Origin of the sequence: Tenacibaculum pacificus (assembly GCF_027941775.1) — a bacterium.
Taxonomy (GTDB): Bacteria; Bacteroidota; Bacteroidia; order Flavobacteriales; family Flavobacteriaceae; genus Polaribacter; species Polaribacter pacificus_A.
Window position 1 is genome coordinate 1,545,686 of record NZ_CP115917.1, and the last position, 57,671, is coordinate 1,603,356.

General features: G+C 29.5%; 49 protein-coding genes and 3 pseudogenes (2 of these 52 running past the window's edge). 33 read left to right on the plus strand and 19 right to left on the minus strand.

Features of this window, described 5'->3' with window-relative positions:
• Together PG913_RS06895 and PG913_RS06900 are read right to left on the minus strand one after the other, a co-directional pair.
• Positions 1-516 carry the 5' portion of a TonB-dependent receptor domain-containing protein gene (locus tag PG913_RS06895; RefSeq protein ID WP_333780819.1) on the minus strand. The gene continues 129 nt to the left of window position 1, outside the view, so 516 of the gene's 645 nt are visible here — the first part of the coding sequence; the start codon lies at positions 514-516; the stop codon falls past the left edge of the window.
• On the minus strand, positions 491-2,725 hold the full coding sequence (locus tag PG913_RS06900; protein WP_271230084.1) for a TonB-dependent receptor: 2,235 nt from the start codon (positions 2,723-2,725) through the stop codon (positions 491-493). The genes PG913_RS06895 and PG913_RS06900 overlap by 26 nt, the downstream gene beginning before the upstream one ends.
• A gap of 263 nt (positions 2,726-2,988) precedes the next feature.
• Between PG913_RS06900 and PG913_RS06905 the strand changes: the two genes are divergently transcribed.
• From PG913_RS06905 to PG913_RS06945, 9 genes and pseudogenes are all read left to right on the plus strand, one after another.
• A complete protein-coding gene (locus PG913_RS06905) occupies positions 2,989-3,348 on the plus strand; it encodes a hypothetical protein (RefSeq protein WP_271230085.1) in 360 nt (119 codons plus the stop codon).
• A gap of 7 nt (positions 3,349-3,355) precedes the next feature.
• A complete protein-coding gene (locus tag PG913_RS06910) occupies positions 3,356-3,736 on the plus strand; it encodes a YchJ family protein (protein ID WP_271230086.1) in 381 nt (126 codons plus the stop codon).
• Between the two features lie 25 nt (positions 3,737-3,761).
• On the plus strand, positions 3,762-3,908 hold the full coding sequence (locus PG913_RS06915; protein ID WP_271230087.1) for a hypothetical protein: 147 nt from the start codon (positions 3,762-3,764) through the stop codon (positions 3,906-3,908).
• 110 nt (positions 3,909-4,018) lie between these two features.
• A pseudogene (thrA, locus tag PG913_RS06920) lies at positions 4,019-6,461 on the plus strand (bifunctional aspartate kinase/homoserine dehydrogenase I).
• A 93-nt stretch (positions 6,462-6,554) separates the two neighbouring features.
• Positions 6,555-7,487, plus strand: a complete 933-nt coding sequence (locus PG913_RS06925; protein ID WP_271230088.1) for a homoserine kinase — start codon at positions 6,555-6,557, stop codon at positions 7,485-7,487.
• 65 nt (positions 7,488-7,552) lie between these two features.
• Positions 7,553-8,839, plus strand: a complete 1,287-nt coding sequence (gene thrC / locus PG913_RS06930) for a threonine synthase (protein ID WP_271230089.1) — start codon at positions 7,553-7,555, stop codon at positions 8,837-8,839.
• Between the two features lie 275 nt (positions 8,840-9,114).
• Positions 9,115-10,887, plus strand: coding sequence for an AMP-dependent synthetase/ligase (locus tag PG913_RS06935; protein ID WP_271230090.1), 1,773 nt, complete (start codon positions 9,115-9,117; stop codon positions 10,885-10,887).
• A gap of 68 nt (positions 10,888-10,955) precedes the next feature.
• A complete protein-coding gene (locus PG913_RS06940) occupies positions 10,956-12,569 on the plus strand; it encodes an RluA family pseudouridine synthase (protein WP_271230091.1) in 1,614 nt (537 codons plus the stop codon).
• Between the two features lie 110 nt (positions 12,570-12,679).
• Positions 12,680-13,630, plus strand: a complete 951-nt coding sequence (locus tag PG913_RS06945) for a terpene synthase family protein (protein WP_271230092.1) — start codon at positions 12,680-12,682, stop codon at positions 13,628-13,630.
• 3 nt (positions 13,631-13,633) lie between these two features.
• Here the strand turns inward: PG913_RS06945 and PG913_RS06950 are convergent, their stop codons facing one another.
• Positions 13,634-14,929 (minus strand): MFS transporter, encoded by a 1,296-nt coding sequence (locus tag PG913_RS06950; RefSeq protein WP_271230093.1) that lies wholly within the window; start codon positions 14,927-14,929, stop codon positions 13,634-13,636.
• A gap of 66 nt (positions 14,930-14,995) precedes the next feature.
• Positions 14,996-15,805, minus strand: a complete 810-nt coding sequence (locus PG913_RS06955; RefSeq protein WP_271230094.1) for a M48 family metallopeptidase — start codon at positions 15,803-15,805, stop codon at positions 14,996-14,998.
• 123 nt (positions 15,806-15,928) lie between these two features.
• On the opposite strand from PG913_RS06955, the gene PG913_RS06960 reads away from it, so the two are divergent.
• The 4 genes from PG913_RS06960 (at position 15,929) to PG913_RS06975 (ending at position 20,384) form a co-directional block, all read left to right on the plus strand.
• On the plus strand, positions 15,929-16,126 hold the full coding sequence (locus PG913_RS06960) for a hypothetical protein (protein WP_271230095.1): 198 nt from the start codon (positions 15,929-15,931) through the stop codon (positions 16,124-16,126).
• 104 nt (positions 16,127-16,230) lie between these two features.
• The gene (locus PG913_RS06965) at positions 16,231-16,794 is read left to right on the plus strand and encodes an alpha/beta hydrolase (RefSeq protein ID WP_271230096.1); all 564 of its coding nucleotides are present in this window, start codon (positions 16,231-16,233) and stop codon (positions 16,792-16,794) included.
• Between the two features lie 2 nt (positions 16,795-16,796).
• Entirely contained in the window at positions 16,797-17,267 is a 471-nt protein-coding gene (gene msrB, locus PG913_RS06970; protein ID WP_271230097.1) for a peptide-methionine (R)-S-oxide reductase MsrB, read from the plus strand.
• Positions 17,268-17,555: 288 nt separating this feature from the next.
• The gene (locus PG913_RS06975; RefSeq protein ID WP_271230098.1) at positions 17,556-20,384 is read left to right on the plus strand and encodes a TonB-dependent receptor; all 2,829 of its coding nucleotides are present in this window, start codon (positions 17,556-17,558) and stop codon (positions 20,382-20,384) included.
• 515 nt (positions 20,385-20,899) lie between these two features.
• Here PG913_RS06975 and PG913_RS06980 read toward each other — a convergent pair.
• Complete coding sequence (locus tag PG913_RS06980; RefSeq protein ID WP_271230099.1) at positions 20,900-21,250, minus strand: 4Fe-4S binding protein; 351 nt, start codon at positions 21,248-21,250, stop codon at positions 20,900-20,902.
• 70 nt (positions 21,251-21,320) lie between these two features.
• On the opposite strand from PG913_RS06980, the gene PG913_RS06985 reads away from it, so the two are divergent.
• The 9 genes and pseudogenes from PG913_RS06985 (at position 21,321) to PG913_RS07025 (ending at position 30,179) form a co-directional block, all read left to right on the plus strand.
• Positions 21,321-22,382, plus strand: a complete 1,062-nt coding sequence (locus tag PG913_RS06985; protein ID WP_271230100.1) for an acyl-CoA reductase — start codon at positions 21,321-21,323, stop codon at positions 22,380-22,382.
• Positions 22,383-22,436: 54 nt separating this feature from the next.
• Positions 22,437-23,501, plus strand: coding sequence for a 3-phosphoserine/phosphohydroxythreonine transaminase (gene serC / locus PG913_RS06990; protein WP_271230101.1), 1,065 nt, complete (start codon positions 22,437-22,439; stop codon positions 23,499-23,501).
• 55 nt (positions 23,502-23,556) lie between these two features.
• Complete coding sequence (locus PG913_RS06995; protein WP_271230102.1) at positions 23,557-24,513, plus strand: NAD(P)-dependent oxidoreductase; 957 nt, start codon at positions 23,557-23,559, stop codon at positions 24,511-24,513.
• 12 nt (positions 24,514-24,525) lie between these two features.
• Positions 24,526-25,764: a DUF1015 domain-containing protein gene (locus tag PG913_RS07000; protein WP_271230103.1), complete on the plus strand. Its 1,239-nt coding sequence runs from the start codon at positions 24,526-24,528 to the stop codon at positions 25,762-25,764.
• Between the two features lie 12 nt (positions 25,765-25,776).
• A pseudogene (locus PG913_RS07005) lies at positions 25,777-26,443 on the plus strand (YggS family pyridoxal phosphate-dependent enzyme).
• A gap of 32 nt (positions 26,444-26,475) precedes the next feature.
• Positions 26,476-27,567, plus strand: a complete 1,092-nt coding sequence (locus tag PG913_RS07010) for an exonuclease domain-containing protein (protein WP_271230104.1) — start codon at positions 26,476-26,478, stop codon at positions 27,565-27,567.
• Between the two features lie 29 nt (positions 27,568-27,596).
• Positions 27,597-28,415, plus strand: a complete 819-nt coding sequence (locus PG913_RS07015) for an ion transporter (protein ID WP_271230105.1) — start codon at positions 27,597-27,599, stop codon at positions 28,413-28,415.
• Position 28,416: 1 nt separating this feature from the next.
• On the plus strand, positions 28,417-29,325 hold the full coding sequence (miaA, locus tag PG913_RS07020; RefSeq protein ID WP_271230106.1) for a tRNA (adenosine(37)-N6)-dimethylallyltransferase MiaA: 909 nt from the start codon (positions 28,417-28,419) through the stop codon (positions 29,323-29,325).
• Positions 29,326-29,363: 38 nt separating this feature from the next.
• Positions 29,364-30,179: a DUF1853 family protein gene (locus PG913_RS07025; protein ID WP_271230107.1), complete on the plus strand. Its 816-nt coding sequence runs from the start codon at positions 29,364-29,366 to the stop codon at positions 30,177-30,179.
• Positions 30,180-30,335: 156 nt separating this feature from the next.
• Here the strand turns inward: PG913_RS07025 and PG913_RS07030 are convergent, their stop codons facing one another.
• The 6 genes and pseudogenes from PG913_RS07030 to dnaB form a co-directional block, all read right to left on the minus strand.
• Entirely contained in the window at positions 30,336-31,253 is a 918-nt protein-coding gene (locus tag PG913_RS07030) for an EamA family transporter (protein ID WP_271230108.1), read from the minus strand.
• A 47-nt stretch (positions 31,254-31,300) separates the two neighbouring features.
• Positions 31,301-32,432, minus strand: a pseudogene (bshA, locus tag PG913_RS07035) (N-acetyl-alpha-D-glucosaminyl L-malate synthase BshA).
• A 127-nt stretch (positions 32,433-32,559) separates the two neighbouring features.
• Positions 32,560-33,405, minus strand: coding sequence for a transketolase (locus PG913_RS07040; protein ID WP_271230109.1), 846 nt, complete (start codon positions 33,403-33,405; stop codon positions 32,560-32,562).
• Positions 33,406-33,480: 75 nt separating this feature from the next.
• The gene (locus PG913_RS07045; RefSeq protein WP_271230110.1) at positions 33,481-34,161 is read right to left on the minus strand and encodes a hypothetical protein; all 681 of its coding nucleotides are present in this window, start codon (positions 34,159-34,161) and stop codon (positions 33,481-33,483) included.
• 43 nt (positions 34,162-34,204) lie between these two features.
• Positions 34,205-35,389: an asparagine synthetase B gene (locus tag PG913_RS07050; protein WP_408648504.1), complete on the minus strand. Its 1,185-nt coding sequence runs from the start codon at positions 35,387-35,389 to the stop codon at positions 34,205-34,207.
• 149 nt (positions 35,390-35,538) lie between these two features.
• The gene (dnaB, locus tag PG913_RS07055; RefSeq protein ID WP_271230112.1) at positions 35,539-37,065 is read right to left on the minus strand and encodes a replicative DNA helicase; all 1,527 of its coding nucleotides are present in this window, start codon (positions 37,063-37,065) and stop codon (positions 35,539-35,541) included.
• 139 nt (positions 37,066-37,204) lie between these two features.
• Here dnaB and PG913_RS07060 point away from each other — a divergent pair, with 139 nt between their 5' ends.
• The 6 genes from PG913_RS07060 (at position 37,205) to PG913_RS07085 (ending at position 42,759) form a co-directional block, all read left to right on the plus strand.
• Positions 37,205-37,357 carry a hypothetical protein gene (locus PG913_RS07060; RefSeq protein ID WP_271230113.1) on the plus strand — a complete coding sequence of 51 codons (153 nt, stop codon included), beginning with the start codon at positions 37,205-37,207 and terminating at the stop codon, positions 37,355-37,357.
• A gap of 5 nt (positions 37,358-37,362) precedes the next feature.
• Positions 37,363-38,274, plus strand: coding sequence for a DUF3810 domain-containing protein (locus PG913_RS07065; protein WP_271232148.1), 912 nt, complete (start codon positions 37,363-37,365; stop codon positions 38,272-38,274).
• Positions 38,275-38,290: 16 nt separating this feature from the next.
• The gene (locus tag PG913_RS07070) at positions 38,291-38,845 is read left to right on the plus strand and encodes a hypothetical protein (RefSeq protein ID WP_271230114.1); all 555 of its coding nucleotides are present in this window, start codon (positions 38,291-38,293) and stop codon (positions 38,843-38,845) included.
• Between the two features lie 32 nt (positions 38,846-38,877).
• Positions 38,878-40,119 carry a peptidase T gene (gene pepT / locus PG913_RS07075; RefSeq protein ID WP_271230115.1) on the plus strand — a complete coding sequence of 414 codons (1,242 nt, stop codon included), beginning with the start codon at positions 38,878-38,880 and terminating at the stop codon, positions 40,117-40,119.
• A 257-nt stretch (positions 40,120-40,376) separates the two neighbouring features.
• Complete coding sequence (lysA, locus tag PG913_RS07080; protein ID WP_271230116.1) at positions 40,377-41,585, plus strand: diaminopimelate decarboxylase; 1,209 nt, start codon at positions 40,377-40,379, stop codon at positions 41,583-41,585.
• 169 nt (positions 41,586-41,754) lie between these two features.
• A complete protein-coding gene (locus PG913_RS07085) occupies positions 41,755-42,759 on the plus strand; it encodes a M43 family zinc metalloprotease (RefSeq protein WP_271230117.1) in 1,005 nt (334 codons plus the stop codon).
• A 394-nt stretch (positions 42,760-43,153) separates the two neighbouring features.
• Here the strand turns inward: PG913_RS07085 and rplI are convergent, their stop codons facing one another.
• Genes rplI through rpsF form a run of 3 tightly spaced genes read right to left on the minus strand, consistent with a single transcriptional unit; the run spans position 43,154 to position 44,267 of the window.
• Complete coding sequence (gene rplI, locus PG913_RS07090) at positions 43,154-43,603, minus strand: 50S ribosomal protein L9 (protein WP_101902033.1); 450 nt, start codon at positions 43,601-43,603, stop codon at positions 43,154-43,156.
• Between the two features lie 16 nt (positions 43,604-43,619).
• Complete coding sequence (gene rpsR, locus PG913_RS07095; protein WP_058884950.1) at positions 43,620-43,922, minus strand: 30S ribosomal protein S18; 303 nt, start codon at positions 43,920-43,922, stop codon at positions 43,620-43,622.
• Positions 43,923-43,925: 3 nt separating this feature from the next.
• Positions 43,926-44,267 (minus strand): 30S ribosomal protein S6, encoded by a 342-nt coding sequence (gene rpsF, locus PG913_RS07100; RefSeq protein ID WP_101917415.1) that lies wholly within the window; start codon positions 44,265-44,267, stop codon positions 43,926-43,928.
• A 253-nt stretch (positions 44,268-44,520) separates the two neighbouring features.
• On the opposite strand from rpsF, the gene PG913_RS07105 reads away from it, so the two are divergent.
• The 3 genes from PG913_RS07105 (at position 44,521) to PG913_RS07115 (ending at position 48,564) form a co-directional block, all read left to right on the plus strand.
• Positions 44,521-46,737, plus strand: coding sequence for a RelA/SpoT family protein (locus PG913_RS07105; protein WP_271230118.1), 2,217 nt, complete (start codon positions 44,521-44,523; stop codon positions 46,735-46,737).
• A gap of 76 nt (positions 46,738-46,813) precedes the next feature.
• Positions 46,814-47,263, plus strand: coding sequence for a Fur family transcriptional regulator (locus tag PG913_RS07110; RefSeq protein WP_271230119.1), 450 nt, complete (start codon positions 46,814-46,816; stop codon positions 47,261-47,263).
• A gap of 29 nt (positions 47,264-47,292) precedes the next feature.
• Positions 47,293-48,564, plus strand: a complete 1,272-nt coding sequence (locus PG913_RS07115; RefSeq protein ID WP_271230120.1) for an adenylosuccinate synthase — start codon at positions 47,293-47,295, stop codon at positions 48,562-48,564.
• A gap of 73 nt (positions 48,565-48,637) precedes the next feature.
• On the opposite strand, the gene PG913_RS07120 is transcribed toward PG913_RS07115, so the two are convergent.
• The gene (locus PG913_RS07120; RefSeq protein WP_271230121.1) at positions 48,638-50,068 is read right to left on the minus strand and encodes a pyridoxal phosphate-dependent decarboxylase family protein; all 1,431 of its coding nucleotides are present in this window, start codon (positions 50,066-50,068) and stop codon (positions 48,638-48,640) included.
• A 139-nt stretch (positions 50,069-50,207) separates the two neighbouring features.
• Here PG913_RS07120 and PG913_RS07125 point away from each other — a divergent pair, with 139 nt between their 5' ends.
• On the plus strand, positions 50,208-51,869 hold the full coding sequence (locus PG913_RS07125) for an OstA-like protein (protein WP_271230122.1): 1,662 nt from the start codon (positions 50,208-50,210) through the stop codon (positions 51,867-51,869).
• Positions 51,870-51,881: 12 nt separating this feature from the next.
• A complete protein-coding gene (locus PG913_RS07130) occupies positions 51,882-53,060 on the plus strand; it encodes an aspartate aminotransferase family protein (protein WP_271230123.1) in 1,179 nt (392 codons plus the stop codon).
• Here PG913_RS07130 and ilvA read toward each other — a convergent pair.
• The 4 genes in view from ilvA to ilvB are tightly spaced (at most 28 nt apart) and all read right to left on the minus strand, a layout consistent with a single transcriptional unit that may run on beyond the window.
• On the minus strand, positions 53,057-54,319 hold the full coding sequence (gene ilvA, locus PG913_RS07135; protein ID WP_271230124.1) for a threonine ammonia-lyase IlvA: 1,263 nt from the start codon (positions 54,317-54,319) through the stop codon (positions 53,057-53,059). The genes PG913_RS07130 and ilvA overlap by 4 nt on opposite strands.
• A 4-nt stretch (positions 54,320-54,323) precedes the next feature.
• Complete coding sequence (gene ilvC / locus PG913_RS07140; protein WP_271230125.1) at positions 54,324-55,829, minus strand: ketol-acid reductoisomerase; 1,506 nt, start codon at positions 55,827-55,829, stop codon at positions 54,324-54,326.
• A 28-nt stretch (positions 55,830-55,857) separates the two neighbouring features.
• Positions 55,858-56,382: an acetolactate synthase small subunit gene (ilvN, locus tag PG913_RS07145; protein ID WP_271230126.1), complete on the minus strand. Its 525-nt coding sequence runs from the start codon at positions 56,380-56,382 to the stop codon at positions 55,858-55,860.
• A 2-nt stretch (positions 56,383-56,384) separates the two neighbouring features.
• A protein-coding gene (gene ilvB, locus PG913_RS07150) for a biosynthetic-type acetolactate synthase large subunit (RefSeq protein WP_271230127.1) crosses the window boundary here: on the minus strand, positions 56,385-57,671 show its 3' portion. Its footprint extends 447 nt past the window's final position; 1,287 of the gene's 1,734 nt are visible here — the last part of the coding sequence; its start codon lies off the right edge, out of view; the stop codon is at positions 56,385-56,387.

Below are 57,671 nucleotides of genomic sequence, written 5' to 3' on the forward strand. Positions count from 1 at the left end.
TGTCCATTTTTTTCCTATTTGATAAGATGCTGAAAAATCTAACGTATTATATTTTCCGTAATACACATCATCAATATCTCTTTCACCGTAAGCAATCGCATATTTTCCTTTATGATTAAAAGCTAATCGAGTATTAAATCCGCCTTTTTCAAAAAATAATTGCGCATTAAATAAACTACCTGCTTGATAAGCCATTCCTACTTTTCTTCCACTTGCTTTTGTCATTTCAGAATCCATAAACGTAGCGTTTAATTGTGTTCCAAAGTATTTTAAAAATCCTGGTAAGAAATCAAAACGTCTGTTAATCCCTAATTCTAAACCACCAATCCATGATGCTCCTCCACCGTTTACAGGAGTCGTAAATTCAACACCTTCTTTTCCGTTATAAGTTCCTTGATAAGTATCATTATAAATAATATCTGTAATCGATTTATAAAAAACACCTGCATTTACAACACCTACATTCTGAAAGTAATATTCTCCTAATAAATCAAAATTCCATTGAAAACGTTGGATTTAAATCAGGATTACCTCCTTTAAATTCATTATCAAAAGAAATAAAAGTTCCTGATGGAGAAATATCTCCAAAATTAGGTCTTGAGAAACTTCTTGTTGCTGCAAAACGGATATTTAAATCTCTTTTAGGAGAATATTTAACATGTAACATTGGCAATACCGCCCAATATTTTTTAGTCTTTATTGATTTTTTCAAAGCATCATTTTCAACAACATATCCTGATACTTTTGTTTCCGTTTTTGTAGCTCTTAATCCTCCTAAAATAGTCCACTTTTCAGAAGCTTTTAAAGTTCCCATACCATAAAATGATAAATGAGTTTCATCAACATCAAAATTTCTTCCTAATCCACTATTATATTGTAAAGCTGATGAATCATCTTCTAAAACACTTAAATTTTCTTTGTTTGATGCCCAAAAATTATTCATTCCTTCGGTAGATAAAACAGGTCCAAAAGTTGATTGAATATTAGAACCCATTTCATTTAAATAATCGGCTCTACCTGGTTGTTCAATAATATATTGAGAAGAATCTGATAACATTGGAGTTTCTCCTACACCATTCCATCCGTAGTATAGGTCTTCAAAAGTTGCTCTACGATCTTTATCTCTATATTTCGTACCTACTTTAATTTTGAAGTTATCGTTAATCGTATGTTCATAATTTAATGAAGCTGCTATATTATCTCTTTCTTTTATTGATATTTTATATAATTCTAAATCTGAAAACTTCATTTTAGTTGCATCCATTTTAAATTTAGAATCGCTAAAAAATCCAAATAAAGCATCGGTATCATTATAATCTAACTTACCGCCATCGGCTTTCCAATAAGCTCTATCGTCACCAGCACCACCAGCATCTTTTGGTCTGTTATCTAAATAATCAGCATTGATACCAACACCATCTTGTTTAAACTTTACAACAAAATAACTTTTATCTTGAGCTGTTGGCGTGTTTCCGTATTTAAATTCATTAGCATAAGAAGCAATACTCCAATCGAATTTTCCGTTTTCAACAAGATGTCTTCCTCCTATTTCTTTTCCAAAAAGCTCTGTAATTAATTCGTTATGTATATTTTGTAATTCTACTCTTGTAGTGCTTGTTCCTGAATCGAATTTATCAAAACGAATTCTATGTTTATAATGTTCTTCAGTATCCGATAATGTTCCGTAAACTCCTCTAAAATACATTTTATGAGTGGGTGTAAAATTATATTCCATCGCTGCATTTAATCCCATGGTAATTCTTACCCCATTATAATCTCTTAACTCCATTCTAAAAACACCTTCGTCTCCTTTTCTACGTGCTTCAAAATTATCAGTACCCCAACTTCTATTCCAGTAAGAACCATTAACCATATATCCGAATTTCCCGTCTTTACTTTTATTACCAATAGTTAAAGAAGCATTATAAATTGGTTCACCAGATTTTTCATTAAAACCTCCACCAATATTTACATTTAAAAGTTTTTTGGTTGGAGCTGTTTGTGTGATAAAATTTACACCGCCACCAATACCGTCTGATTCCATATCAGGCGTGTACGCTTTTGCTGCTTGTACATATGAAATTAATTCCGATGGAAAAAAATCAAAAGCCGTTGCACGTGAAGTCGTTTCTTCTTCGGCTGTTGGAAGTCTATTTCCGTTAATAGTTGTTGATGTCCAAAACGGAGGCAATCCTCTTACTGATACAAAACGCCCTTCACCTTGATCTCTTTCAATAGATAATCCTTGAATACGTTGCACTGTTTCTGCTGCATTACGATCTGGTAATTTACCAATACCATCAGAAGCAATTACACTCATAATACTCATTGATTTTTTTTGAATACTCAAAGCTTTCGCTTCACTATTTCTTCTTGCTCCTCCATTAATTACAACTTCTTCTAGTGCATTTGAAGAAGGTAACAATGCTACTACACCTATATTTTTACTAGCACTACCAACAATAGAAACATCTACTATTTTTGTTTGAAAACCTATATAAGAAATTTCTAATTTTATGGTACCATTTTTCATTTTATTTATCAGAAAATTTCCATCAAAATCTGTATAGACTCCTTTTGTAGTTTCTGCTACCGAAACACTTGCTCCAGGTAACGGAAAATTACCATCAGTTACAATTCCTGAAACGTTAGCTTCTTGTGAAAAAATAGCATTACTTATAAAAAGAACTACTAGTGTACTTAATAAAAGTTTAAATTTATTCATTTGTTTAGTTTTACAATAGTTAAATTATCTGATGCAAATCACGTTATTTTTTTACTATTTGTAAACTTACAGATGTTAAGAAAACTTTTACAAAAAGATATTTTAATGTTAGAGAATTGTTAATTAAGTAATTATATTCTTTAAATTAACAATTCTAATATTTACTTTTTTACATAAAGTTACGCCTATTAAATAATCATATAATTAGTTCGTACTTTTGTACGCTACATAAACTATACTAATTTTACACTTTTAATACAATAATGATAATACAAGACTTAGTTGGTAAGTATACTATAATTGGTAATAATCAAGATATAGAAGAACATTCGTATAAAGGAGTACTTTCTTTACAACTTGATATTAATAATCGAATAGTTGCTAAATGGTTAATCAATAATGAACAAAAACAAACTGGTTCAGGTTTTTTTAATGATAATATATTAGTTATCAATTTTAACTATAAAGGAGAAGATAACAATACTTATAAAGGAGTTGTAGTTTACAGATGTATTTCTAAAGATATTTTAGACGGATTTTGGTCTGAAAAACACGGAAATCCTTTATTTTTAGGAAAAGAACGTTGTTTTAGAATTGATACAAAAAATACTCCCTTAAATTAATAATAATATGAAATGCCCTTGCAATCCTAGTAAAAGTTATGCTGATTGTTGTGAAATAGCACATAAAAACATTCAAGATGTTTTAACTGCAGAACAATTAATGCGCTCTCGTTATAGTGCTTTTGCATTAGCTAATGTTGATTATTTACAGAAAAGTCATCATTCAAGTACTCGCCCTTCAAAAGAAGAAAATAAAGAAATTTTACTTTGGACAAAATCTGTAGAATGGCTTAAATTAGAAATCATCAATACAAATAAAGGTACAGCTTCTGATATTACAGGAAATGTAAAGTTTGAAGCATTTTTCAAAGAAAATGATAAAATCGACATGATAAAAGAGAATTCTTCTTTCTGTAAAGAAGATAATCATTGGGTATATTTAAAATGATAAATTATTTACTTCGATAAAAAGATTGATTATTAAAAAAAAGTTTACATTTGACGCAGTGTTAAACAACAGAACAAATATAACTTCTTTACCTATCGTAGCTCCTACGATAAATTCTGTTGGTTTAATTATTTCTACAATTATTATTTCTATTATCATTATTACCCTTTAGGGGTTAATTATACACATATAACTTTCGCATCTATTTATTTTTTCAATAATTGAAATACAGATAAATAACACCTAATAATTTCTATAATTAATTTTTTTTATACATTTAAGATGAAAATTTTAAAATTCGGAGGCTCATCCGTAGCTAATAGTGAAACAATAAGTAAAGTAGTTCAAATAGTAGCAAAAGCTGCTACTAAAGAAAAAATAGCTGTTGTTGTTTCTGCTTTTGGCAAAACCACCAATAAATTAATAGCTTCTGCAAATAAGGCTGCTAATAATGATGTAAATTATACCGCTCTTTTTAAAGAAGTAGCACAACATCATGCAGAAGTAATTTCAGATTTAGTTCCTAAAGAAGCACAATCAGAAGTTCAAGAAAAAGTAAATACCTTATTTAATCAATTACAAACCTTACTTGAAGGTTGTTTTTTACTAAGTGAAGTTACGCCAAAAACAATGGCTACAATTAGTGGTTTTGGTGAGCGTTTATCATCTTATATAATTTCTGAAGTTGCTAAAAATACTATAAATGCTACTTTTAAAGATAGTAGAGAACTTATTATTACTTCTAATGTTTTTGATAAAGCACAAGTAAATTTTACCGTTACCAATAAAAACTGTCAAGATTATTTTAATCAAAATACATATCAAGTAACGGTTTTACCAGGTTTTATCGCCAAAACAGAAAACGGACTACCAACAACATTAGGTAGAGGTGGCTCTGATTATACTGCTGCTATTTATGCCGCTGCTTTACAGGCAAACGAATTACAAATTTGGACAGATGTTAGCGGAATGTTTACTGCAAATCCGAGTGTTGTAAAACAAGCTTTTCCAATTCCTGAAATTTCGTATCAAGAGGCAATGGAACTTTCACATTTTGGAGCAAAAGTTATCTACCCTCCTACTATTCAACCTGTATTAGAAAAAGAAATTCCTATTGTAATAAAAAACACTTTTGAACCATCAAATATAGGTACTTTAATCGCCAAAAATGTAAAAAGCACTAATTTAGTAAAAGGAATAACACACATAGAAGATATTACTTTATTAACTTTAGAAGGTACTGGAATGGTTGGTGTATCTGGTATTTCTAAACGTTTATTTGAAACACTTTCTAATAAAGATGTTAGTGTTGTATTAATTACACAAGCTTCTTCAGAACATTCAATTTGTGTTGGAATTTATGATGAAGATGCTAAAAAAGCCGAAAAAGCTATTAATGATGCTTTTGAAACTGAAATAGAGCGTCAAAAAGTAAAACCTGTAATTGTAGAACAAGGTTTGGCTATTTTAGCTTTAGTTGGTGATAATATGAAAAATCATCAAGGTTTAAGCGGACAAATGTTTAGCGCTTTAGGAAAAAATAATGTAAATATTAGAGCCATCGCACAAGGTGCTTCTCAAAAAAATATATCAGCAGTGATAGATAGTAAAGATGCTAAAAAAGGATTAAACACCTTACACGAACAGTTTTTTGAAGAAAAAGTAAAACAACTTAATTTATTTGTTACAGGTGTTGGTAATGTTGGCGAGCGTTTTTTAGCGCAAATAAATCAACAAAAAGACTACTTAAAAGAACATTTAAAAATGAGTATTCGTGTTGTTGGACTTGCGAACTCTAAAAAAATGACTTTTGATACCAATGGTATCGATTTAAATAATTGGAAAGATGCATTAAGTAAAGGAGAACCTGCTACTTTAGATGATTTTTTCAATAAAACAAAAGATTACAACCTTCGTAATGCTGTTTTTGTTGATAATACTGCTAATCAGAAAGTATCTGAAACATACGAACAATATTTACGCAATAGTATAGCCGTAGTTACTTGTAATAAAATAGCGTGTGCATCTAGCTCAGAAAACTATAAAACATTAAAAGCTGTTTCTAGAAAATATAATGCACCATTTTTATTTGAAACCAATGTTGGTGCAGGTTTACCAGTTATTGATACGCTTAAAAATTTAATTGCTTCAGGTGATAGAGTTCAAAAAATACAAGCAGTTTTATCGGGGAGTTTAAATTTTGTTTTTAATAATTTTAATGAAAATACTACTTTTCAATGATGTTGTTGCTCAAGCTCAAAAAGAAGGATATACAGAACCTGACCCGAAAATTGATTTAAGCGGTGTTGATGTTGCTAGAAAAATATTAATATTAGCTCGTGAAAGTGGTTATGAATTAGAATTATCTGATATTGATAATAATGCTTTTTTACCTGAAAAAAGCTTAAATACAACCAATAATAATGATTTTTACGCTAGTTTAACAGAATTTGAGGCTCATTTTCAAAACATATTTAAAGAAGCTAACGATAAAAACTGTCGTTTAAAATATGTAGCTGAATTTGCTGATGGTAAAGCTAAAGTAGGTTTACAACATATTCCTGCCGATCATCCTTTTTACAATTTAGAAGGAAGTGATAATATTGTATTATTTTTCACAAATAGATATCCTGTAAATCCTTTATTAATAAAAGGTGCTGGAGCTGGTGCAGATGTTACTGCTTCTGGTCTTTTTGCTGATGTTATTCGCATAGGAAATCGTTAAGATAACTTTTATCTGAATAAAAAAACCATACAAATAAACATCAACTAAAAAATGATTACTATTGTTTTTTAGTTTATTTAAATTGCAAAAAAAATGGAATATATAAAAATATTTGCTCCAGCAACTGTTGCTAATGTTTCTTGCGGATTTGATTCTATGGGATTAGCCGTAGATACAATGGGTGATGAAATGACGTTTACAAAAACAGCAGAAAAAGGTGTAAAAATATCAGAAATAACAGGTGCTGATGGTTTAAGTTTTGACCCAACAAAAAATGCTGCAGGAGTTGTTGCTTTAGCAATGTTAGCAAAACATCCTGTTGATTTTGGTATTGAAATAACCGTGCATAAAGGATTTTCTCCAGGAAGCGGATTAGGTAGTAGCGCAGCAAGTTCAGCAGGTGCAGCTTTTGGTGTAAACGAACTACTAAATAAGCCTTTTTCTTTATTAGAAATCACAAAATTTTCTATGATAGGCGAAGAAGCGGCTTGCGGTACTCCAATTGCCGATAATGTTTCGGCGGCTATTTATGGCGGTTTTGTGCTCATCCGAAGTTATGAACCTTTAGATATTATAAAACTTCCTGTACCTAGTGAATTACAATTAGTTGCTATACATCCACAAATTGAAGTAAAAACTAAAGATGCTCGTGAAGTTTTACCTGATAATGTGTCTTTAAAAAATGCTGTTACTCAATGGGCTAATGTTGGCGGATTAGTAAGCGGCTTGTACACAAACGATTATCAATTAATCAGTAATTCATTAACTGATGTAATTGTTGAACCTGCTCGTAAACACTTAATTCCTCATTTTGATTTAGTTAAAAGTGAAGCCATTAAAGCAGGTGCTTTAGGTGCTGGAATTTCAGGTTCTGGACCTACTATTTTTGCTTTATGCAAAGGTGATGATGCTGTTAAAAAAGTACACAAAGCCATACAAAATGCTTATGCTGATAAAAATATTGACTTCACATTATTTTCATCAAAAATAAATACAGAAGGAATCAAAATTTTAGAAACTAAATAAAATAACGTTATCGTAAATAAACAAAGTAATTTTGTTTGATTTAAAATGACATTAAAAAAATAAAAATGAACTATTATAGTCTTAATAAAAAATCGCCAAACGTTAGTTTTCAAGATGCTGTTGTTAACGGATTAGCTCCTGATAGAGGTTTATATTTTCCTGAAAACATAACACCTCTTTCTTCTGATTTCATCAAAAATATTGATACCTATTCTAAGGAAGAAATTGCTTATGAAGTTATCAAACAATTTGTTGGTGATGAAATTCCTACGGATGTTTTACAAGATATCATTAAAGAAACACTTTCTTTTGATTTCCCTGTAGTTTCTGTTGAAGAAAATGTAGCAACTTTAGAGCTTTTTAATGGTCCTACCATGGCTTTTAAAGATGTTGGTGCTCGTTTTATGGCACGTTGTTTAGGATATTTCAACAGAAATAATAACGACCAACTTACTGTATTAGTAGCTACTTCTGGTGATACTGGTGGTGCTGTTGCTGATGGATTTTTAGATGTAAAAGGTGTAGATGTTGTAATTTTATATCCAAGCGGAAAAGTAAGTGATGTACAAGAAAAACAATTGACAACTTTAGGAAAAAACATTACTGCTTTAGAGGTTGATGGTGTTTTTGATGATTGTCAAGGCGTGGTAAAAACGGCATTTTTAGATGCTGAAATTAGCCGTACACTAACCTCTGCAAATTCAATTAACGTTGCTCGTTGGTTACCTCAAATGTTTTATTTTTTCTTAGCTTACAAGCAAGTTTATAAGCAACAAAAAGACGTTGTATTTTCTGTACCAAGTGGAAATTTTGGTAATATTTGCGCAGGAATGATGGCTCAAAAATTAGGTTTACCTATTAAACATTTTGTTGCTTCAACAAATATTAATGATACAGTTCCTAATTATTTAAAAGACGGAGTGTACACTCCAAAACCATCAAAAGCAACTATTTCAAATGCTATGGATGTTGGAAATCCTAGTAATTTTATCCGTATTCAAGAAATATTTGCAAACAATATTGAGGCGTTAAAAAATACTTTTTCTTCATATTCTTTTTCTGATGATGAAACACGTGAAGCAATGAAATTAATCCACAAAAATAGTGGATATATTGCCGACCCTCATGGAGCTGTTGGTTATTTAGGAGCGAAAGAATATCAAAAAACAAATGAAGATACTTTATGTATCTTTTTAGAAACTGCACATCCTGTTAAATTTTTAGATGTTGTAGAAGAAACTTTAACTGTTAAAGTAGCTATTCCTAAACAAATTAAATCAGTAATGAATAAAGAAAAAAAGTCTTTTAAAATGAGTACTTATGATGATTTAAAGAAGTTTTTAAATTCGTAAAAAAACTTTATACATTAAAATCTAAAAGCACAATACAGTAACTTAATAAGCCTCTATTGATATTAAAAATCAGTAGAGGCTTTTTTAATATATATTCTAGCAAATAAAAATCGAACTCTTATTCGATAATATATCATTTAAAATATATCAAAAAAAGTACTAAAAACACAATAATTATCACTTAAAAAAGATAAAAGACAGTAAATCAATAGATAAGATTAAAGTTGTAAAATCAATCTATTTTACCTAATTTGCAATACCACAAAAAAAATCTTATGTCGATTGAAATAACACGTCTTTTTGATTTTCCTTATTATCAACAAGAAGCTTATAACTTAGAAAAAGCTTTTACAACCAAATACAATGGTCATTGGGAATCAATATCTACAATAGAATATATTGATAAAGCAAATACTATTAGTAGAGGTTTACTACGTTTAGGTGTACAACCTAATGATAAGATTGCCATAATTTCAACAAATAACCGTACAGAATGGAATATTTGCGACATCGGTATTTTACAAACAGGTGCACAAAATGTACCTATTTATCCAACAATATCTAAGGAAGATTATGAGTATGTTTTAAATCATTCTGAAGCTACTTATTGTTTTGTTTCTGACAAAACAATTTTAGAAAAATTAAATCAGATTAAAGGTAATACAAAATTAAAAGCTGTTTTTACTTTTGAAGATATTGAGAATGAAAAAAGTTGGAACGAAATTTTAGAACTTGGTAAAGATACTAGTAATCAAAATGAAGTTGAAGCCAGAAAAAATGCTGTTACTTCTGATTCTTTAGCTACCTTAATTTATACTTCGGGTACTACTGGAAAACCTAAAGGTGTTATGCTTTCTCATAAAAATATTGTTTCTAATGTATTAACTAGTGAAAAAAGAGTTCCTTTATTATATGGTCAAGAACGTGGTTTAAGTTTTTTACCTGTATGCCATGTTTTTGAACGCGTGATATTATATTTATATCAATACTGTGGTATTTCTATTTATTTTGCAGAATCAATTCAAAAACTGAGTGAAAATGCTCAAGAAATAAAACCTCATGTAATGACGGCTGTTCCTCGTTTATATGAAAAAATTTATGATAAAATTTACGCCAAAGGAACTGATTTAACCGGTATCAAAAAGAAATTGTTTTTTTGGGCTATTGATTTAGGTCTTAAATACGAACCATACGGAGCAAACGGATGGTGGTACGAAAAACAATTAAGTATTGCTCGTAAATTAATTTTTTCGAAATGGCAAGCTGCTTTAGGAGGCGAATTAAAATTAATGGTTTCAGGTTCTGCTGCTTTACAACCACGTTTAACAAGAGTTTTTACTGCTGCAGGAATGCCTGTTATGGAAGGTTATGGACTGACAGAAACATCACCTGTTATTACCGTTAATGACGTTAGAAATAACGGATTTAAAATAGGTACTGTTGGTAAAGTACTTGACGGATTAGAATTAAAATTTGCTGAAAGTGGTGAAATTTTAGTAAAAGGTGATAATGTAATGTTAGGCTATTATAAAGACCCTGTAAAAACTGCTGAAGTTTTAAAAGATGGATATTTCTATACAGGTGATATAGGAGAAATAGACAAAGATGGCTTCTTAAAAATTACAGGACGAACAAAAGAAATGTTTAAAACATCTGGTGGTAAATATATTGTTCCACCATTATTAGAAGGAGAATTAAAACAATCTCGTTTTATAGAACAGGTTATGGTAATTGGTGAAGGCGAAAAAATGGCAGCTGCTTTTATTCAGCCTAATTTTGATTTTGTTAGAGAATGGGCTTCTAGACATGGAATTACCTTAAAAACAAATGAAGAGTTAATAAAAAATCAAAAAGTAATTGACCGTATTGAAGAAGAAGTTGCTATTTGTAATTCTAATTTTGGAAAATGGGAAACTATTAAAAAGTTTGAATTAACATCCGAAGAATGGTCTATAGAAGGTGGTCACCTTACTCCTACCGTGAAAATGAAACGTAAAATTATTAAAGAAATTTATAAAGATTTATACGACAAAATCTATAACTGTTAATTTAATTTTATCGTACAAATCTTAAACTTATAAAGTGTTGTGAAAGCAACACTTTTTTTATTTAAATTATGACTAAATTTATTGCTTTTACTTCTGATACTAATACAATAACTATTCCCGAAAAATTTGATTATCCTCATAATTACACACCAAGTACATTATCAAAAATAGCTACTAAAGAATTACAAGAATATTTAACTAATCAAACTGATTTTTTTCATGATTTTGGAATAAAAAACACTGAGAATCAAAATGCTTTAGGTAAAATGTTTGGCGTATTGGTTGTTAAAAATAATAAAAGTCAATTAGGTTATTTAGCTGCTTTTTCAGGAAAAATAGCAGAAAGCACACAACACAAACATTTTGTACCACCTGTATATGATGTTTTAAGTAAAAATGGTGTGTTTTTAAAAATGGAAGAAAAACGCAATCTGATTAACGCTAAAATTTCTTATTCAGAAAATAGTACGCAATATTTAAACATCAAAAAAGATTATATCCAAGGTAAATTATTAAATGAAAATTTAATAATTAAAGAGAAATCTAAAATTAAACAACGTAGAAAATTAAGAAAAGAATTATCTCAACAAGATAATCAACAAAATATTAATGAAGAGTTTTATATACGTGAATATGAAGTTTATTTACAATCTAAAACACACTCTTTAGAAAAAGAATATAATAATTATCAGCAAAAAATAAATCAATTAAAAGAGCATAGAAAAGAACTTTCAGCAACAGGGCAACAAGAAATTTTTAATCAATATAAATTTTTAAATGCTAAAAAAGAATCTGAAAATTTAATTACTATCTTTAAAGATTCAAAACAAAATATTCCTGCTGGTTCTGGTGATTGTTGCGCTCCTAAATTATTACAATATGCTTTTTTAAATAACCTCACCCCTATTTGTATGGCAGAATTTTGGTGGGGTAAATCTTTAGCTACTTCAATTCGAAAACATAAAAACTATTACTCGGCTTGTACGGGTAAATGCAAACCTATTTTAAATCATATGCTTAAAGGATTAATTGTTAATGAAAATCCTTTAGTTGCTCAACTTCAAGCTAAAAAAGATATAGAAATTATTTTTGAAGATGATTACCTAATTGTTATCAATAAACCAGCAGAATTATTATCAGTAGCTGGAAAAATAATTGAAGATTCTGTAGAACATCGCATCCAAAGAAAAAATGCAAATTATTTGGTTGTTCATCGTTTAGATATGTCTACTTCAGGAATTTTACTGATAGCTAAAAATATAGATATCTATAAAACTCTACAAGCTCAATTTACAAACAGAACAATTAAAAAACGATATGTTGCTGTACTTAATGGAATCATATCACAAAAATCAAGTGAAATAAACTTGCCGTTAAGAGTCAATTTAAACGACAGACCAAAACAATTAGTTTGCAATACTCACGGAAAACCAGCGCAAACTAAGTGGGAAATTATTAATGTAAAAAATGGAAAAACAAAAGTGTATTTTTATCCGATTACAGGAAGAACGCATCAATTACGAGTTCATGCAGCTCATAATTTAGGGTTAAACACTCCAATTATTGGTGATGATTTATACGGAACAAAAGCAAATAGATTACACTTACACGCTGAAAGAATAGAATTTAGACATCCTATTAGTCGAAAAATAGTTGTTTTTATTTGTCCTCCTACTTTTTAAATTGAAAAGCTACTTTTATAAATTTATCATTGAGAAGGTGTTTTTTAAATTTTTACATTACTTTTAAAAAACTAACTAATAATAAAAAACTAACTTCAACTAAAAAAATCATGAATTTCTCTTCAACTTCTTTATCAATATCAAAAACAAAACTCGAAATACATAAAGATGCTAAACTCATACTAAAAGAGGCTAAAGCGATCTCAAAAAAACTAGGTGTTATTGATGATGATTTATACAAACATCACACAACAATGACGAATCATTTATATATAAATACTCCTATTCATAAAATGATTAATGCTGTAGTTACTTATGATGTTTTATATTTTATTGATGATTTTTTTGGCGAAGATACCGCAAATGGTGTACAACCTGACTTTAAAAAAATATTAGATATTTGGACAGGAAAAGAACTCTATTTAAATAGTGAAAACTCTAAAATATCGAATTTATATAATGCTATTTTTTATATAAGCGATGCTGTTAAAAAAGATAGTCCTTCTTATTTTTTTGATAAATATACCGAATCAATAACCGAACATTTATCTTACTCTTTAAAATCAGTTCCTTTTACAACTGTTGATGAATATATTGATATCAGATTATATACTGGCGGAATGTTTCCTGTTATCGATTTAATTGAATACATGCATTCGATTTATATATCGCCAGAAATAACAGAGAAAGTTCCATCAATAAAAAAAATGAAAGAACAATGTGCTTTAATTGGTGCATTATCTAATGATTTATTTTCTTATGCTAAAGAAAAACACAGTGATTATAATTTAATTAATGCGTATATTATTTCAAATGAAGCTGATAATTATAACGATGCTGTAAATAAATCAATTATAAAAGTAAATACAATTCATACTGAATATGAAGCTACTTTATTACAAACGATGAAAGAAGTAACTTTTTTATCTTCAGTAAATAACAATATCGTTTTAAAATATATTGATGCATTAAATGTAATCATATCTTCAAGTTATCATTGGCAAAAAAATACCAAAAGATATATACATCCTGAAAATGTATTTGAAGATATGAAAGTTTAAAAATTAGGCTACATACTTCGTTTTTTTCATAGTAGTTAACACAAGTAACGAAGCTAAAAAGAAAATTGCTAAACATAATACAGACCATTGCATTGAATCTGTAATGGCATATAATGCTCCATAAACAGAAGTACCAAGTACAATTGCTATTTTTTCAGTAACATCATAAAAACTAAAATAGGTTGCGGTATCTTCTGTTTCGGGTAATAATTTAGAATATGTAGAACGAGTTAATGTTTGTATCGCTCCTTGTACTAAACCTAACAAACCTCCTAATCCGTAAAAATATATAGCTACATTTTCTTGTGATTTATCTAATGAAAAAGCAAAGAAACAAACAATCATCCAAATAACAATTGTAGCTTTTAAAGCTGTAATATTTCCGAATTTACCAGAAATTCTAGAAAAAATATAAGCACCTAAAATAGCAACAATTTGAACTAGTAAAATAGTAAGAATCATATTAAAAGTTGATAAATTTAATTCTGATGAACCAAAAATAGCAGCCATTAAAATAATAGTTTGTACTCCAATACTTAAAAAGAAAAATGATATTAAAAAACGTTTTAATGTAGGATAATTTAATACTTCTTTATATACTGTTTTTAATTCTCTGTACCCTTTCCATATATAATCATTATCGGGTTGTTTATTATAAATATCATCAGGTAATTTTTTAAAAGTGATTTGTGCAAAACCAATCCACCAAAGCCCAACCATAACAAAAGAAATACGAGAAGCCATTCCTGATGTAACTCCAAAAAGTTCAGGTTTCTGAATCATTATTAAATTGATAATCAATAATATTACCGAACCTACATACCCATACATAAAACCTTTTGCACTAGCTTTATCTTGTTGTTCAGGCAAAGCTACCTCAGGTAAATACGCATTATAGAAAACCCAACTTGCCCAAAAACCAATACTTGCCAAAATAGTAAATAAAATACCTATCCAAACAGTATCGATGCCTTCAAAAAAGGATAATCCTATTACAGATAAACCTCCCATCCAACAGAAAAATTTCATAAATTTCTTTTTACTTCCTGTATAATCTGCAATACCAGATAAAATAGGAGAAATAAAAGCTACGACTAAAAATGAAAATGATAAGGCATAACTATATAAACTATCAGGATGCTCCCAATCCATTCCTAAAAAACGAACTGTTTTTCCTTTAGTAACCGTACTATAATATAACGGAAAAACCGCCGTACTAATTACTAATGAATATACCGAATTTGCCCAATCGTAAAATGCCCAAGCATTAATTAACTTTTTATCTCCTCTTTTGTACATATATCTTATAAATAAAAAACCGCTCATACAATAATGAACGGTTTGCAATATAAATAATTTATGTTGCTATTTTCTTGCTGGCACATTAAATTTAGCTGCTAATTGTTTTGCTTCAGGTAAATAAGCTCTAAGCGTTTGAATACGTGTTTGATTTGATGGATGCGTACTCATAAATTTCGCAGGTGCTTTTCCTTTTGATATTTGGCTCATTCTTACCCAAACCTCAGCAGCTTCACTACCGTTATATCCTGCCATTAACATAAAAACTAAACCTAATTTATCAGCTTCTGTTTCATGATTTCTACTAAAAGGTAACATTATTCCTACTTGTGTACCTAAACCATATGCAGTATTAAAAAGTTGTGCATTTTTACTATTTGCAGTTCCTAAAGCTACTGCGGCACCACCTAATTGCTGTAACTGACCAGTAGACATACGCTCTTGACCATGTTTAGCAAATGCATGTGCAACCTCGTGCCCCATAACAGCAGCAATACCATCTTCATTAGCACAAACTGGTAAAATACCTGTATAAAAAACTACTTTTCCTCCTGGCATACACCAAGCATTTAATGTTTTATCTTCTACTAAATTAAATTCCCATTTGTAAGAATTTGCTTCTGCAGTCATGTTATTTGCTCTCATAAAACGGTCTACTGCTTCAGAAATTTTCTTACCTATTCTTTTTATTTGATTTGACTTACTAGTATTCGTAGATAATTTATTCTGTTCTAAAAAACCTTTGTACTGTGCAAAACTTGCTGGTAACACCTGTGCATCACTTACAAAATTAAGACGTTTTCTTCCTGTAATTGGTACAGTACTACATTGCACTAAAAATACCGCTACAATTCCTAAAGCTATAATTCTTTTCATTTCTTTTGTTTTTATTTGTTCTGGCTAATATATATGACACATTATAAAAATAATGTCACAAAAGTAATAAACAATATGTTTCTTTAGATTTACATATGCTATATTTATATTAAAATTAATTTCATGAATTCTAATACTTCATTTTTATTTCCTCCAAGCTTAATTGTTCCTAAACCTATTATTTTTTCAGCAAAAATAGTGCAACTATTTTCTACTCATTTAACAGCAAAACTTAGTATCAAGCTTTTTAGTACACCTTTAAAGTTCTCTATCCCAAACAGAGAAAAAGTAATGCTTGCGAGTGCTCAAAAAAAAGAATAAATATACCATCTATATCTAAAGAAGTTGAAATTTTATCCTACGGATATTCTCAAAAAAAAGTATTATTAGTACATGGTTGGGCAGGAAGAAGCACGCAATTATTTATGATTGCTGATAAATTATTAGAAAAAGGATACATGGTCATTTCTTTTGATGGTCCTGCACATGGTAAATCTTCAGGAAAAACAACAGCAATGCCTGAGTTTTTAGAAACTATTAACCAAATAGACAAAAAACATGGTCCTTTTGAAGCTGCTATTGGGCATTCATTTGGAGGTATGTGTCTATATAATAGTGTTGCTACTGATTTTAAAATAAAAAAATTAATCACTGTTGGTGCTCCTGATAAAGTTTCTGATGTAATACTTAATTTCACCAAAAACTTAGCTTTAAAACCTGTTATTGCACATAAAATGAAATATTTATTTGATAAAAAATGGGAAAGAGATATTGACACACACTCCTCAAATATTGTTGCGAAAAACATTCTTATTCCTACTTTGGTTGTTCATGATGCAAATGATGGAGATGTTCCTGTAAGTTCAGCAATACATATTCGTCAAAACCTACAAAGAGGAACACTTTTAATTACAAAAGGATTAGGACATACTAAAATACTTCGTAATCAAAAAGTAACTTCTGATATTGTAAACTTTATTATTCAATAAATATGAAAAAAATTTTAACTACTTTAATTTTAACGATACTATTTAGTTGTACAGGAAATACTCAAAATAAAAAAACATACAAAATTTCAAAAACAGCGCAAGAATGGAAGACACTTTTAACAGCAAAACAATATTATGTTCTTAGAGAAGCTGGTACAGAACGTCAAAACTCAAGTTCATTAAATAAAAATTACGAAAAAGGAATTTATGTTTGTGCGGTACGTAAAACACCTTTGTATAAATCTGAAAACAAATATGATTCTGGATCAGGATGGCCAGCTTTCGATAGCGCTATCAAAAAAAATGTTGAACTAGATATCGATTATAAAATTGGCTATGCTCGTACCGAATTAAAATGCAATACTTGTGGCGGACATTTAGGTCATTCTTTTAATGACGGGCCAAAAGAAACCACGGGAAAACGTCATTGTATTAATGGAGCAGCTTTAACTTTCATAAAATCAAATGAGTAATCCTTTTCAATTTAATCTACTAAATAAAATAAATTTATCATTATTTTGTTTAGTAGGTATTTTAAAATATCTACTTCTGTTTCATCAAAAAACATAGGTATTTCCTTTACTTAAACACTTTCAACTTTTTTCATAATTTTTATTTACGTATATCCGTTTTACTTTTTTTTAAAATTTTTCTAAAAAAAATGTTAAAATAACGAGTATAAAATTTTACTAACATCCTTATTAATATATAACCAATGATTTTAATATAAATCAAAGCTATTATTAATCAAATATAATTTTATGAAAAAAATTACACTTTTATTATTCGCTATATTATTTAGTGGTATTATGTGGTCTCAATCTAAAATATCAGGAACAATTGTAGACACCAGCAATCAACCACTACCAGGAGCTAATATTATAGAACAAGGAACTGCAAATGGAACAAACTCTGATTTTAATGGGAAATTTAATTTAACTATAAAAAAAGGAGCAGCACTAACTATTAGTTTTTCAGGATTTGAAACACAAAAAATAGCAACAAACGGAAAAACAAAATTTAATATTATATTAAAAGAAGGGTTAGAATTAGATGAAGTAGTTATTACAGGATCTAGAACTCCTGCCAGATCTAATACAAAAAGTGCTTTACCTATAGACGTAGTATCTTCAAAAGATTTACAATCTACAGGACAAGCTACTTTTGATAAAGCATTACAATACAAAATACCATCTTTTAACACCGTACAAACTCCTGTTAACGATGCTACTTCGTTATTAGATCCGTATGAAATTAGAAATATGGGACCTAGTAGAACGTTAGTATTAATTAACGGTAAACGTAAAAACTTAAGTTCATTATTATATACACAAACTTCTCCAGGACGTGGTGAAACAGGTTCTGATATTTCTGGAATACCTACAGATGCAATTAAATCTGTAGAAGTATTAAGAGATGGAGCTTCTGCTCAATATGGTTCTGATGCTATTGCTGGAGTTATTAATATCATTTTAAAAGACAGTCCTAAATCTGGTTCTGCCACTTTAAGATCTGGTATTACTGCTGAAGGAGATGGTGAAATGTTAGGTGTAAGTGTTAATAATGGTTCTACCATAAACGATGGTAAAGGTTTTATTAATTATACAATAGACTTTTCAAAAACAGCTTTATCAAATAGACCTGGTACAGTAAATGCTGAAGGTGAAGCTGATGATAATACTGGTTTTGGGGCAGATTTAGCAGTTGTTAAAGAATTTTTATCTAGAAATCCAGATGCTAATAATATTAATGGATCTCCTAAAACAGCAGCTTCAAAGTTTAATATAAATTTTGGTTTAGATTTAACTGATGACACTCAGCTTTATGGTAATGCTGCATATGTATTTAAAAAAGTACATTCTTTTGCTAATTATAGAACTCCATATTGGAGAACTGTAGAAAGTATGCCATACTTAGCTAGTTTTTTCCCTGGAAGCCACCCTACTAATGCTGGTGGATATGACGGATATGTTCCAACATTTGAAGGTGATTTAAACGATTATAATGGTACTATTGGTATAAAAACTAAAGTTAACGATTGGAATGTTGACATCAGTTTTACTACTGGGGGAAACAGCCAAACATATAAAGTTAACAATTCTCATAACAGAAATGATATCGCTTCTGATCCTATTTGGACAGATGCTAACGGAAACCATACTGTTGATGATGGTGAAATAAGCTTCACATCTCTTTACAGAGAAAATAGTCCTAGATCATTTGACCCAGGAGGAACTAGTTTTTCTCATAATGTGGGTAACATTGATATTAGTAGAATTTTATCTGAAAAAGTTAGTATTGGTTTTGGAGCAGAATTCAGAAATGAATTATTCGAAGTTATTGAAGGTACAAAAGCATCTTACGCTGGTGGTGGAGCAGATTCTTTTGCTGGAAATCAACCAGAAAATTCTGGTAGCTGGAGTCGTTATAATCTTGGTGGTTATTTTAGTTTAGATTATGATATTACTAAAGATTTTTTAATAAGTGGAACTGTTAGAGCAGAAAACTATTCTGATTTTGGTAGTACTTTTGTTTATAAATTAAGTTCTCGTTTGAATTTAAACGACAATTTAACAGCTAGAGGTTCTTTATCTTCAGGATTCAGAGCTCCTACTTTACATCAAATTTACACACAAAAAGCTCAATATAGTTTTAGTGGTGGTGGTATTGTTGTTGGTGGTTTAGTGAATAATGTTTCTCCTGAAGCACATGCATTAGGTATAGATAAATTAGATGCTGAAACATCTAGAAATATAACTGTAGGTTTAGGTGGTAAATTAGATAATGGTATCACTTTTACTGTAGATTATTACAATATTGCTGTAAAAGATAGAATTATTTTAAGTACTGAAATTACAGGAACTGCTTTTGATGGTGACGGTAATAACATTGGTACTACAGCTTTAGATGATGTTTTAAGAGATGGAGGTATAAAAGATCTTAGTTTCTTTGCAAATGCTATTGATACAAGAACTTCAGGTTTAGATATTGTTGTTAGTAAAAAGAACATCAAATTAGGTGCAGGAAAATTAGGTTTAAACTTATCAGGAAACTATACTATTGAAAACAAGCGTACAGGAAGTGTAAACAATCCTTCTTTAATTGAAAACGCAGGTCAATCTGTAGTTAATGCGACTCAAGAAGCTTTATTTTTCACATCACGTCCTGAAACAAAATGGATTTTAGGTGCTAATTATGATATCGGTAAATTTGGGTTATCTTTAAACAACACTTATTTTGGTAAAACTAAATTTCAGCAAGGAGATTTAAATCCTAATATAAGTACTGAATTTACGCCAAAAGTTGTTACAGATTTAGGAATAAACTTTAGCGCAACCGATAAAATCACTATTGCTTTAAATGTAAATAATATATTAAATGTATTACCTGAATGGAGCTTTAAAGCAAACAATGCTGCTGGACAAGCAATTATGGATGATACAACAATTACTGCTTCTGGATTAACACAAATTCAAAATGAATCTAATGCTATAACTTTTAACCAACGTTATTCTCAAATGACGTATGACGGTTATCATTTTAGCCAATTAGGAACAATGTTTAATTTATCTGTAAATTACCAGTTTTAAATAATTAGCGTAAACCATTAACTCTCATTAATTGTTTGTTTTTTTGATAGAAAGCCGAAATCAGTACGATTTTGGCTTTCTTATTTTTTAAAAGATAATTAGAAGCTACTTCCCGCTTTACGCACTCGCTTTTTTTATTTTTTCGAAAAGAAAAATAAAAAAGAGCTCAAACAATTGCTTCAATCGGGGCTAGGAATTTGTGCTGTTTTTATAATAATAATTTTATAAATAATTATTCTACAATACTAAAATAATTACAGGCTACTTATTTATTAGAGCTTGTTTAAATTTCATTAAAAAACCTTTTATAGCTAAAAAATCGAATCCGTCAAAGGGATTTTATTTCAGTTTCGAATCCTGATTTTCCGTAGTTCTTAGTTTTATACGATGCTGAAATAAATTCAGCATGACATTTCTATCTAAAAAAATACTTTTTTTTAAAAATTTAAACAGGTTCTTAAACAAAAAAAATCCCGAGTAAAAACTCAGGATTTTATATATATCGTTAAAATATATTATTCGTTATGCATAAAGCGTTGTTTTGCTAACAACTCTTCTTCAGTTTCTACATTGTCATCATCAGGAACACAACAATCTACAGGACATACTGCTGCACATTGAGGTTCTTCACGGAAACCTTTACATTCGGTACATTTATCAGCAACGATAAAATATATTTCATCAGAAATTGGCTCTTGATCCTCTTCTGCATTTGCTTTTGTTCCGTTTGGTAAAACTAAATCTCCCTTCAAATCAGTACCTTCTGAATATTTCCAATCATCTGCACCTTCATAAATTGCTGTGTTAGGACATTCTGGTTCACAAGCCCCACAATTTATACACTCATCTGTTATAATAATTGCCATAATTAATCTGTTTCAGTTTTGTAACTTTGCATTGCAAAAATAGTTCCAAATTAATTTAGAAACAATATAAATGGGTGTAATACAAAACAGAATCAATGCTTTTATAAAGTTAGGAGTTTTTTTAGAGCAATTTTCTCAAAAGAAAATTGAAAAGAAGGAAAACATTGCGCATAACGATTTGTTTTTTGATGGTTTTAAGCATCAATTAAAAATAGCTGGCGAAAACAATAAATGGTTTACCAATGAAAACTTATTGTTTGCCATTGAAAGCTGGACAAAAGCCTTATCCGAAGAAAATATTCAAAAATGGATTGCCAACGAAAACTTAGGAACAAATACATCTAAACAAGTTGCCGTTATTATGGCAGGAAATATTCCATTAGTTGGGTTTCATGATTTTTTATCTGTTTTAATTTCTGGACACAGTGCATTAGTAAAGCAATCATCAAACGATAAAAATTTATTGCCTTTTTTAGGTAAATATTTAGAATATGTTGAACCTGAATTAAAAGGAAAAATAACCTTTACCGAAGAAAAATTAAGCGGTTTTGATGCAGTTATCGCAACTGGAAGTAATAATACGGCGCGTTATTTTGAATATTATTTTAAAAACAAACCTAGTATTATTCGAAAAAGCAGAAATTCTGTCGCTGTTTTAACAGGAGAAGAAACTAAAGAAGATTTTGAAAATTTAAGTGATGATGTATTTCGTTATTTTGGATTAGGATGTCGTTCTGTTTCTAAATTATTTGTTCCTAGAAATTATGATTTCGAATCGTTTTTTAAAGGAATGTATAATAAACATGAAATAATTAACAACGCCAAATACGCTAATAATTACGATTATAACAAAACAGTATATTTAATGAGCGAGTTCGATATTTTAGAAAATGGCTTTTTAATGATTAAAGAAGACGAAAGCTACACCTCGCCTATCGCTTCTATTTTTTATGAATATTACGATACTACCGAAGATTTAAAAATAAAACTTTCCGAAGAAAAAGAAAAAATACAATGTATTGTTGCCCGTAATTTTATTGAAAATGAAATTGCTTTCGGTCAAACACAGCATCCTGAATTATGGGATTATGCCGATGGCGTAAATACTTTAACTTTTTTATCAGAAATTTAAAGATGAACTTCCTATAATTTTTGCACCTTTGTTATCAATAAAACAACATCAGTAATGAAAAAACATAACTTTAGCGCAGGTCCTTGTATTTTACCTGAAGAAGTTTTACAAAAAGCTTCAGAAGCAATTATCAATTTTAATGATGATAATTTATCATTAATTGAAATTTCTCACAGAAGTAAACCTTTTGTTGATGTTATTGAAAACGCTCGTAGTTTAGCCTTAGAATTATTAGGTTTAGAAAACAAAGGTTACACTGCTTTATTTTTACAAGGTGGTGCAAGTAATCAATTTTTAATGACGGCTTATAATTTATTAAACAAAAAAGCAGCCTATTTAAATACTGGTACTTGGAGTTCTAAAGCCATTAAAGAAGCAAAATTATTTGGAGAATTAATTGAAGTTACTTCATCAAAAGATAAAGACTTTAATTATATTCCTAAAAATTATACGATTCCTACCGATGTAGATTATTTTCACTGTACGAGTAATAATACTATTTACGGAACACAAATGAAAAATTTTCCTAAAACGGAAGTTCCTTTAATATGTGATATGAGTTCTGATATTTTTTCACGTCAGTTAGATTTTTCAAAATTTGATTTAATTTATGCAGGCGCACAAAAAAATATGGGTCCTGCGGGAACAACTCTTGTAATTATAAAAGATGATATTTTAGGAAAAGTAGAACGCGTTATTCCTTCTATGTTAAGTTATCAAGCTTTTATCGATAAAGAAAGTATGTTTAACACGCCTCCTGTTTTTGCGGTTTACACCTCAATGTTAACCTTAGAATGGTTAAAAAACTTAGGCGGAATTCCTTTTATTGAAAAAGTAAACAAACAAAAATCAGCACTTTTATATGCTGAAATCGATAGAAATTCACTTTTTAAAGGAAGCGTTATAAAAGAAGATCGTAGCCATATGAATGCTACTTTTAACATTACATCCGAAGCTTTAAAAAATAAATTTGATACACTTTGGAAACAAGCCGACATTAATGGTTTAGACGGTCATAGAAGTATTGGTGGATACCGTGCAAGCATGTACAACGCCTTACCTTTGTACAGTGTACAGGCTTTGGTTGATGTTATGCAAGAATTAGAAAGAATAAGTTAATTAGTTACGTACAAAATTATCAATTGAAATTACCAACTAAAAGAATACACTTTAAATGAAAATATTAGTAAACGACGGAATCTTAGACGGTGGTAAAGCTACCCTAGAAAATGCAGGATTTGAAGTAATAACAACAAAAGTTGCTCAAGAACAATTAGACAATTTTATTAATGAAGAAGAAATTAATGTAATTGTTATCAAAAACAATACAGAAATTCATTCTGAACTTATCGATAATTGTCCTACTTTAAAACTGATTGCAAATGCAAGTACAAGTAATGATAATATCGATGTTATTTATGCTGAAGAATGCGGTGTACAAGTAGTGAATGTTTCGGATGCTAGTGCAAATGCTGTTGCTGAATTGGTTTTTGCTCATCTATTAGGAATGGCTCGTTTTTTACATCAAGCCAATAGAGAAATGCCTTTAGAAGGAGATACTAGTTTTAATAATTTAAAAAAACAGTTTTCAGCAGGTACAGAAGTACGTGGTAAAACCTTAGGTATTATAGGGATGAATGTTGAAGGTCAGCAAGTAGCAAAAATTGCCTTAGGTTTAGGTATGAAAGTAATTGCTTATGATGTTGAATTTGGTAATTCTATCGAAATTCCTGTTGAATTTTATAATGGACAAGTTATCGATATTGAAATAGATTTTACAAACGTTGATGAACTATTAAAAGAATCAGATTTTATCAGTGTACATTTATCATCCGAAGAAAATCATGTAATTGGCGTTAAAGAATTTGAAAAAATGAAAGATGGCGTTGGTTTTATCAATGTTGCACAAAGCGGTTTAGTTGATGAAATTGCTCTAGTAAATGCCATAGAAAGCGGAAAAGTACAATATGCAGGTTTAGATACTTTTGAAAATCAGCCGACACCAGAAATTCAATTATTAATGAACCCTGAATTATCTTTAAGTCCTAATATAGCTTCTTATACGATAGAATCACAACATAAAATAGGTACTGAATTGGCAAATAAAATTATTAATTCTTTACAAGTATAAATTAAGTTATTAATGGCAATTGTACAACCGTTTAAAGCTGTTAGAGCTACCAGAGATAAAGTTACATTAGTTTCTTCTAAATCTTATGAAGTTTATAGTTCAGAAATGTTAAATGCTAAATTAGCCTTTAATCCATATACTTTTTTGCATGTTATTAATCCTGGTTATAAATATCAGAAACAAGATATTGCAGAAGAACAACGTTTTAAATTGGTTCATAATCGTTATTTAGAATTTAAAGATGATGGAATTTTTAAAAAAGATTTAGTCGCTAGTTTCTATATTTATCAAAAAATAACAGATACTAAATCTTTTTGTGGAATTATTAGCCGAACATCTGTAGATGATTATCATAATAATATCATTAAAAAACACGAAGGAACACTTCAAGAAAGAGAATTATTATTTGAAAACTACCTAAAAAATACTGGTTTTAATATTGAACCCGTACTGCTTACCTATCCTGATAATAATGTTATTAATTCTATTATTAAAAAATATCAAACAAAAAGAGCAGAATATGAATTTTCAACAACAGATAAGGATAAACACCTATTGTGGGTTGTTGATAATGAAAATGATATACAAAAAATAACAAATGCTTTTTCAGAAATAAGTACCTTATATATTGCAGATGGACATCATCGTTCTACCTCTGCTTGTTTGTTAGCTAAAAACTTAGCTAAAGAAAACCCTGAGCATACAGGAAAAGAAAACTATAATTTCTTTATGAGCTACTTATTACCTGAAAGCCAATTAAGTATTTATGAATTTAATCGATTTATAAAAGATTTAAACGGCTTAACTCCTGAAGAATTTTTAATCGAATTAGATACTTTTTTTAGAATTGAAAACAGAGGTCAGGAACTATACAGACCTAAAGAAAAGCATCAATTTAGCATGTATTTAAATGGGCAATTTTATGCATTGCATTTACGAATATCTAGATATGAATTTACAGATGCATTAAGTAAATTAGATGCACAAATTCTATATTTAACCGTTTTAAAACCTATTTTGGGGATAAATAATATTAGAAATGCATCTAAAATTTTATATTCACAAGATAAATCAGATGGTTTAGAATTAAAAACAAAGGTTGATAATGGAGGTTTTAAAGTTTCGTTTGGTATGTTACCAACATCTATTAACGAATTAAAAGAAATTGTAGATGCAGATATGCTAATGCCTCCAAAAACAACTTATATAGAACCTAAATTAAGAAGTGCTTTAACTATTTACGAATTTTAACACAAAGAAACAATGACAGGAATTAAAGAAAATCTTGATAAAATAAAAATAACAATTCCAGAAAATGTAACTTTAGTTGCTGTTTCTAAAACCAAACCAATTGCTGATATCCAAGAAGCATACGATGCAGGACAACGTGTATTTGGCGAAAATAAAATTCAAGAAATGGTGACAAAATTTGATGCTTTACCAAAAGATATTGAATGGCACATGATTGGGCATTTACAAAGTAACAAAGTAAAATATATGGCTCATTTTGTTAATTTAATTCATGGTGTTGATAGTTTTAAAACTCTGAAAGAAATTAATAAACAAGCTAAGAAACACAATCGTGTAATTAACTGTTTATTACAAGCACGTATTGCTAAAGAAGAAACTAAATTTGGATTATCATTTTTAGATATTGATACAATTATTTCATCCGAAGAAATTTTAGAACTACAAAACATAAAAATTGTAGGTTTCAATGGGGATGGCTACTTTTACCGATAATCAAACACAATTAGAAGATGAATTTACATCTTTAGCTGATTTCTTCAAAAAGAAGCAAGAAACAGTACTAAAACCAACAATCCTTTCAATGGGAATGAGTGGTGATTATCAATTAGCTATAAAAAATGGTAGTAATATGGTAAGAATTGGTAGCGCTATTTTTGGCGTTCGAAATTATATTGTTTAAATTTACATTAATCACCGCTAAATCAAAAATATTTGTACGCAATTTTAGACATTGAAACAACAGGAGGTAAATTTAATGAAGAAGGTATTACAGAAATTGCGATTCATAAATTTGATGGGCATCAAGTTGTAGACCAATTTATTAGTTTGGTCAACCCTGAACGAGAAATTCAAGAATTTGTTGTTAAATTAACAGGAATTAATAGTAATATGCTTCGTAATGCACCCAAATTTCATGAGGTAGCAAAACGAATTCTTGAAATTACAGAAGACTGTATTATTATAGCCCACAATGCTAGTTTTGATTATCGAATTTTACGTACAGAATTTGACCGATTAGGTTATGATTATCAAAGAAATACACTTTGTACTGTAGCGCTTAGTAAAAAACTAATTTCCGAAGCACCTTCTCATAGTTTAGGAAAATTATGTCGATTTATTGGGATACCAATGTCAGACAGACACAGAGCCAATGGAGATGCATTAGCAACCATACAATTATTCAAATTATTATTAGAAAAAGATGTTGATAAAAATATTATTCAGCAATCAATAAAATACGCAGATAACAGACACGTAAAGCAACGTTATTTAAAAATATTAGATAAATTACCCGAAAAAGAAGGTGTTTTTTATGTACATAATGAACAAGGTAATATCATTTTTATAGGTAGAGGTCAAAATCTTAAAAAGGAAGTTAATAAACTGTTTTTAAAAGAGACTCCAAAAGGATTAAGTATCATTAAAAGAGTACATGATATTACTTATCAAGAAACAGGAAACCTACTTTTTACACGAGTAAAATATCATTTAGAGTTACTTAAATTAAGACCTAAATATAATGTTATTCGTAAGCCAAAAATATCTAATAAAAATTTTAATCACGATAACTTATTAATTATTGATAAAGGAAGAACTCCTGAAGAACATGCTGTTATTTTAATCGAAAACAATATTGTCATTGGCTATACTTATACAAGTTTAGCATTTCAAGAAAATCAATTAGCTATTTTAAAACCGATGTTAACTCCTATTGAAAACAAAGAATTAGCAAAAACAATTATTAAAAACTATTTACTTAGAAATAAAGTAGCAAAAATAGTACGATTACCTCTTGAAAACTAACAAGTAAAATCGACTAAAAAAAAAATCACTTGAATAAAAACATTAAAAACTGGAAAGATAACCTTCATGAAATAATTTATGAAGCCGATACCCCTGCTGGGAAATTATTTGATATTGTTTTATTAATTGCCATACTTGCCAGTATTTTATTGGTAATGTTAGAAAGTATAGAAAGTATTAATTCAAAACATGGAGCTCTTTTAAATATTTCAGAATGGGTAATTACAATACTTTTTTCAATAGAATATGTTGTTAGAATTATATCTATAAAAAAACCAACAAAATATATTTTTAGTTTTTATGGAATTATAGACCTCCTTTCTACGCTTCCTAAATACCTTGCTATTTTCTTTACAGGAACTCACAGTTTAGTTGCTTTAAGAGCATTGCGTTTATTACGTGTTTTTAGAATTTTAAAACTAGCTCGTTTTGTTGGAGAATCGAATAATTTTATGAAAGCATTAAAAGCAAGTAGAACTAAAATTACTGTTTTTTTGTTTTTTGTATTGATTTTATGCGTTATTTTAGGAACAATAATGTACTTAATTGAAGGCGGTGAAAACGGCTTTACAAGTATTCCAAGAAGCGTTTATTGGGCAATTGTAACCTTAACAACTGTTGGTTACGGAGATATTGCACCGCATACACCTTTTGGACAATTTGTTGCTAGTATTATTATGATTTTAGGATATGGAATTATTGCCGTTCCTACAGGAATTGTAAGTTCTGAAATGGTAAAAGTAAACGATATTAATTTAAACACACAAGCATGCTTAAACTGTTCTTCTGAAGGACATGATGACAATGCGCTTTTTTGTAATCACTGTGGAAGTAAATTACACAATTAAAATGAAAAATACACTAATAACTATTGTAGGTGCAACCGCTATTGGAAAAACTGCACTAAGCATAAAACTAGCGCAACATTTTGGTTGTGATATTATTTCTTGTGATTCTCGTCAATTTTTTAAAGAAACAACCATCGGAACAGCAGTTCCTGATACTGATGAACTTACTGCTGCACCACATCATTTTATTCAAAATAGAAGTGTTTTTGAAGAATATTCAGTCGGACAATTTGAAAAAGATGCACTCGCTAAACTAGATGAACTTTTTATTAAAAATCCTGTTCAAATTATGGTTGGCGGTAGCGGTTTATATGTTGATGCCGTTTTAAAAGGTTTAGATTATTTTCCTAAAGTAGATGCTTCAATAAGAACGACACTAACAAAGGAATTAGAAGAAAACGGAATTGAACCACTTCAAAACAAACTAAAAGAATTAGATATTGAAACCTATAACGCAATTGCAATTGATAATCCGCATAGAGTAATGCGTGCATTAGAAATTTGTATTGGTACTGGTAAAACATATGCTTCTTTTAAGAATAAACCTAAAGCACCTCGTAATTTTCAATCGATAAAAATTGGATTAACTGCCGATAGAGAAATTATGTACGACCGTATTAATAAACGAGTTGCTATTATGATGAAAAATGGTTTATTAGAAGAAGCTAAAAACATGTACCCTCATAAAGATTTAACAGCTCTAAAAACAGTTGGATATCGCGAGTTATTCGAGTATTTTGATGATAATTTCACTAAAGAATTTGCCATTGAAGAAATTAAAAAGAATACCCGTCGTTTTGCTAAAAGACAAGGAACTTGGTTTCGAAAAGATAAAGAAATAATTTGGTTCGATTTTCAAGAAAATACACAAAAAATTATAGGTACTTTACAATCTGAAATTTTAAAATAGTATTACATTTTTTAACAGTATTAAAAATATTTTTATTGATGGATACTTATTATAAAGATTTACAATTACAATACGAAGGATTTTTAAAAACACCTTTTCTATGGAATGGAAAAGGTGTTTTTGATTTATATCAATTTGATATAAATACAATTAAAACTAGTATTTTTTCTACTGAAATTACAAAAACACCTCGCTTAGGGAAATTAGTAGAACGTTTTGTTTCTTTTGAACTTCAACAAAATTCAACTATTAAAATACTTACTGAAAACATACAAATTCAACAAGAAAAAATAACACTTGGCGAACTAGATTGTTTACTTCTAAAAGATAAAAAACCGATTCATTTAGAAATTATTTATAAGTTTTATTTATATGATAATTCAGCGAGTAAAATAGAAATTGAACGCTGGATTGGTCCTAATAAAAAAGATTCTTTAGTTCAAAAATTAACAAAACTAAAAGAAAAACAATTACCACTACTCCATTCTCAACAATGTATTCCTTATTTAAAAAATCTAAATTTAGATGCTGAAAAAATAGCACAACAACTCTATTTTAAAGCACAATTATTTGTTCCGTTAAAAGATTATGGAAAAGAATTTCCTTTGATAAATAACAATTGTATTATCGGTTTTTATGTTACTTTACTTGAATTAAATCAATTTAAAGAATGTAAATTTTATATTCCTAATAAACATAATTGGCTAGTACAACCTCACACAAATATTAATTGGTTGAATTTTAATGATTTCACAACAAACCTTCAACAGTTTTTAAGTGAAGAAAGAGCTCCGCTTTGTTGGTTGAAAAAAACAAACGGAGAGCTCATTAAAATTTTTGTAATTTGGTGGTAAATTACTCTTTAAGATATCAAAATATTATTTCTTGTAAACAAGCCTAGCCCCGATTGAAGCATTTGTTTGAGCTCTTTTTTGTTTTTCTTTTCGAAAAAACAAAAAAAGCGAGTGCGGAAAGCGGGAAATTGCTTCAAAAAAAATATCTAAAAAAAATTAAAAACTTCCTTTTTTAGGTGCTACTTTCACCAATCTTTTTCTTGAATTAATAAAATAAACACCTGTTAATAATACAATTGATGCTACTATTGATTGTGTTGTAAGTTGTTCATTTAGTAAACTCCACCCTAAAAATAAGGCTATTATCGGGTTTACATAAGCTGATGTTGCTACTTTTTCTGGAGAAACATTTTTTAATAAATAATTAAATGCAGTAAAAGCTACAACTGCTCCGAAAACAATTAAAAATAACATTGAACCTTGAGTTTTATACGACCAATTTAAAGGAGAAACCCAAGTTTCTTTAAAAACTAAACTAGCTATTGATAATAAAACTCCACCTATTAACATCTGATAACCTGTACTTACTAAATGATTTTTAGGTAAGTCTGCCTTTGATACAAAAACACTTCCGTAACTCCAAGTTAACACACAGGTTAAAATCATAAAAATACCTAAAACACTATCTTCTGATGCTGTAATTTGCTTTTGACTTATTAATAAATACATACCTAATAATCCTAATAAAGCTCCTATAATTGATTTTTGTTGCAATCTTTTACCATCTATTAAACGTAATAAAAACAATACAAATAAAGGTTGGGTTGATGCTAATAATGCGGCAAAACCTGTGTTTACATATTTTAAAGCCCATACAAAAACACCATTTCCGTAAACTAAAAATAAAAAACCTGCTATACCTGTATTTATCAATTGATTTCTAGTTACTTTTAGTGGTAACTTCATCAATTTAGCTACCAAAATAATTATTAAACCCGCGCTAAAAAAACGAATTGAACCTAAAAATAAAGGTGGAATTTCGGTAACGGCTATTTTATTAAATAAATAAGTTGAACCCCATATTATGTATATCGAAAAAAAAGCTCCGATAACCAATAGTTTAGCATTTTTCATTTCCGTATAATTTTAAAAGTAAATGTACTATAATTAAAATTTATAAATTAACCTTTTATAGAACAACTTTTATAAATTTCTTCATACATCGGTAATATTTTTTCTAAAGAAAAAACTTTGATATGTTTTTTTGCATTCTCTTTAAATTCAGCTAAAATAGCTTCGTTTTTTAAAATTTTAATAGCATTTACAGCCATATCATTTATATCTCCAAGATTACTTAAATAACCTGTTTTACCATGAATATTTACCTCAGGTAATCCTCCACAATTTGTAGAAATAACAGCCGTACTAGCTGCCATTGCTTCCAAAGCTGCTAAACCAAAACTTTCTGTTTCTGAAGGCAATAAAAAAACATCTGAATAACATAATATTTTAGCTACTTCATTACTATTTCCTAAAAACAAGACTTTATCTTCAATATTTAACTTTTTCGATAAATTTTCTGCTTTTAAACGCTCAGGACCATCGCCTACCATTAATAATTTTGAAGGAACTTCTTTTTGAATTTTATTGAAAATTTCAATAACATCTTCTGTACGTTTTACAGGACGAAAATTACTAACATGTGTTACTATTTTTTCTTCAGGTGTTGCTAAAGCGATACGTTTACAATCTCCTTGATACGCTTGATTATACTTTTCACCATCAATAAAATTATAAACTACTTTGATATCTTTTTCAATATTAAACAAACGCAAAGTATCTTCTTTTAAACTATTAGATACTGTAGTTACCTCATCGGATTGATTAATACTAAATTCAACAGCTGTTTTATATGTTGGATGACTTCCTACTAAAGTAATATCAGTACCGTGTAAAGTTGTTACTACTTTTATATTGATGTTTTTTTCTTCCAACATTTTTTTAGCCATATACGCAGCATATGCGTGTGGAATAGCATAATGTACATGTAAAACTTCCAATTGATACTTTTCTACAACCTCAACCATTTTGCTAGATAATGCTAACTCATAAGGTTGATATTGAAATAATGGATACTCTTCTAAAACAACTTCATTGAAAATGTAATCGATGTGAAAAAAAATCTAATCGAACAGGTTGATTATACGTTATAAAGTGTACTTCATGTCCTTTATCTGCCAAAGCCATTCCTAACTCTGTCGCTACAACTCCACTTCCTCCAAAAGTCGGATAACATACAATTCCTATTCTCATAATTAAGTTTGATTTAAAGATGTTTATGAATGTAAATTTACAATATTACACACGCTTTTTTGTGAATAAAAGCATAAAAAAATCCTGCTATAAAGCAGGATTTTAATTTTATATAAAAAAGAAAGATTTAGTAATCTCCTAATGTTTCAGGGTTTTGAGCTAATGATTTTGCTAATTGCTCATCATTAGGTGCTTTACCATGCCAAGCGTGTGTATTCATCATAAAGTCAATTCCGTTCCCCATTTCTGTATATAATAATACACAAACTGGTTTTCCTTTACCTGTACGAGATTTTGCATCTGCCATTCCGCTTAAAATAGCTTCGACATTGTTTCCTTCTCTTATTTCTAATACATCCCAACCAAAAGCTTCAAATTTAGCTTTTAAGCTTCCCATTGCTAATACTTGGTCTGTTGTACCGTCAATTTGCTTTTCGTTTACATCAATAGTTGAAATTAAATTATCAACTTTTTTTCCTGATGCATACATTGCTGCTTCCCAGTTCTGACCTTCTTGTAATTCACCATCACCATGTAATGTGTATACAATTTTATCATCTCCGTTTAACTTCTTAGCTTCTGCTGCCCCAATAGCAACACTCATACCTTGTCCTAAAGAACCCGAAGCAATACGGATACCTGGTAAATGGTCATGAGTTGTTGGATGTCCTTGTAAACGTGTGTTTAATTTTCTAAAAGTAGCTAATTCTGCTACTGGAAAAAAACCACTATGTGCTAAAACACTATAGTAAACTGGCGATATATGCCCATTTGATAAAAAGAATAAATCTTCTTTATTACCATCCATCTTAAAATCAGTAGAATAATCCATGATTTCTTGATACAAACATGTTATAAATTCTGCACATCCTAATGAACCACCTGGGTGTCCTGAACTTACTGCGTGTACCATTCGAACGATGTCTCTACGAACCTGTTGTGTAAAATCTTGAAGTTGTTGTGTTGTTGGCATTGTTGTTTTGTTTTGTATGGGCAAAAGTAATTCTTTCTATAAGAATTAACAATCTATAATTTTACTTTTTAAATATTAATTATTAAAAATGATAGCAAGAATTAAGAAAAAGAAATGAACACATAATGCAATATAGAATAATTTATTACTAGATTCAGTAAAATCTGTAATTACATCATTTACTTTCTTTGCAAGAATAGTACTTAGTTTTGTATCTTTATTAGAAAAGTCTACTTTATCTAAAGTTACCTTTTTCATTATAAATGATAAAATTCGTTTTTGCCACTTAGAAGTTTCAGTATCTTTTTTAATATCATTTAGTAAATTTAACTTAAGAGTTACATAATCATCTAACTGATTTATTGTAGATGTACTCTCTATTTTCTCACTAACATAAGTTGTTATTTTATCTGAAAACCAACTTTGAAGATTATTCTTCCAAATAGTACTTAAAGCTGTTTCAATTGATAGTTTATTAGCTATAATAAAATAAATAATTGGAAATACAAGTAAACTTAGTGTTGCTAATAACATTGGCCAAAAATCCACCGTAAAAAGCGTGATTACTCCAGCAATAGCTCCTGCTCCACTATGAGCTGTTCCACTATTACCTGAAATACTACTTTCTCCTAATAAAAAAAGAGATATAAAAAATAGTAATATTGAAACAATAGTTCCTAAAGCGTAAATAATTATCCATTTTATTATTGATTTTGAACCTACTTTTGCAATTATTTTTAAACTGGATTTCATCATTTTATTATAAATTAATTCGTGAATTTACTGAAAAAAGAAAAAATTATGTTTTTTTCTTTTTCTTTTTTGCAGCAGGAAATAATACATTATTCAAAATTAAACGATACCCTGGTGATGTTGGATGTAAATCTAATTCTGTTTTTGGATCACCTATTCTATGTTGATAATCCTCAGGGTCATGACCTCCATAAAAGGTAAACATTCCTTTTCCTTTTGTTCCGTGGATATATTTAGCTTCTCCATTGGTTGGATTTTCTCCTAAAACCATTACTGTTGATTTTACTGTATTTGCATCAAAAGAAGTTGTTTGTCCCATAAATGCTTTTACTAATTGTGTATGATTTTGAGTTAACATAGTAGGAACTTGATCCCATTTTGCAGAAAATTCTTTTAACGTAAAATAATCTAATTCTTTTTTTATTTTACGCTTACGAGTCATATCAATAGATGAAAATTCGTATGTGGTAGGATTACGAATTAATTCAAAATCTTTAAAAGCAAATGTTTTATTAAAATCTACTTTTGATTGATAATTAGGCTCAGAAGCATCTCCATCAAACATTACTTCACAAATATCAACTCCTTGACATGCTAAAGCAATATCAAAACTATCGGTTGCCGAACACATAGCAAACATAAAACCTCCTCCAATTACATAATCTCTAATTTTTTTAGCAACAGCACTTTTTTCTTCGGATACTTTAGCATATCCTAATTTTGTTGCCAATGCTTCTGCATCCTTTTTCTGTTGAATATACCAAGGAGCAGTTCTAAAAGCTCCATAAAAACGACCGTATTGCCCTGTAAAATCTTCGTGATGTAAATGCAACCATTCATATAATAACAATTTATCATTTAGCACCTCTTCATCATAAATAACATCGAAAGGAATTTCAGCATAGGTTAAAACCATTGTTACAGCATCATCCCAAGGCATTTTTCCTTTTGGAGAATACACTGCTACTTTAGGTGCTTTTTCAAGTGTAACAGCCTCTTGATTTTTAGAAGGTGATGAAATTTCTTGTAAAATAATTTGAGATTTAGCATCTGAAATAATTTGATACGAAACTCCTCTAATTTTACATTCTTTTTCTAGTGAATTATTATTTTCTAATAAAAAAGCACCGCCATCATAATTTAATAACCACTTTGCTTTTAAGCCATTTTCTAAGGCATAATAAACAATTCCGTAGGCTTTTAAATGATTTTTTTGATTTTCGTTACTCATCGGAACATAAATAAACGATGCCCAAATTGAATTTGAGAGCAATAAAAATAATATTATGTGTAGTGTTTTTTTCATAGTAAAAACTAAAATACACAATTACAAATTAGTAATTGTGTATTTTATATATTTAATTATGATTTATTTAAATTTTAAAACGGAACATCATCATCACTAGGACCAAAAGCATCTTCAGGTGATGCAAATCCATTTGAGGCTACTTCATTATTAAAACTTTCAGCAATACCACCGTTCATACTAGATTCAAATTCACTACTAATTCCTTCTTCTAAATCAGAAAATAATGCTAAATGTCCTGTAAATTTTAAACGAATATTATCCATTCCACCGTTACGATGTTTTGCTACAATAAATTCTCCTTGTCCTTCACGTGGCGTATGATCATCATCATCCCATTCGGTCATTCCGTAATATTCTGGTCTAAAAATAAACGAAACAATATCGGCATCTTGCTCAATTGCTCCAGATTCACGTAAATCAGAAAGTAAAGGACGTTTTGAACCTCCACGAGTTTCTACGGCACGTGATAACTGAGATAAAGCAATTACAGGAATACTTAATTCTTTTGCTAATGCCTTTAAATTTCGTGAAATAGTTGATATTTCTTGTTCTCGATTTCCTCCAGAACCTCCTGCTGTCATTAATTGTAAATAATCAATTACAATTATTTTAACATCGTGTTGCGATACTAAACGTCGTGCTTTTGCACGTAAATCAAAAATTGAAAGTGCAGGTGTATCATCAATAAAAATAGGTGCATCAGAAAGTTTTTTAACCTTTACATTTAACTGCTCCCATTCATGAGGCTCTAAATCTCCTTTACGTAATTTTTCAGATGTTAAGCCTGTTTCCGAAGAAATCATACGAGTAATTAACTGTACTGATGACATTTCTAATGAAAAAATAGCAACGGCATTATTAAACTGAATTGCCATATTTTTAGCCATCGAAATTACAAAAGCCGTTTTACCCATACCAGGACGCGCTGCAATAATAATTAAATCGGAAGGTTGCCAACCAGATGTTAAAGCATCTAATTTTGTAAATCCTGTTTGCAAACCACTCATTCCTTCTTTACCAGAAATTTCTTGTATTCTGTTAATAGATTGCTGTACTAATGAGTCGGCTTTTTCTGCTCCTTTTTTAAGATTCCCTTGTGTTACTTCAAATAATTTCCCTTCAGCTTCGTCTAACAAATCAAAAACATCAATAGTTTCGTTATAAGAGTTTTCTATTATTTCTGAAGAAATAGTAATTAATCTACGTTGAATATATTTTTCTAAAATAATTCGTGAATGAAACTCAATATGTGCCGAAGAAGCTACTTTTTGAGTTAAACCGATTAAGAAAAAATCACCTCCAGCTACATCTAGCTTTCCGCTTTTCTTTAATTGATTAGATACTGAAAGTAAATCAATCGGCTCAGAATTTTGAAAAAGTGTATAAATAGCTTGATATACCTCTTGATGTCTTTTATCATAAAAAGATTCAGGAGTAAGAATATCGATTACCTCATCAATTCCTTTTTTATCAATCATCATAGCACCCAAAACAGCCTCCTCTAGCTCTAAAGCTTGTGGTGGTAATTTTCCTTTTTCAAGACTAACAGTTCTAGCACTATTAGTTTTTGTTCCTCTGAATGATTGAGTTCGTTCCATGGTGCAAAGATAATTTTTTAAGATGAAACTTTTAGTAGCTCTCTTTAACTTTATTTATCGAAAATTTCAACAAATAAAATAGTCATTTTTTTGATAAAAACCTACTAATTCTGGTATAAACTTCCTTATTTTTGAGGTTATGCAACAGTATAAAAAACAATTAATCGTAACTCTTACATTACCTATTCAAGTATTTATTGTTCATTTTTTAAGTAAAAAACCTCAATGGATAGAACATTATTATAGTAACGGAATATATCCTTATATTTCTAAAACATTTCGATTTTTTTAGGATGGATTCCTTTTTCTTTTAGTGATGTATTAGGTTTCGTTTTATTATTTCTACTGATAAAAGGCTGTTACTCTTTAATTAAAAATAAATTTAAAAATAGTATTTCGAAAATTTTACAGTTTACAAGTGTTTTATCGTTGATTTATTTTTGCTTTTATGCCTTTTGGGGATTGAATTATTTTAGAGAACCATTAGCCAAAAATTTGAATTTACAACAAGCAACTTACACCACAGAACAGCTGGTTGAAACTACCGAAAAAATTGTTTTCGAATTAAATAAAATACACTTACAAATTACAAATAACGATACTATTAAGATTCAAGTTCCGTATACTCAAAAAGAAATATATGGTTTAGCAACAAACGGTTATCTTAATTTATCGAATAAATACCCGCAATTAACTTACAAAAATCCTTCAATAAAAAACTCTTTGGTAAGTTTATTTCAATCCTATAACGGAACTTCAGGATATATAAGCCCAATTACTGGCGAAGCGCAAATAAATGATATGATTCCTAAAACAGGCTATCCAGCAACAACTTGTCGTGAAATGGCACATCAAATTGGTTGGGCTGCCGAAAATGACGCAAATTTTGTAGGATTTTTAGCATCCGTAGCAAATAACGATTTATATTTTCAATATTCTGGATACAGAATGGCGTACATATATTGTATTAATCAAGTTTATAAACGAGATAAAAAAATAGCTAAATCAATAAAAAACAGCGTAAATAAAGGAATTTATAAAGATTTTAGCAATAGTCGTTTACATTGGAAGCAATTTAAAAATCCTATTGAACCGTATTTTAAAAAAGGATACAACTCTTATTTAAAGGCAAACAATCAATCAAAAGGAATAAAATCTTACAGTTATGTAGTAGATTTGTTAATTGCTTACTTTGATCAAAACAAATAAAATTAACAGCTTATCTATGAAATATTTTTTATCAATTTTAGTGCTATTTTTAATGATTTCGTGCAATTCATCATCAGAATTAGCTAATGATTTTTCTTGTGAAAATTCTAATTCTTATATCGATTTACAGAAAAACAAAGATGTTAGAAACCTGTTTAGCGTTAAATTTCCAAAAAAATGGAAAGTCAATTTATATTATGATGATGCAAAAACATCTATTTACGCCGCCGATACTACCGTAAGCGTTACAAAAACAATCCTTATTGATGTTACTTTAGTACATAATACTATTTTTATTGATAAAACATTTGCTCAAAAAATTACAGATGATAATAAAAAAATGGGCTTAACAGAACTTAAAACCAAAAATATACAGCTATTTAAAAAACCTTCTTATTACAGTTATGCCGAAGGAAAAAAAGGCAGGTATCCATATCATATTTTAAATACCTTTACAAAAATAAATTCTGATAACTTTTTACACGTTAAAACAGAAATTTATGGCGATTCTTTAGTTGAGCAACGAATTTGTAACGCCATTGAATTAATAGAAAAAATACAACTGAATTAGTTTTTTCAAAAATCCTTAAAACAACAACAAAAATGAACAAACAACACATTATCAACCGATTTATAAAATATGTAACTATTGATACCGAAAGTGATCCTAATAATCCTGCTTTTCCTAGTTCAGAAAATCAATGGGATTTAGCTAAAGTTCTTGAAAAAGAATTGAAAGAAATAGGAATGGAAGACGTTGAATTAGACGAAAACTGTTACATAATGGCTACTTTACCAAGTAATATTGATTACGAAGTGCCAACAATCGGTTTTGTTGCTCATATTGATACAAGTCCTGATTTTACAGGTAAAAATGTAAAACCTCAAATTCATGAGAATTACGACGGAAAAGATATTCTTTTAAATAAAGAAGAGAATATTGTATTATCTCCAGATTATTTTGAAAACTTACTTATATATAAAGGAGATACAATTATTACTACTGATGGAACAACACTTTTAGGTGCTGATGATAAAGCTGGTGTTACAGAAATAGTTTCAGCAATGGAATATTTAATTCAAAATCCTCAAATTAAACATGGTAAAATAAGAATTTGCTTTACTCCTGATGAAGAAGTTGGTAAAGGAGCTCATATGTTTGATGTTGAAAAATTTGGCGCAAAATGGGCATATACCATGGATGGAAGTCAAATTGGAGAACTTGAATATGAAAGCTTTAATGCTGCAAGTGCTATAATTACTGTAAACGGTCGTATGGTACACCCTGGTTACGCTAAAGGTAAAATGGTAAACAGTATGTATATTGCTCAAGATATTATTAACTCTTTTCCAAAATTAGAAACTCCTGAAACTACTAGCGGTAGAGAAGGTTTTTATCACCTTAATAGTGTTACTGGTGAAGTTGAAAAAACAGTGTTACAATATATTATTCGTGATTTTGAAAAAGAAGAATTTCAAACTAGAAAACAATATGTTGCTGATTTAATTAAAGAATTAAATGAAAAACATGGCGGTGGTGATAGAATTACTGTTGAAATAAAAGATCAATATTATAATATGGGTGAAAAAATTAAGCCTATTATGCACATTGTTGATATTGCTGAAGAAGTAATGAATGACATCGGTATAACACCTATAATTAAAGCTATTAGAGGTGGTACTGATGGTTCTCAATTATCTTACAAAGGATTACCATGTCCTAATATTTTTGCTGGTGGACATAATTTTCATGGACGTTATGAATTTGTATCTGCTGAAACAATTATAAAAGCAACAGAAGTTATTGTTGGTATTGCTGAAAAAGTAACTGTAAACTTTAAATAATATTACACATTTATAATTTTAAAAACGCTAGTTAATAACTAGCGTTTTTTTTGATTATTATCATAATCAAACTAAAAAAAACAATAAATTATTAGTAACTTATATTTAAAGGAGAAAATCACTAAAAAAATACTTTAAAAATTAAGAATATCACAAATCAACTTTTTTCACAAAAAAACTTGATTTGTCTATTTCTTATAAATAATTTGTAAAAGTCACTTGCTTTGCTACATTTGTGGCTTATAAACTATATTAAAATGAATAGAGAAGAGTTATTAAATTTAGCGAACAAATACGGTGCACCACTTTATGTATATGATACTGAAAAAATAATAGAACAGTATAAAAGTATTACAGGTGCCTTTTCTAAAGTTAAAAGCTTAAAGATTAACTATGCAGTTAAATCTTTATCTAACATCAATATTTTAAAGGTTTTTAAAACATTAAATAGTGGTTTAGATACTGTTTCTATTCAAGAAGTAAGACTTGGTTTACTTGCAGGATTTGCACCTAAAGATATCATTTATACTCCAAACGGTGTTTCTTTACAAGAAATTGAAGAAGTTTCAAAATTAGGAATTCAAATTAATATTGATAACTTATCTATATTAGAATTATTTGGTCAAAAACACCCTAAAACACCTGTTTGTATTCGTATAAATCCGCATATTATGGCGGGTGGAAATAGTAATATTTCTGTTGGACATATCGATTCTAAATTTGGAATTTCAATTCATCAAGTACCACATATAAAAAGAGTTGTTGAAAATACAGGAATGCGTATTAACGGTATTCACGTGCATACTGGTTCTGATATTTTAGATATTGACACTTTTATTAGAGCTTCAGATATTTTATTTGATGTTGCAAGACAATTTGAAGATATTGATTTTATTGATTTTGGAAGCGGATTTAAAGTCCCTTACAAATCGGATGATATTTCTACTGATATTGTTGAATTAGGTGAGAAATTATCTGATAGATTTAATACTTTCTGTAAAAACTATGGTAAAAATGTAACTTTAATGTTTGAACCTGGTAAATTTTTAGTGAGTGAATCAGGAAAGTTTTTAGCGAAAGTTAATGTAATCAAACAAACAACATCAACTGTTTTTGCTGGTATTGATAGTGGAATGAATCATTTAATTCGTCCAATGCTTTACAATTCGTACCATACGATTGAAAACTTATCGAACCCTAAAGGAAGAGAACGTTTTTATAGTATTGTTGGATATATTTGTGAAACCGATACTTTTGGTTCTAACAGACGTATTAATGAAATATCTGAAGAAGATGTTTTATGTTTCAGTAATGCTGGCGCTTATTGTTACTCAATGGCATCGAACTACAATTCGAGATATAAGCCTGCAGAAGTAATGATTTACAAAGGAAAAGACTACTTAATTAGAAAAAGAGAAACAATGGATGATATTCTTAGAAATCAAGAGAATATTAAAATTGTTTAATTCCTTAATAAGAATTAAAAACACTTAAAACCTGAGCAATATTGTTCAGGTTTTTTTATTTTTTGCGTTAAAAAAATATAACAAATGTAATATATTAACATATATTTAACATATGTTTAACATCTAATTATTAATTTAAAATAATGAAAAAAGTATTACAATACTTAGTTTGATATTCATTTTTGGATGTCAGAAAGAAGAAAATAATGACATTTTAACAGCGCCACAAGCAAATGAATTACCTTCTTTATATTGTAAATCTGACGATATGATGAAGGAATATTACTTAAATAGCCCTAAAGCTAAAGCTGAAAATAGTTCTTTTGAAAAAACTAGAACAAGTTTAAGTGCTAAAACCTCTAATATTCAAGCAACAATACCTGTAGTATTTCATGTATATGGTACTAATTTTAATGGTAAATCAGTAACTCAACAAACTATAAATACAGCATTAGAAAAAGTTAATGATGATTTTCATGGACTTAATCCTGATTATAATACTACAGATCCTTTTTTTGATCCTATAAAAGCAACTTCAGGAATTACATTTAAACTAGCAACTATATCTCCAACAGGAACACCTACTAGTGGTATTGTTTTTCATAATGAAAATAATGGATATGGTAACAGAAGTACTGACCAACAAGTACAAGCAGATGCTTGGGATAATTATAAATATTGTAACGTATACATACAATTAGATTTATATGACAATAATGCAACAAATAATTCAGGTGTTGCATGGTATCCTGATACTGAGATGTCTAATAATAATACTGCTCGTATTGTTTATAATGGGCAATATTTACACGGAAATACCTCTGATGAATTTGCATCTATATTAACTCATGAATTTGGACATTGGATGAACCTTATACATACTTTTGATGGTGGTTGTAGTAGAAAAAATAGAGATAAATGTGACACAACAGGTGATAAAGTATGTGATACACCTCAAACTACCAATAGTAGAAGAATTGATTGTAGCTATACACGTACTAACTGTGTTAAAGAAAAAATTAACTTAGAAAACTACATGGATTACGCAGGAGCTTCAGGATGTTATAAAATGTTTACTCAAGGACAGGTTAACAGAATGAATGATGCATTACAACACCCTGCACGTTTCCCTCTTTGGCAATCAAATAATTTAACGAGTACAGGTACTTTATAAAATAAAAATTTTACCTAGTTATTATTAAACCTGTGAGTTTATACTCTCAGGTTTTTTTGTGCCTTGTATTTAACTAAAAGTTAAAGCTCTAAAATAAAATTGTATTATAGTAATAATGATCAGAATCTGAAATAAATTCAGTTTAACGCGGATTCGACGCTATACTATTTTAACCTTTCCTCCTCTTTTACTATAAAATATGCACAAACTATAAAAATAAACTAAAAACCCTAGCCCCGATTGAAGCAATTGTTTAAGCTCTTTTTTTGATTTTTCTTCAAAAAAAAGCGAGTGCGGAAAGCGGGAAATTGCTTCAAAAAATAAAAACCTCAACTAAAAAAAATCCTACTCAAATAAATGAGTAGGATTTTTATATAGTTTTAATTTAAAATTCTTACTTTTCAGCAACAACCTCAAATACGATATCAGCAACAACAGCTCTGTGTAAACGTACAGCAGCGTTATATTTACCTAATCTTTTTACACTACCTCCAGTAACTTTGATAAATTTCTTATCAATAACAGTACCAGCTTTAGCTAAAGCTTCAGCAACATTAATGTTGTTTACTGAACCAAATAACTTATCACCAGAACCTACTTTAGAAGTAATTTTGATTTCGTATCCTTTAACAGTTTCAGCTACAGCAGTAGCTTCTTCTACTAATTTAGCTTCTTTAAAAGCACGTTGCTTTAAGTTTTCAGCTAATACTTTTTTAGCTGAAGAAGTAGCTAATATTGCATATCCTTTAGGAATTAGGCTATTACGACCATAACCATTCTTAACAGTTACAACATCGTCTTTAAAACCTAAATTTTCTACGTCTTGTTTTAGTATCAATTCCATTGTTTCTACTTCTTTATTATTTTAATAAATCACCAACGTATGGCATTAAAGCTAAGTGACGAGATCTTTTGATAGCTTGAGCCACTTTACGTTGATACTTTAATGATGTTCCTGTTAAACGTCTTGGTAAAATTTTACCTTGTTCGTTTACTAAATACATTAAGAAGTCAGCATCTTTATAATCGATGTATTTAAAACCGTTCTTTTTAAAACGACAGTATTTTGCTTCTTTTTTTGTTTCAATATCAAGAGGAGTTAAGTAACGTACCTCACCTTGCTTACTTCCTTTTGCTTGTTGATCTATAGTTGTTGACGCCATTTCTTACTTTTTTGCAGATTTAACACGTTCTCTTCTCTTTTCAGCCCACGCTTCAGCATGCTTGTCTAACCTTACAGTTAAATAACGCATAACACTATCATCTCTTCTGAATTCTAATTCAAAAGGAGCGATTGCATCTCCAGCTACTTTGTAGTCTAATAAGTGGTAAAATCCACTTTTTTTCTTTTCAATTGGGTAAGCTAATTTTTTTAAGCCCCAATCTTCTTTAGAAATCATTTCTGCACCTTTAGAAAGTAAATAGTCCTCAAACTTTTTTACTGTCTCCTTTATCTGAGTTTCAGATAAAACGGGATTCAAAATGAAAACAGTTTCGTAATGATTCATAATTGAATTGTTTAAATTTTTATAAGTCTGCAAATGTAGTGTTTTTTAATCCCCTTAACAAACTCTTACTCATAAAAATAAAAGCTATTTTTATGTAAATTTAGCGTTACCTTTTTATTATTCTTATTTACTAGCTGTAAAACAAGCTTTTTTTCAATTTTAAATTGATGTGAAACATTTGTTATGAAAATTTGCTCAGTAAAATTCTTTAGACTATTTTTATTATGAAACAGCAAAATAAAGATATAAGTATATGAGTTATAATGCAACGATAGAAGAAGAAAATAAAGAAATAGCCCACAGATATAAAAATTTATTAAAAGGAACCTATCAAACATTATCCGAAGAAGATAAAAAACTGATTCGTAAAGCTTTTGACATTGCTGTTGAAGCACATTCCAAGCAACGCCGAAAAACAGGAGAACCTTATATTTTTCATCCAATAGCAGTTGCAAAAATTGTTGCCGATGAAATTGGACTAGGTGCTACCTCTATTGCCGCAGCACTTCTTCATGATGTTGTTGAAGATACGCACTATACTATTGATGATATGGAACGCCTATTTGGTGAAAACATAGCCCGTATTGTTAGTGGACTTACTAAAATATCAAACCTAAAAAAAGAACAAGACTATTCTATACAGGCTGAAAATTTCAGAAAAATGTTACTTACTTTACATGATGATGTACGAGTAATTCTAATAAAAATAGCCGACCGTTTACATAATATGCAAACAATGGATGCAATGCCTGGCTATAAACAAGTTAAAATTGCTTCTGAAACTTTATATATTTATGCTCCTTTAGCACATCGCTTAGGTTTATATAATATTAAAACAGAATTAGAAGATTTAGGTTTAAAATATACCGAACCTGAAGTTTATAATGACATTTTAATCAAAATTAAAGACAGCAAAGAAGAACAACAAAAATATATTGACAGCTTTACAGGTACTTTAAAAGAAGCTTTAGATAAAGAAGGTTTTAAATATAACATTAAAGGACGTTTTAAATCCATTTATTCTATCCGAAGAAAAATGAGAAAACAAAACGTAACTTTTGAAGAGGTATATGATAAGTTTGCTATTCGAATTATTTATGAACCAACTTCTACGGATGAAAAATTTGATGCTTGGAAAATATATTCGATTGCAACTGATTTCTTTAAACCAAATCCTGCTCGTTTGCGCGATTGGATTTCGCAACCAAAATCAACAGGATACGAAGCCTTGCACATTACCGTTATGGGACCGCAAGCAAAATGGGTAGAAGTACAAGTTCGTTCTGAAAGAATGGATGAAATTGCTGAAAAAGGATACGCAGCACATTTTAAATATAAACAAGGTGCAATAAAAGAAAATGGGCTTGAAGGCTGGTTAAATCGTTTAAAAGAAACACTGGAAAATCAAAGTATCAATGCTGTAGATTTTGTAGAAGATTTTAAACTTAATTTATATGCCAAAGAAATATATGTATTCACACCTAAAGGAGATTTAAAATCACTTCCTAAAGAAGCATCAGCATTAGATTTTGCTTTTGCTGTACATACAGATGTGGGTTTAAAATGCCGAGGCGCAAAGGTAAACGGAAAATTAGTTCCTTTAAGTTACACTCTTAAAAGCGGTGATCAAGTAGCAGTACTTACTGCAACAAATAATAAACCAAATATACGTTGGCTTGATTTTGTTATTACAGCAAGAGCACGTACTAAAATTAAGTCAGCCTTAAAAGCCGAAGAAAAAATTATTGCTGAAGAAGGAAAAGCTATTTTAATTAGAAAACTACGTCACTTAAAACTTGGGTCTGATGAAAAAATAATTAATGAACTTGCTAATTATTTCGAATTAAAAACAAGCTTTGATTTATTTTTTAGAGTTGGTAATGGTGCTATTGATAACACAAAATTAAAAGAATTTGTTGCACAAAGAAGTGGGCTTATTATGGGCTTTATCAAAAATACTTTTCGCCGTTCTTCTTCCAAAGATGTATCAGAAAAGGAAGAAGTTAACCACAAATACGATGCAATTGTATTTGGAAAAGACGAACAAACACTCGATTATAAGTTATCAAAATGCTGTACTCCTATTGCTGGTGATAAAATTTTTGGATTTACAACTATTGGAGAAGGTATTAAAATACATAAAAATAATTGTCCTAATGCCATTTCATTACAATCTAATTATGCATACAGAATTATGCCTGCAAAATGGATTGATTCTACCAAACAAGAATTTACTGCTATTTTACACTTATCAGGTATTGATAATAAAGGAATTATAAATAACCTTACACGTATTATTTCTAATAGTATGGATGTTTTCATACATAGTATAAATATTGCAGGATCTGAAGGTGTTTTTGATGGTAAAATATCTTTAAGTATTAAAAATAAAGTACAGCTAAATAAAATAATTGATGCTATGAAAAAAATAGAAGGAATACAAAAAGTAGAACGTGTTAACACATTATAAATATCATTTTAATGATACTTCTTTTTTTATCAATAAATAACTGTAAATTTGTCCGTCCGTAAATTTTTAAATCATAATGAGTAATTCAGTCGAAAATCAAGAAATTGTAAAAAAAGTTTTTACTACTTTTTTAGAAGAAAACAAGCATCGTAAAACACCTGAGCGATATGCTATTTTACAAGAAATATATGTAGCTGAGGAGCATTTTGATATAGAATCATTATATATTAAAATGAAAAACAAGAATTATCGTGTAAGTAGAGCAACACTTTATAATACGATAGACTTGCTTTTAGACTGTGGATTGGTTCGTAAACATCAATTTGATGGACAATCAATGGCGCGCTATGAAAAAAGTTATTTCGATAAGAATCATGATCATTTAATAATGACAGACTCTGGAGAAGTAAAAGAATTTTGCGATCCAAGAATTCAAATTATCAAAAAAACAATAGAAGAAGTTTTTGATATTGATATTCACAACCACTCTCTTTATTTCTACGGAACAAAAAGAAAAACAAAATAACAACACAAATACACTTAATAACACACTAAATGGCAGTAGATTTATTACTCGGATTACAATGGGGAGACGAGGGAAAAGGTAAAATCGTAGATGTTTTAACAGGAGATTACGATATTATTGCAAGATTTCAAGGAGGACCAAACGCAGGTCATACATTAATTTTTGACGGTACCAAACATGTTTTACACACAATTCCTTCTGGAATTTTTCATAAAACCGCTTTAAATGTAGTTGGTAATGGTGTAGTAATCGACCCTGTTATCTTTAAAAAAGAATTAGAAAATTTAGATACTCATAAAGTTGATTATACTTCTAAATTATTAATTTCTAGAAAAGCTCACTTAATATTACCTACTCACAGGTTATTAGATGCGGCTTCTGAAACTTCAAAAGGAAAAGCTAAAATTGGTTCTACTTTAAAAGGAATTGGTCCTACTTACATGGATAAAACCGGTAGAAACGGAATGCGTGTTGGAGATTTAGAATTAGATAACTGGAAAGATAAGTACAGAGCTTTAACTGAAAAGCATTTAAGTATGCTTAGCTTTTTTGATGTTCAAGTAGAATATGATTTAGACGAATTAGAGGCTGAATTTGACTTAGGTATCGAAAAATTAAGAACACTTCAATTTATAGATTCTGAAGAGTTTTTAAACAGCGCAATAAAAGAAGGAAAAACAATATTAGCTGAAGGAGCTCAAGGTTCTTTATTAGATATTGATTTTGGAACGTATCCGTTTGTAACATCTTCTAACACAACTGCCGCTGGTGCTTGTACTGGTTTAGGTATTGCTCCTAACAGAATTGGAGATGTATTCGGAATATTCAAAGCTTACACTACTCGTGTTGGTTCTGGTCCTTTTCCTACTGAATTATTTGATGAAGATGGTGCTGAAATGGCTAAAGTTGGTCATGAATTTGGAGCAACAACTGGTCGTGCAAGAAGATGCGGATGGTTAGATTTAGTTGCTTTAAAATATGCAGTTGATGTAAACGGAGTTACTAAGTTAATGATGATGAAAGGAGATGTTCTTTCAGGATTTGACACTTTAAAAATCTGTACTTCTTACAATTATAAAGGAGAAGAAATTACTCATTTACCTTATAACATTGAACCTGAAAATGTAACTGTAAACTATACAGAGTTTAAAGGATGGGAAGATGATTTAACTAAAATGACTACTGCTGATCAGTTACCTCAAAACTTATTGGACTATGTTGCTTTTATTGAAAAAGAAACTGGTGTTCCTGTAACGGTTGTATCTGTAGGTCCAGATAGGTTACAAACAATTAATAGATAAATTTATTTTTATTTTATATAAAAAGCCTTCATCTTTGATGAAGGCTTTTTTGTTTTTGATATAGTATTGAAATTTATTTTTCTGATAAAATTTCTTGCCCAAATTTATGACATAATTCTAATGTTTCATTTATATGATCAATCGTTGTTTTAGGATTGATTAAACACATTCGTAAAACTACTTGTTTATTCAAAATAGTGGTTACTAAAAATGCTTCTTTAGAATCCATTATTTTTTTAGAAATCTGATTATTTAACGCATCAATTTCTTTTTCTGATAAATTTACTCCAATCGGATTATATCTGAAATTGATAATAGCTAAGGTTGCAGGAGAAACAATTTCCCAATCTCTACTTTTACGCAGAACTTTTTCAACGGTATCAGCTAAATCAATATTATAAGTTACAGCAGCTTTAAAAGTATCTAATCCGTATGTTTTTATCGACATATAAAACTTTAACGCTCTAAAACGACGCGTTAATTGAATTCCATAATCATAAAAATTTATTTCAGATTCATTTCCTTCAATATCACGTAAATATTCTGGTTTTTCGCTAAAAGTACCGCTTAACCAAGAAGAATCTTTTACCAATAAACAGCCTATTTCGTAAGGTTGATAAAACCATTTATGCGGATCTACTGTTAAGGAATCGGCTCTTTCTATTCCTCGTAATGCTTTTGCGCCTTTTTTTGATAAAATAGCAGCTCCACCATAAGCTCCATCAATATGAAACCATAAATTTTCAGCTTCACAAATATCAGCAATATCATCTAACGGATCAACAGTTCCTGTGTTTGTTGTTCCTGCTGATGCTATAAAACAAAAGGGATGCAAACCTTCTAAACGATCTTTAGCTATCGCATTTTTTAATTTATTGATGCTTATTCTAAATTCAATATCCGTAGGTAAAATACGAATTTGTTCTTTTTTAAATCCTAATACACGAATCGCTTTAATATTAGAAGAATGCGCCTGATCTGATAAATAAATAACAGCTTTCGAAAAATCATCACCACATTTTATACGTCGAGCTGTTGCCAAAGCAGTTAAATTTGCCATAGAACCACCACTTGTAAAAATCCCTCCTCCTTTTTCAACAGGAAAATCATACATTTTTAACAACCAATTCATTGTTACTATTTCTAATTCCGCAGCAGCAGGAGAAACTACCCATCCACCTGAAAAAATATTGAATCCTGTTGCTAAACTATCTGCCATTGTACTGATAAAATTACTTGGTCCAGGTACAAAAGAATATGCTTTTGGATGAGAAATAACCGTACTATTCGGAATTACATTATCAATTACAAAATCTAAAACATCATTTGCTTTCATACCTTTATCAGGTGCTTCTTGCAAAAATAAATGATCCATTTCTTTACGTGTAGCTGAAGTTACGGGTTTTTTATCTTCTAAAGTATCCCAATGTTCAGCTATTAGATCTACTATCTTATAACCATAAGATTTCATTTTTTCTAAGGATAAATCAAAATGAGCGCTCATATATGTATGTTTTTTATTATTTCCGCAAAATTAACCTTTAAATAGACGCATACTTTGTTTTTCTTCGGATAATTTTATTGATTTATTAAGAAAGATAGCCCATTCTTTTCATTATTTTTGCTAGCTAAACATTATCAATTTGAAAAAGTTATTTCTTTTAAGTTTTTTACTACTATCAATCGGAAGTTTTTCTCAATCAAAAAAAATTAAAATACTTTCTACGCAGTTAAGTACTGCTGATGAAGAAAAATATCCTGGCGCAACCATACTTATAGGTAACGTAAAAATGGAGCATGAAGGTGCTACTTTAGATTGTAAAAGGGCATTACTTTATCAAAAAGAAAACATATTTAAAGCCTTAGGTGAGGTTGTTATTGAGCAAGGAGATAGTATTATTCAATACAGTGATTTTACTATTTATAACGGTAATACTAAAAAAGCCACCTCTTGGGGAAATGTTGAAATTAATGATAAAGAAATGAAGCTTAGTACTGATACACTTCATTTTGATAGAAAAGAACAAGTTCTATATTACCCTAACGGAGGAACTATTCGTGATAAAAAAAATGTACTAAAAAGTATTAGAGGTTCTTATTTTTTGAAGGATAAAAAATTTACTGCAAAATCAAAAGTAACAGTTGTTAATCCTGAAAGTAACTTAGAATCCAATCATTTAGATTATTATACAAACTCAAATTTAGCCTATTTATACGGACCAAGTACCATCACTAATTTAAAAGATAGTACAAAAGTTTATTGTGAAAAAGGTTTTTACAATACAAATACTGATGTAGCTTATTTTGTAAAAAATGCCAAGTTATTTTTAAAAGAACGCACCATTTCTGCTGATAGTTTATATTATGATAAACGCCAAGGTTTCGCTTCTGCAACAAAAAATATCAAAGTAATTGATACACTTCAAAAAATGATTACCAAAGGTAATTATGCCGAATTATACGAAAAGAAAGATTCTCTTTTTATTATTAATAGAGCTGTTGCTATTACCTTGCTTGATAAAGATTCAATGTATGTTGCTGGTGATAAAATTTTATTAACAGGTAAAACAGATAAAAGAATTGTTCGAATTTTTAACAATGTGAAAATTTTTAAAACCGATTTACAAGGAAAATGTGATTCTATTCATACAAGCCAAACTACAGGACTTACTAGAATGTTTAAAAATCCTATTTTATGGTCGGGGGAAAATCAAATTACAGGTGATAGCATTCAAATATTGACAGATAAAAAAACCAGTAAACTTGATTCTTTAAAAATATTAAAAAATGCCTTTATGATTCAAAAAGATTCTTTATCCGAAGATGATTTTAATCAAATTAAAGGAAGAAATATTTATGGTAAGTTCGAAAATAATGATTTAAGAACCATGCTTGTTAAAGGAAATGCAGAATCTTTATATTATAATAGAAATGAAGATTCTAAGAAAATGGAGACTGTTACAAAAGAAATTGCCAGTGATATCGAGTTTACCTTAGTTAAAAATAATATTACAGAAACAAAATATTTTAAACAATCCGAAGGAAAAACATTTCCTCCTTCTGAATTTCCTTCCGAAGAAAAAAAATTCAAAGGTTTTATTTGGAGAAGCGATGAGCAACCTTTAACTGTTGAAGATATTTTCAAAAAAGATAAAGTTAGAAGCCTTCCTCCTATCAAAAAAAATGATGCAGCTGTAAAGAAAGTAAGAAAAAAATATCTAAAAGAAAGCTTAAAAAAGAGAACTGGAAGATCTGAAAAAAACACAAATTCAAGAAAAAGAAACCCTAAAGGCGGAGAAAGATAAAATATATATAAAGTGAAAAACGATTTTTTAAAATACCAAGGACAGACCACACCACACCCTTTAGCTATTGAAATTTCTCATGCTAGTGGTAGCTATATTTACGATAGTAAAGGTAAAAAAATGTTAGATTTTGTAGCAGGAGTTTCTGCAAACAGCCTTGGACATAATCACCCAAAAGTTACTGAAGCTATAAAAAAACAGCTAGATAATTATACACATGTTATGGTTTATGGCGAGTTTATTCAAAAACCACAGCTAGAATTATGTAAAGCTTTAGCAAATACACTTCCTGAAAATTTATCTGCTGTTTATTTAGTCAATTCAGGTACTGAAGCTACCGAAGGAGCTTTAAAATTAGCCAAACGTTTTACTGATAGAGCTGAAATTATTGCTGCAAAAAATGGATATCACGGAAATACACAAGGGGCTATGAGCGTTTGTGGCGCTGAGGAACAAAATCGTGCTTTTCGTCCTTTAATTCCTGGTGTTAAATTTATTGAATTTAATAATGAAATAGATTTAGAAAAAATCACTACAAAAACAGCAGGTGTTATTTTAGAAACTATTCAAGGTGGCGCTGGTTTTATCGAACCTAAAAATAATTATTTATCCAAAGTAAAAAAACGTTGTGAAGAAGTTGGAGCATTGTTAATTTTAGATGAAATTCAAACAGGTGTTGGACGTACTGGAAAATTTTGGGGGTTTGAAAACTATAATATGACTCCTGATATCATCATAACAGGAAAAGGTTTAGGCGGAGGAATGCCTATTGGCGCTTTTATTGCTTCTTTTGATGTAATGAGCTGTTTAAAAGAAAATCCTAAATTAGGTCATATTACTACTTTTGGTGGGCATCCAATAATTGCTAGTGCAGGATTAGCAACTGTAACAGAAATTACAACAACAAATATTATTGAAGAAACTATAAGAAAAGAAAAGCTTATTAGAAATAATTTTAAAAATCAAAAAGCGATTAAAGAAATACGAGGAAGAGGTTTAATGCTTGCTTTAATTGTTGATTCTCCTGAAATAGCTTCAAAAATAATTCTTAACTGTTTGGATAAAGGCTTGATTTTATTTTGGTTACTTTTTGAAGGAAGTGCTATAAGAATCACACCTCCATTAACAATTTCAGATGAAGAAATTAATGAAGGATGTGCTCTTATTATAAATGAATTTAATAATCTTTAAATTAAAAATTCAAACAAATTAGGTTTATCATTTAAATATTCACCGTAAAAATTAAGTGACTTCATTCTAGCTATTAAAGGAGCTAAATCTTCACTTTTTACAAGTTCAATACCTACTACAGCGGGTCCGTTTTCTCTACTTGTTTTCTTAGAATATTCAAAGTAAGTAATGTCATCATTCTCACCTAAAACATCTATAACAAATTCTTTTAACGCACCTGCTCGTTGTGGAAAACGAATAATAAAATAATGCTTTAATTGACCATACAATAATGCACGTTCTTTAATTTCGGCAGTTCTTGTAATATCATTATTACTTCCACTAATTACGCAAACAACATTTTTACCTTTAATTTCATCAGCAAAAAAATCTAAAGCAGTTATCGTTAAAGCCCCTGCAGGCTCTACAACAATCGCTTCTCTATTATACAAATCTAAAATAGTTTGACATACTTTTCCTTCTGGAACTGTAATCATATCGTGTAAATTTTCTTTACATATATCAAAAGTTAAATGTCCTACTTGTTGTACAGCAGCTCCATCAATAAACTTATCAATTTTAGCTAGTTTTACATTTTTATTTTTAGAAATAGAAGTTTTCATAGACGCAGCACCTTCTGGCTCTACACCTATTACTTTTGTATTTGGTGATAATAATTTAAAAACACTTGATACTCCAGAGGCTAATCCTCCTCCACCTACAGGTACAAATACGTAATCTATAGTTTCTTCTGATTGCTTAATTATTTCTAAACCAACTGTTGCTTGTCCTTCTATAATTTTTTTATCATCAAAAGGATGTACAAATGTTTTACCTAATGTATCACATATATTTTTTGCAAAAGTATAAGCATCATCAAAAGTATCACCAGATAATTTAATATCAACATAATCTCCACCAAACATTTTAACTTGTTCTACTTTTTGTTTTGGTGTAGGTGCTGGCATTACAATAGTACCATGAATTTTTAACTTCTTACAAGCAAAAGCAACTCCCTGAGCATGATTACCTGCACTTGCACAAACAATTCCATTACGGCGTTGTTCTTCAGTAATCGAGCTAATTTTATTATATGCTCCTCTAATTTTATAAGATCTAACTTGTTGTAAGTCTTCTCTTTTTAAAAAGATATTTGCATCAAATTTTTCTGAATAAATATAATTTCTTAATAGCGGAGTTTCTATAGCTACACCTTTCAGTGTAGCTACAGCCTCCTCTATTGCTTTTATTGTTGGTGAATATGTGGTTTTTATTTGCATATTTCTAATGGAAAACTACTTCTTCTTTTTGATCTTGCTCAATTACTTTCATTGCCGTCATTGAAGTTCTTAATGTTTTACCAATAGCTTCAATTGGGTGATTTTGAATAGCGTTATTTACAGCAATTAATTCTAAATTATCTACTTCGTTAGATCCTGTACCAAAAGCTTTACCGATAATAGAAGTATCAACTTTTTTAGTTAAATCAACTAACATTGGTTTAGCTGCATGATCAAATAAATAACATCCGTATTCAGCTGTATCAGAAATAATACGGTTCATTTCAAATAATTTCTTTCTTGCTACAGTGTTAGCAATTAAAGGTAATTCATGTAATGATTCGTAATAAGCAGATTCTTCTTTAATTCCTGCTGCTACCATGTTATCGTAAGCTAATTCTACACCAGCTCTTACAAAAGCAACCATTAATACTCCGTTATCAAAGTACTCTTGATCACTAATTTCTTCTGAAGTAGCTGCTGTTTTTTCAAAAGAAGTTTCTCCTGTTGCTGCTCTCCAAGATAATAAGTTAACATCATCATTAGCCCAATCTTCCATCATTGTTGTTGAGAAATGACCTGACATAATATCATCCATATGTTTCTCAAATAATGGAGCTAAAATAGTTTTTAATTCTTCTGAAATTTCAAAAGCTTTAATTTTAGCTGGGTTCGATAAACGATCCATCATATTTGTAATACCTCCATGCTTTAAAGCTTCGGTAATTACTTCCCATCCGTATTGGATTAATTTAGATGCATATGCTGGCTCAATTCCTTCTTCTACCATTCTTTCAAAAGATAAGATAGATCCGGTTTGTAATAAACCACATAAAATAGTTTGCTCTCCCATTAAGTCAGACTTAACTTCTGCAACAAATGAAGATTGTAATACTCCTGCTTTATGGCCACCAGTTGCAACTGCATATGCTTTTGCTTGTGCCCATCCTTTATTTTCAGGATCATTTTCTGGGTGTACAGCAATTAATGTTGGCACACCAAAACCTCTTTTATATTCTTCTCTAACCTCAGTACCAGGGCACTTAGGCGCAACCATAATTACAGTTAAATCTTCACGAATTTGCATTCCTTCTTCTACGATGTTAAAACCGTGAGAATAAGATAATGTAGCTCCTTTTTTCATTAAAGGCATTACTGTATTAACAACTCTTGTATGTTGTTTATCTGGCGTTAAGTTTAAAACTAAATCAGCCGTAGGAATTAATGCTTCAAAAGTATCAACATTAAAATTATTTTCAGATGCATTTTTAAAAGAAGCTCTTTTTTCTTCAATTGCAGCACCACGTAAAGCATAAGAAACATCTAAACCAGAATCTCTCATATTTAAACCTTGGTTTAAACCTTGTGCTCCACAACCAATAATAACTACTTTTTTACCTTTTAAAGCGCTAACTCCTTCAGAAAATTCTGAAGCGTCCATGAATCTACATTTTGCTAGTTGCTCTAACTTTCCTGCTAATGATAATGTATTAAAATAATTTGTTGCCATCTTTTTAGTATGTTGTTATTGTTGTTTGTTAGTTGTTTTCTAATAATAATGTTGAAATTTTCATTTCGTCTTTAGTAATTGCAATTCGTCCTGATCTAACAAATTGCATTATACCATGTTTATCTAAAGTGTGGTATAATTCTTCTATTTCTTCTTTAGTTCCTGATTTTTCAAGTACAAAAAAGTCTTTATTTATATTTATAATTCTCGATTTACTACTATTAATTATAGTTTGAATTTCATCATTAGCTATTAATGATTGAGAACTTAACTTAAATAAACAAGATTCTTGGTATATAGTATCTTCATCTGTATGATAATATGCTTTTATTACCTCGACTTGCTTTTCTATTTGACCTATAATTTTTTTAATCTGTTCTTCAGTTACTTTTACAAGTAATGTAAATCTTGAAACACTTTTTATTTCTGATTTAGAAATATTCATGCTTTCAATATTAATATGTCTTCTTAAAAAAATCCCTGAAATTCTATTCAATATACCTAGTTTATTTTCGGTATAAATTGAAACAGTATATGTTTGTCTATTTTCCATAATTATTCTAATCTTATATCTGAAACTGATGCTCCTGTTGGTATCATTGGAAATACATTGTTTTCTTTTTCAACACAAACTTCTAAAAAGTATGCATCTTTAGAATCCATCATTTCTTTAACACTACTTGCTAAATCTTCTCTTTTAGTTACTTTTTTAGCATCTATACTATATCCTTTTGCTATAGCTACAAAATCAGGATTAGTCATTTCAGTTGAAGCATATCTTCTATCAAAAAACAATTGTTGCCACTGACGTACCATACCTAAAAACTCGTTATTAAGTACCACTATTTTTACAGCTGCTTTGGTTTGTAAAATAGTACCTAATTCTTGAATATTCATTTGGTAACCACCATCACCAGCAATCATAACTACTTCTCGGTCTGGCATTCCCATTTTAGCTCCAATTGAAGCTGGTAAAGCAAACCCCATTGTACCTAAACCACCTGAAGTAATGTTACTTTTAGTTTTGTTAAACTTTGCATAACGACAAGCAAACATTTGATGCTGACCAACATCAGAAACAATAATAGCATCACCACCAGAAGCTATATTAATTTCTTTTAAAACCTCAGCCATTGTTAATCCATCTTTAGTTGGGTATAAGTCTTCTTTTTGTACTTTTTCGTACTCTATTTTATCTAACTCAGCAAACTCGTTTAACCAAGCTTCACGTGAATTTTTATTGATTAAAGGTAAAATATCTGCCAAAGTTTGTTTAACATCACCTAAAACAGCAACATCAGCCTTTACATTTTTATCAATTTCAGCTGGGTCTATTTCAAAATGAATAACTTTAGCTTGCTTAGCATATCTATTTAAATCACCTGTTACACGGTCGTCAAAACGCATACCTACTGCAATTAACAAATCACACTGATTTGTTAAAACATTTGGTGCATAATTACCATGCATACCAACCATACCTACATTTAACTCATGTGCTGTTGGTAATGCTGATAAACCTAAAATTGTCCAAGCTGATGGAATATTTGCTTTTTCAATAAAAGCTTTAAACTCCTCTTCTGCTTGTCCTAAAATAACACCTTGACCAAAAACAATCATTGGTTTCTTAGCACTATTTATTAACTCGGCTGCTTCTTTTACTTTATCTAAAGAAACATCAGGTTTCGCTTTATAACTACGTACAGATGTGCATTTTTCATATTCAAAATCGAACATTTCAAACTGAGCATCTTTTGTGATATCAATTAAAACTGGTCCTGGTCTTCCTGATTTTGCAATGTAAAATGCTTTTGCAAAAATTTCTGGAATTTCAGAAGCTTT

Excerpts from the sequence above, each read along its gene's own strand:
- PG913_RS06900 (WP_271230084.1), bottom strand. The coding sequence starts at position 2,725 with ATGAATAAATTTAAACTTTTATTAAGTACACTAGTAGTTCTTTTTATA.
- PG913_RS06905 (WP_271230085.1), top strand. The coding sequence starts at position 2,989 with ATGATAATACAAGACTTAGTTGGTAAGTATACTATAATTGGTAATAAT.
- PG913_RS06910 (WP_271230086.1), top strand. The coding sequence starts at position 3,356 with ATGAAATGCCCTTGCAATCCTAGTAAAAGTTATGCTGATTGTTGTGAA.
- PG913_RS06925 (WP_271230088.1), top strand. The coding sequence starts at position 6,555 with ATGGAATATATAAAAATATTTGCTCCAGCAACTGTTGCTAATGTTTCT.
- thrC (WP_271230089.1), top strand. The coding sequence starts at position 7,553 with ATGAACTATTATAGTCTTAATAAAAAATCGCCAAACGTTAGTTTTCAA.
- PG913_RS06935 (WP_271230090.1), top strand. The coding sequence starts at position 9,115 with ATGTCGATTGAAATAACACGTCTTTTTGATTTTCCTTATTATCAACAA.
- PG913_RS06940 (WP_271230091.1), top strand. The coding sequence starts at position 10,956 with ATGACTAAATTTATTGCTTTTACTTCTGATACTAATACAATAACTATT.
- PG913_RS06945 (WP_271230092.1), top strand. The coding sequence starts at position 12,680 with ATGAATTTCTCTTCAACTTCTTTATCAATATCAAAAACAAAACTCGAA.
- PG913_RS06950 (WP_271230093.1), bottom strand. The coding sequence starts at position 14,929 with ATGTACAAAAGAGGAGATAAAAAGTTAATTAATGCTTGGGCATTTTAC.
- PG913_RS06955 (WP_271230094.1), bottom strand. The coding sequence starts at position 15,805 with ATGAAAAGAATTATAGCTTTAGGAATTGTAGCGGTATTTTTAGTGCAA.
- PG913_RS06960 (WP_271230095.1), top strand. The coding sequence starts at position 15,929 with ATGAATTCTAATACTTCATTTTTATTTCCTCCAAGCTTAATTGTTCCT.
- PG913_RS06965 (WP_271230096.1), top strand. The coding sequence starts at position 16,231 with ATGATTGCTGATAAATTATTAGAAAAAGGATACATGGTCATTTCTTTT.
- msrB (WP_271230097.1), top strand. The coding sequence starts at position 16,797 with ATGAAAAAAATTTTAACTACTTTAATTTTAACGATACTATTTAGTTGT.
- PG913_RS06975 (WP_271230098.1), top strand. The coding sequence starts at position 17,556 with ATGAAAAAAATTACACTTTTATTATTCGCTATATTATTTAGTGGTATT.
- PG913_RS06980 (WP_271230099.1), bottom strand. The coding sequence starts at position 21,250 with ATGGCAATTATTATAACAGATGAGTGTATAAATTGTGGGGCTTGTGAA.
- PG913_RS06985 (WP_271230100.1), top strand. The coding sequence starts at position 21,321 with ATGGGTGTAATACAAAACAGAATCAATGCTTTTATAAAGTTAGGAGTT.
- serC (WP_271230101.1), top strand. The coding sequence starts at position 22,437 with ATGAAAAAACATAACTTTAGCGCAGGTCCTTGTATTTTACCTGAAGAA.
- PG913_RS06995 (WP_271230102.1), top strand. The coding sequence starts at position 23,557 with ATGAAAATATTAGTAAACGACGGAATCTTAGACGGTGGTAAAGCTACC.
- PG913_RS07000 (WP_271230103.1), top strand. The coding sequence starts at position 24,526 with ATGGCAATTGTACAACCGTTTAAAGCTGTTAGAGCTACCAGAGATAAA.
- miaA (WP_271230106.1), top strand. The coding sequence starts at position 28,417 with ATGAAAAATACACTAATAACTATTGTAGGTGCAACCGCTATTGGAAAA.
- PG913_RS07025 (WP_271230107.1), top strand. The coding sequence starts at position 29,364 with ATGGATACTTATTATAAAGATTTACAATTACAATACGAAGGATTTTTA.
- PG913_RS07030 (WP_271230108.1), bottom strand. The coding sequence starts at position 31,253 with ATGAAAAATGCTAAACTATTGGTTATCGGAGCTTTTTTTTCGATATAC.
- PG913_RS07040 (WP_271230109.1), bottom strand. The coding sequence starts at position 33,405 with ATGCCAACAACACAACAACTTCAAGATTTTACACAACAGGTTCGTAGA.
- PG913_RS07045 (WP_271230110.1), bottom strand. The coding sequence starts at position 34,161 with ATGATGAAATCCAGTTTAAAAATAATTGCAAAAGTAGGTTCAAAATCA.
- PG913_RS07050 (WP_408648504.1), bottom strand. The coding sequence starts at position 35,389 with ATGAGTAACGAAAATCAAAAAAATCATTTAAAAGCCTACGGAATTGTT.
- dnaB (WP_271230112.1), bottom strand. The coding sequence starts at position 37,065 with ATGGAACGAACTCAATCATTCAGAGGAACAAAAACTAATAGTGCTAGA.
- PG913_RS07060 (WP_271230113.1), top strand. The coding sequence starts at position 37,205 with ATGCAACAGTATAAAAAACAATTAATCGTAACTCTTACATTACCTATT.
- PG913_RS07070 (WP_271230114.1), top strand. The coding sequence starts at position 38,291 with ATGAAATATTTTTTATCAATTTTAGTGCTATTTTTAATGATTTCGTGC.
- pepT (WP_271230115.1), top strand. The coding sequence starts at position 38,878 with ATGAACAAACAACACATTATCAACCGATTTATAAAATATGTAACTATT.
- lysA (WP_271230116.1), top strand. The coding sequence starts at position 40,377 with ATGAATAGAGAAGAGTTATTAAATTTAGCGAACAAATACGGTGCACCA.
- rplI (WP_101902033.1), bottom strand. The coding sequence starts at position 43,603 with ATGGAATTGATACTAAAACAAGACGTAGAAAATTTAGGTTTTAAAGAC.
- rpsR (WP_058884950.1), bottom strand. The coding sequence starts at position 43,922 with ATGGCGTCAACAACTATAGATCAACAAGCAAAAGGAAGTAAGCAAGGT.
- rpsF (WP_101917415.1), bottom strand. The coding sequence starts at position 44,267 with ATGAATCATTACGAAACTGTTTTCATTTTGAATCCCGTTTTATCTGAA.
- PG913_RS07105 (WP_271230118.1), top strand. The coding sequence starts at position 44,521 with ATGAGTTATAATGCAACGATAGAAGAAGAAAATAAAGAAATAGCCCAC.
- PG913_RS07110 (WP_271230119.1), top strand. The coding sequence starts at position 46,814 with ATGAGTAATTCAGTCGAAAATCAAGAAATTGTAAAAAAAGTTTTTACT.
- PG913_RS07115 (WP_271230120.1), top strand. The coding sequence starts at position 47,293 with ATGGCAGTAGATTTATTACTCGGATTACAATGGGGAGACGAGGGAAAA.
- PG913_RS07120 (WP_271230121.1), bottom strand. The coding sequence starts at position 50,068 with ATGAGCGCTCATTTTGATTTATCCTTAGAAAAAATGAAATCTTATGGT.
- ilvA (WP_271230124.1), bottom strand. The coding sequence starts at position 54,319 with ATGCAAATAAAAACCACATATTCACCAACAATAAAAGCAATAGAGGAG.
- ilvC (WP_271230125.1), bottom strand. The coding sequence starts at position 55,829 with ATGGCAACAAATTATTTTAATACATTATCATTAGCAGGAAAGTTAGAG.
- ilvN (WP_271230126.1), bottom strand. The coding sequence starts at position 56,382 with ATGGAAAATAGACAAACATATACTGTTTCAATTTATACCGAAAATAAA.